54 protein-coding genes and 1 pseudogene (1 of these 55 running past the window's edge) are annotated in these 56243 nt (G+C 72.0%); 25 read left to right on the top strand and 30 right to left on the bottom strand.

The features are described 5' to 3' along the window. From HC031_RS27925 to HC031_RS27910, 4 genes are all read left to right on the top strand, one after another. On the top strand, positions 1-184 hold the end of the coding sequence (locus HC031_RS27925; protein WP_167928427.1) for a universal stress protein. The gene continues 662 nt to the left of window position 1, outside the view; the window shows 184 of its 846 coding nt (coding positions 663-846); its start codon lies beyond the left edge, outside the window; the stop codon is at positions 182-184. After that, positions 181-1320: a CapA family protein gene (locus HC031_RS27920; RefSeq protein WP_338090863.1), complete on the top strand. Its 1140-nt coding sequence runs from the start codon at positions 181-183 to the stop codon at positions 1318-1320. Before HC031_RS27925 ends, HC031_RS27920 begins: the two co-directional genes overlap by 4 nt. A 143-nt stretch (positions 1321-1463) precedes the next feature. Next, entirely contained in the window at positions 1464-2885 is a 1422-nt protein-coding gene (locus tag HC031_RS27915) for an MFS transporter (RefSeq protein ID WP_167928426.1), read from the top strand. Next, positions 2875-3372, top strand: a complete 498-nt coding sequence (locus tag HC031_RS27910) for a MarR family winged helix-turn-helix transcriptional regulator (protein WP_338090862.1) — start codon at positions 2875-2877, stop codon at positions 3370-3372. The genes HC031_RS27915 and HC031_RS27910 overlap by 11 nt, the downstream gene beginning before the upstream one ends. A 24-nt stretch (positions 3373-3396) precedes the next feature. Here HC031_RS27910 and HC031_RS27905 read toward each other — a convergent pair whose 3' ends face one another. Together HC031_RS27905 and HC031_RS27900 are read right to left on the bottom strand one after the other, a co-directional pair. Continuing rightward, positions 3397-3717 carry a hypothetical protein gene (locus tag HC031_RS27905; protein ID WP_167928425.1) on the bottom strand — a complete coding sequence of 107 codons (321 nt, stop codon included), beginning with the start codon at positions 3715-3717 and terminating at the stop codon, positions 3397-3399. A gap of 104 nt (positions 3718-3821) precedes the next feature. After that, positions 3822-4838 carry a C40 family peptidase gene (locus HC031_RS27900; RefSeq protein WP_167928424.1) on the bottom strand — a complete coding sequence of 339 codons (1017 nt, stop codon included), beginning with the start codon at positions 4836-4838 and terminating at the stop codon, positions 3822-3824. Positions 4839-5152: 314 nt separating this feature from the next. Between HC031_RS27900 and HC031_RS27895 the strand changes: the two genes are divergently transcribed. The 5 genes from HC031_RS27895 (at position 5153) to HC031_RS27875 (ending at position 9523) form a co-directional block, all read left to right on the top strand. Then, positions 5153-5785: a class I SAM-dependent methyltransferase gene (locus tag HC031_RS27895; RefSeq protein ID WP_167928423.1), complete on the top strand. Its 633-nt coding sequence runs from the start codon at positions 5153-5155 to the stop codon at positions 5783-5785. Between the two features lie 97 nt (positions 5786-5882). Continuing rightward, positions 5883-7067, top strand: coding sequence for a methyl-accepting chemotaxis protein (locus HC031_RS27890; protein ID WP_167928422.1), 1185 nt, complete (start codon positions 5883-5885; stop codon positions 7065-7067). A gap of 51 nt (positions 7068-7118) precedes the next feature. After that, on the top strand, positions 7119-7811 hold the full coding sequence (locus HC031_RS27885) for a maleylpyruvate isomerase family mycothiol-dependent enzyme (protein ID WP_167928421.1): 693 nt from the start codon (positions 7119-7121) through the stop codon (positions 7809-7811). A gap of 90 nt (positions 7812-7901) precedes the next feature. Next, positions 7902-8264: a YciI family protein gene (locus HC031_RS27880; RefSeq protein ID WP_167928420.1), complete on the top strand. Its 363-nt coding sequence runs from the start codon at positions 7902-7904 to the stop codon at positions 8262-8264. Beyond that, positions 8261-9523, top strand: coding sequence for a DUF6596 domain-containing protein (locus HC031_RS27875; protein WP_167928419.1), 1263 nt, complete (start codon positions 8261-8263; stop codon positions 9521-9523). The genes HC031_RS27880 and HC031_RS27875 overlap by 4 nt, the downstream gene beginning before the upstream one ends. A 55-nt stretch (positions 9524-9578) precedes the next feature. Here HC031_RS27875 and HC031_RS27870 read toward each other — a convergent pair whose 3' ends face one another. From HC031_RS27870 to HC031_RS27850, 5 genes are read right to left on the bottom strand one after another with little or no spacing between them, the layout of a single operon-like run. Further along, positions 9579-10358: an amino acid ABC transporter ATP-binding protein gene (locus tag HC031_RS27870; protein WP_167928418.1), complete on the bottom strand. Its 780-nt coding sequence runs from the start codon at positions 10356-10358 to the stop codon at positions 9579-9581. After that, positions 10355-11308, bottom strand: a complete 954-nt coding sequence (locus HC031_RS27865) for an amino acid ABC transporter permease (RefSeq protein WP_167928417.1) — start codon at positions 11306-11308, stop codon at positions 10355-10357. Before HC031_RS27865 ends, HC031_RS27870 begins: the two co-directional genes overlap by 4 nt. 5 nt (positions 11309-11313) lie before the next feature. After that, entirely contained in the window at positions 11314-12252 is a 939-nt protein-coding gene (locus tag HC031_RS27860) for an ABC transporter substrate-binding protein (protein ID WP_167928416.1), read from the bottom strand. A 36-nt stretch (positions 12253-12288) separates the two neighbouring features. After that, entirely contained in the window at positions 12289-13143 is an 855-nt protein-coding gene (locus HC031_RS27855) for a deaminated glutathione amidase (RefSeq protein WP_205863325.1), read from the bottom strand. Continuing rightward, a complete protein-coding gene (locus tag HC031_RS27850) occupies positions 13140-14063 on the bottom strand; it encodes a substrate-binding domain-containing protein (RefSeq protein ID WP_167928415.1) in 924 nt (307 codons plus the stop codon). Before HC031_RS27850 ends, HC031_RS27855 begins: the two co-directional genes overlap by 4 nt. A gap of 141 nt (positions 14064-14204) precedes the next feature. Between HC031_RS27850 and HC031_RS27845 the strand changes: the two genes are divergently transcribed. Next, positions 14205-15590, top strand: a complete 1386-nt coding sequence (locus HC031_RS27845; RefSeq protein ID WP_167928414.1) for an aminotransferase class I/II-fold pyridoxal phosphate-dependent enzyme — start codon at positions 14205-14207, stop codon at positions 15588-15590. A 160-nt stretch (positions 15591-15750) separates the two neighbouring features. On the opposite strand, the gene HC031_RS27840 is transcribed toward HC031_RS27845, so the two are convergent. From HC031_RS27840 to HC031_RS27820, 5 genes are all read right to left on the bottom strand, one after another. Continuing rightward, entirely contained in the window at positions 15751-16134 is a 384-nt protein-coding gene (locus HC031_RS27840; RefSeq protein ID WP_167928413.1) for a DUF5655 domain-containing protein, read from the bottom strand. A 180-nt stretch (positions 16135-16314) separates the two neighbouring features. After that, entirely contained in the window at positions 16315-18120 is a 1806-nt protein-coding gene (gsmA, locus tag HC031_RS27835; RefSeq protein WP_167928412.1) for a sporangiospore maturation cell wall hydrolase GsmA, read from the bottom strand. Positions 18121-18305: 185 nt separating this feature from the next. Further along, positions 18306-18590: a MoaD/ThiS family protein gene (locus tag HC031_RS27830; RefSeq protein WP_338090861.1), complete on the bottom strand. Its 285-nt coding sequence runs from the start codon at positions 18588-18590 to the stop codon at positions 18306-18308. Positions 18591-18598: 8 nt separating this feature from the next. Further along, positions 18599-19714, bottom strand: a complete 1116-nt coding sequence (locus HC031_RS27825) for a WD40/YVTN/BNR-like repeat-containing protein (RefSeq protein WP_167928410.1) — start codon at positions 19712-19714, stop codon at positions 18599-18601. A 45-nt stretch (positions 19715-19759) separates the two neighbouring features. Next, positions 19760-19909, bottom strand: coding sequence for a hypothetical protein (locus tag HC031_RS27820; RefSeq protein WP_167928409.1), 150 nt, complete (start codon positions 19907-19909; stop codon positions 19760-19762). Between the two features lie 121 nt (positions 19910-20030). On the opposite strand from HC031_RS27820, the gene HC031_RS27815 reads away from it, so the two are divergent. From HC031_RS27815 to HC031_RS27805, 3 genes are all read left to right on the top strand, one after another. Continuing rightward, positions 20031-20954: a lytic transglycosylase domain-containing protein gene (locus HC031_RS27815; RefSeq protein ID WP_167928408.1), complete on the top strand. Its 924-nt coding sequence runs from the start codon at positions 20031-20033 to the stop codon at positions 20952-20954. 59 nt (positions 20955-21013) lie between these two features. Beyond that, positions 21014-21397 carry a DnaJ family domain-containing protein gene (locus tag HC031_RS27810; RefSeq protein ID WP_167928407.1) on the top strand — a complete coding sequence of 128 codons (384 nt, stop codon included), beginning with the start codon at positions 21014-21016 and terminating at the stop codon, positions 21395-21397. Between the two features lie 177 nt (positions 21398-21574). Beyond that, positions 21575-22099: a 2'-5' RNA ligase family protein gene (locus tag HC031_RS27805; protein WP_167928406.1), complete on the top strand. Its 525-nt coding sequence runs from the start codon at positions 21575-21577 to the stop codon at positions 22097-22099. Here HC031_RS27805 and HC031_RS27800 read toward each other — a convergent pair. Together HC031_RS27800 and ligD are read right to left on the bottom strand one after the other, a co-directional pair. Then, positions 22004-22705, bottom strand: a complete 702-nt coding sequence (locus HC031_RS27800) for an endonuclease V (RefSeq protein WP_167928448.1) — start codon at positions 22703-22705, stop codon at positions 22004-22006. The genes HC031_RS27805 and HC031_RS27800 overlap by 96 nt on opposite strands. Positions 22706-22852: 147 nt before the next feature. Beyond that, positions 22853-24085, bottom strand: a complete 1233-nt coding sequence (gene ligD / locus HC031_RS27795; RefSeq protein WP_205863331.1) for a non-homologous end-joining DNA ligase — start codon at positions 24083-24085, stop codon at positions 22853-22855. 700 nt (positions 24086-24785) lie between these two features. On the opposite strand from ligD, the gene HC031_RS34575 reads away from it, so the two are divergent. Next, positions 24786-26540: a glycosyl hydrolase family 18 protein gene (locus HC031_RS34575; protein ID WP_167928405.1), complete on the top strand. Its 1755-nt coding sequence runs from the start codon at positions 24786-24788 to the stop codon at positions 26538-26540. Here HC031_RS34575 and HC031_RS27785 read toward each other — a convergent pair. After that, positions 26537-27166 (bottom strand): dihydrofolate reductase family protein, encoded by a 630-nt coding sequence (locus HC031_RS27785; protein ID WP_167928404.1) that lies wholly within the window; start codon positions 27164-27166, stop codon positions 26537-26539. The two genes, HC031_RS34575 and HC031_RS27785, sit on opposite strands and share 4 nt — an antisense overlap. A 261-nt stretch (positions 27167-27427) precedes the next feature. Between HC031_RS27785 and HC031_RS27780 the strand changes: the two genes are divergently transcribed. After that, positions 27428-28987, top strand: a complete 1560-nt coding sequence (locus HC031_RS27780; RefSeq protein WP_167928403.1) for an MDR family MFS transporter — start codon at positions 27428-27430, stop codon at positions 28985-28987. A gap of 146 nt (positions 28988-29133) precedes the next feature. Here HC031_RS27780 and HC031_RS33565 read toward each other — a convergent pair whose 3' ends face one another. Next, complete coding sequence (locus HC031_RS33565; RefSeq protein WP_240943125.1) at positions 29134-29364, bottom strand: hypothetical protein; 231 nt, start codon at positions 29362-29364, stop codon at positions 29134-29136. Here HC031_RS33565 and HC031_RS33560 point away from each other — a divergent pair. Then, positions 29282-29551: pseudogene (locus tag HC031_RS33560) on the top strand (DedA family protein); the annotation flags it as partial. The gene HC031_RS33565 and the pseudogene HC031_RS33560 sit on opposite strands and share 83 nt — an antisense overlap. Before the next feature lie 260 nt (positions 29552-29811). Here the strand turns inward: HC031_RS33560 and HC031_RS27770 are convergent. Beyond that, positions 29812-30720, bottom strand: coding sequence for a LysR substrate-binding domain-containing protein (locus tag HC031_RS27770; RefSeq protein WP_167928402.1), 909 nt, complete (start codon positions 30718-30720; stop codon positions 29812-29814). Positions 30721-30802: 82 nt separating this feature from the next. Here HC031_RS27770 and HC031_RS27765 point away from each other — a divergent pair, with 82 nt between their 5' ends. Both HC031_RS27765 and HC031_RS27760 read left to right on the top strand, forming a co-directional pair. Then, positions 30803-32122 (top strand): MFS transporter, encoded by a 1320-nt coding sequence (locus HC031_RS27765; RefSeq protein ID WP_338090860.1) that lies wholly within the window; start codon positions 30803-30805, stop codon positions 32120-32122. A 94-nt stretch (positions 32123-32216) separates the two neighbouring features. Next, entirely contained in the window at positions 32217-33311 is a 1095-nt protein-coding gene (locus HC031_RS27760; protein ID WP_167928400.1) for a lysylphosphatidylglycerol synthase transmembrane domain-containing protein, read from the top strand. A gap of 38 nt (positions 33312-33349) precedes the next feature. On the opposite strand, the gene HC031_RS27755 is transcribed toward HC031_RS27760, so the two are convergent. The 7 genes from HC031_RS27755 to HC031_RS27725 form a co-directional block, all read right to left on the bottom strand. After that, positions 33350-33955: a GTP-binding protein gene (locus HC031_RS27755; protein WP_167928399.1), complete on the bottom strand. Its 606-nt coding sequence runs from the start codon at positions 33953-33955 to the stop codon at positions 33350-33352. Next, the gene (locus HC031_RS27750) at positions 33936-34316 is read right to left on the bottom strand and encodes a DUF742 domain-containing protein (RefSeq protein ID WP_240943112.1); all 381 of its coding nucleotides are present in this window, start codon (positions 34314-34316) and stop codon (positions 33936-33938) included. The genes HC031_RS27755 and HC031_RS27750 overlap by 20 nt, the downstream gene beginning before the upstream one ends. Further along, positions 34313-34729 carry a roadblock/LC7 domain-containing protein gene (locus HC031_RS27745; RefSeq protein ID WP_167928398.1) on the bottom strand — a complete coding sequence of 139 codons (417 nt, stop codon included), beginning with the start codon at positions 34727-34729 and terminating at the stop codon, positions 34313-34315. The genes HC031_RS27750 and HC031_RS27745 overlap by 4 nt, the downstream gene beginning before the upstream one ends. Further along, complete coding sequence (locus HC031_RS27740) at positions 34726-37341, bottom strand: sensor histidine kinase (protein WP_167928397.1); 2616 nt, start codon at positions 37339-37341, stop codon at positions 34726-34728. The genes HC031_RS27745 and HC031_RS27740 overlap by 4 nt, the downstream gene beginning before the upstream one ends. 566 nt (positions 37342-37907) lie before the next feature. After that, entirely contained in the window at positions 37908-38363 is a 456-nt protein-coding gene (locus tag HC031_RS27735) for a flavodoxin family protein (protein WP_240943111.1), read from the bottom strand. 21 nt (positions 38364-38384) lie between these two features. Then, positions 38385-39410, bottom strand: a complete 1026-nt coding sequence (locus HC031_RS27730; protein ID WP_167928396.1) for a hypothetical protein — start codon at positions 39408-39410, stop codon at positions 38385-38387. Next, positions 39404-40441, bottom strand: coding sequence for a transporter substrate-binding domain-containing protein (locus tag HC031_RS27725; protein WP_167928395.1), 1038 nt, complete (start codon positions 40439-40441; stop codon positions 39404-39406). The genes HC031_RS27730 and HC031_RS27725 overlap by 7 nt, the downstream gene beginning before the upstream one ends. A gap of 308 nt (positions 40442-40749) precedes the next feature. Here HC031_RS27725 and HC031_RS27720 point away from each other — a divergent pair, with 308 nt between their 5' ends. Both HC031_RS27720 and HC031_RS27715 read left to right on the top strand, forming a co-directional pair. Continuing rightward, positions 40750-41136 (top strand): BlaI/MecI/CopY family transcriptional regulator, encoded by a 387-nt coding sequence (locus HC031_RS27720; protein WP_167928394.1) that lies wholly within the window; start codon positions 40750-40752, stop codon positions 41134-41136. Between the two features lie 51 nt (positions 41137-41187). Next, the gene (locus HC031_RS27715; protein WP_167928393.1) at positions 41188-42357 is read left to right on the top strand and encodes a saccharopine dehydrogenase NADP-binding domain-containing protein; all 1170 of its coding nucleotides are present in this window, start codon (positions 41188-41190) and stop codon (positions 42355-42357) included. 4 nt (positions 42358-42361) lie between these two features. On the opposite strand, the gene HC031_RS34570 is transcribed toward HC031_RS27715, so the two are convergent. The 4 genes from HC031_RS34570 to HC031_RS27695 all read right to left on the bottom strand — a co-directional run bounded on the left by HC031_RS34570 (position 42362) and on the right by HC031_RS27695 (position 47604). Beyond that, the gene (locus HC031_RS34570; protein ID WP_167928392.1) at positions 42362-43639 is read right to left on the bottom strand and encodes an alpha/beta fold hydrolase; all 1278 of its coding nucleotides are present in this window, start codon (positions 43637-43639) and stop codon (positions 42362-42364) included. 157 nt (positions 43640-43796) lie between these two features. Continuing rightward, positions 43797-44990, bottom strand: coding sequence for a branched-chain amino acid ABC transporter substrate-binding protein (locus HC031_RS27705; protein ID WP_167928391.1), 1194 nt, complete (start codon positions 44988-44990; stop codon positions 43797-43799). A 131-nt stretch (positions 44991-45121) separates the two neighbouring features. After that, positions 45122-46288, bottom strand: coding sequence for a branched-chain amino acid ABC transporter substrate-binding protein (locus HC031_RS27700; RefSeq protein ID WP_167928390.1), 1167 nt, complete (start codon positions 46286-46288; stop codon positions 45122-45124). A 149-nt stretch (positions 46289-46437) separates the two neighbouring features. Further along, complete coding sequence (locus HC031_RS27695; RefSeq protein ID WP_167928389.1) at positions 46438-47604, bottom strand: branched-chain amino acid ABC transporter substrate-binding protein; 1167 nt, start codon at positions 47602-47604, stop codon at positions 46438-46440. Positions 47605-47811: 207 nt separating this feature from the next. Between HC031_RS27695 and HC031_RS33550 the strand changes: the two genes are divergently transcribed. Next, positions 47812-49818, top strand: a complete 2007-nt coding sequence (locus HC031_RS33550) for an EAL domain-containing protein (RefSeq protein WP_167928388.1) — start codon at positions 47812-47814, stop codon at positions 49816-49818. Positions 49819-49910: 92 nt separating this feature from the next. On the opposite strand, the gene HC031_RS27685 is transcribed toward HC031_RS33550, so the two are convergent. Continuing rightward, on the bottom strand, positions 49911-51065 hold the full coding sequence (locus HC031_RS27685) for an LCP family protein (protein WP_167928387.1): 1155 nt from the start codon (positions 51063-51065) through the stop codon (positions 49911-49913). Between the two features lie 160 nt (positions 51066-51225). Next, on the bottom strand, positions 51226-52296 hold the full coding sequence (locus HC031_RS27680) for a cytochrome c oxidase assembly protein (RefSeq protein WP_167928386.1): 1071 nt from the start codon (positions 52294-52296) through the stop codon (positions 51226-51228). A gap of 111 nt (positions 52297-52407) precedes the next feature. Here HC031_RS27680 and HC031_RS27675 point away from each other — a divergent pair, with 111 nt between their 5' ends. From HC031_RS27675 to HC031_RS27660, 4 genes are all read left to right on the top strand, one after another. Beyond that, positions 52408-53139, top strand: coding sequence for a mechanosensitive ion channel family protein (locus tag HC031_RS27675; protein ID WP_167928385.1), 732 nt, complete (start codon positions 52408-52410; stop codon positions 53137-53139). 241 nt (positions 53140-53380) lie between these two features. Next, positions 53381-54607 carry an HDOD domain-containing protein gene (locus HC031_RS27670; RefSeq protein ID WP_167928384.1) on the top strand — a complete coding sequence of 409 codons (1227 nt, stop codon included), beginning with the start codon at positions 53381-53383 and terminating at the stop codon, positions 54605-54607. Further along, on the top strand, positions 54607-54987 hold the full coding sequence (locus tag HC031_RS27665; protein WP_167928383.1) for a response regulator transcription factor: 381 nt from the start codon (positions 54607-54609) through the stop codon (positions 54985-54987). Before HC031_RS27670 ends, HC031_RS27665 begins: the two co-directional genes overlap by 1 nt. Positions 54988-55187: 200 nt before the next feature. Next, positions 55188-56243: S8 family serine peptidase (locus HC031_RS27660; RefSeq protein WP_167928382.1), on the top strand; the 1056-nt coding region annotated here is incomplete at its 3' end.

The raw sequence follows: 56243 nt of genomic DNA, 5'->3' as shown, positions 1-56243 counted from the left end.
TCCGCTCATCGCCCGCGAGTGCGGCTGCGACCTGATCGTGCTCGCCTGGTCGCAGGCGTTCACCCCCGGCCGGGCCCGCGTGGTCCGCGGCGCGTTGCAGCGGTGCCGGGTGCCGGTCGTACTCGTCCCGGTCCGCACGCCCGCCGGAGCCGGCCGTGCGGAGGTCGAAGCGCAGCCGCCGTGACGACCCCCGTGACGAACGCGACGACAACCGTGCCAACCAGGCCGGTGAGCCTGTTCCTGTGCGGCGACGTGATGCTCGGTCGCGGCATCGACCAGATCCTGCCGTACCCGTCGGCCCCGGTGCTCAGGGAGGCGCACGTCGGCGACGCCACCACCTACGTCGAACTGGCGGAGGACGTGAACGGGCCGATCGACCGCCCCGTCGACTTCGCCTGGCCCTGGGGCGACGCTCTGCGCGTGCTCGACGAGGTCGCGCCAGACGCGCGGGTGCTGAACCTGGAGACCAGCATCACGCGCAGCGACGACTTCGCGCCCGGCAAGGCCGTGCACTACCGGATGAACCCGGCCAACCTGCCCTGCCTGGCCGTCGCCCGCCCGGACGTCTGCGTTCTCGCGAACAACCACGTGCTGGACTTCGGCCACCGGGGGCTGGCGGAGACGCTCGACACGCTCTCCGGCGCGGGGCTCACGGCGGTGGGCGCCGGGCGTGACGTGGCCGGCGCCCGACGGCCCGCGGTCGTCGCGACGCGCGGTGGCGGGCGGGTGGTCGTCTTCTCGTTCGGTACGGCGTCCAGCGGCATCCCGCGGCGGTGGGCCGCGACCGGCGACCGGGCCGGGGTCGATCTCCTGCCCGACCTGTCGCCGGTGACGGCGGCCGGGATCGTCGACCGGGTACGGCGGGTCAGGCGGCCGTACGACGTGGTGGTGGCGTCGATCCACTGGGGGTCCAACTGGGGGTACGACGTCTGCCGGGACCAGACCCGCTTCGCGCACGATCTCGTCGAGGGCGGGGTGGACGTCGTGCATGGCCACTCCTCACACCACCCGCGGCCGATCGAGGTGTACCGCGGCCGGCTGATCCTGTACGGCTGCGGTGACTTCATCGACGACTATGAGGGCATCAGCGGCTACGAGGAGTACCGCGACGACCTGCGCCTGCAGTACTTCGTCTCGGTCGAGCCGCAGACCGGGGAACTGGCCGGCGCGCGGCTGGTGCCCCTGCAGGCGCGGCGGATGCGCCTGCGGCACGCGTCCCGCCGCGACTGCGCGTGGCTGTGCGGGACGCTGAACCGGATCAGCCGCGGGTACGGGGCGCGGGTCGCGCTCGAACCCGACCGCGCACTCGTCCTCGTCTGAAGCGCGGGTGGGACGTGCTGGGCCGTCTGACGTGCTGGCCGGATTGGCGGGCGGGTGCCGCGACGCTCTGGGAAATTGTTCTGTGATAGAACTAAATTGAGTTCTGTCGCAGAAAACGTGAGAGTGGGCATGGGGGCGACCCGATGACGGGGCTGCTGGTCGAGCCGGCGCGCCCGCGGGCCGTACGCGAGCACCGGTTGGCGCCGTGGTTCGCGGTCGCGACGGTGTGCTTCGGCGCGTTCATGGGGCAGCTGGACGCCAGCATCGTGACACTGGCCTTCCCGGCGTTGCAGCGTCAGTTCACCGCGGCGCTGGCGGCGGTGCAGTGGGTGTCGCTGGCGTACCTGATAACGCTGGTGGCGCTGCTGGTGCCGGTGGGGCGCTGGTCGGACCGGGCCGGCCGCAAGCTGGTGTACCTGGGCGGGTTCGCGGTCTTCACCGCCGCGTCGGCGGCCTGCGGCCTCGCCGGCTCGCTGACCGCGCTGATCGGCCTGCGGGTCGTGCAGGCGCTGGGTGCGGCGATGCTCCAGGCGAACAGCGTGGCGCTGGTGGCGACCAGCGCGCCGGCCGGCCGGCGCCGGGCGGCGCTCGGGGTGCAGGCGGCCGCGCAGTCGCTGGGCCTGGCGCTGGGCCCGACGCTGGGCGGCGCGCTGGTCGCCTCGATCGGCTGGCGCTGGATCTTTCTGATCAACGTCCCGGTCGGTGTCGTCGCGCTGGTCGCCGGCCGGTTCCTGCTGCCCCGTACCCGGCACCGGGCGGCCGGACCGGCCGCCGACCCGGTCGGGCTGGTGCTCCTGACGTGCGCCGCCACCGCGCTTCTGGTTGCGCTGTCGTCGGTGTCCGGACTGGCGCTGTCGCCCGCGGCGGTCGCGGCGTTGGCGGTGATCGCGCTGATCGCCGCCGGAGCGCTGGTGTGGTGGGAGCGCCGGGCGTCGGCACCACTGCTGGATCTGACCCTGCTGTCGACCCCCGCCGTCGGCGGGGGGCTTCTCGGTGCGCTGGCCGCGTACCTGGTCCTGTTCGGGCCGCTGGTGCTGTTCGCGCAGACGCTCACCACCCGTACCGGCGGTGAGCTGCGGGCCGGGGCGCTGCTCACCGCGCTGCCCGCCGGGTTCGGGCTGGCCGCGGTGGCGACCGAACGGGTCCTGCCCGCGGGATGGTCGGATCGGCGGCGCTGCCTGGCCGGTGGGCTGCTGGCCGCCGTCGCAGCCGCGGCGCTGGCGCTGCCGGACCTGCCCGAGTCGGGCAGGGGGGCGCTGCTCGGCCTGCTCGGGGTGGGTCTGGGGACCTTCATCCCGGCCAACAACGTCGTGATCATGGCGGCCGTGCCTGGCAGCCTGGCCGCCACCGCAGGTGGCATGGTGAACATGGCGCGGGCGCTGGGCACCGCGTTGGGGGTCGCGGTGGTGACCCTCGTGCTGTACCTCGGGGGTGGGCGGGCCCACCCGGCGGCCGGGTCGGCCCTGACCATGGCGGTACTGGCCGCGGCAGCGCTGGTGGCCGCCGGGGCGGGACGGGCCGCCGCACGAGGTCGGGGAGGTAAGGGGGTCGGCGGTGGCCGTTGACGTGGACGCGCGCCGCCCGCAGCCGTCGGGGCTGGCCGACAGTATCGCCCGCCTGCGTCGCGCGCTGCGGCGCGGCGCCCGGGTCGCGGATCCGGCGAACGAACTCGCGATCGCACAGTTGGAACTGCTGTCCTGCCTGGCCGAGCGTCCGGGGACCCGGCCGGGGCAACTGGCGCGCCTGCTGCATCTGCGGCCCAACTCGGTCACCACCCTCGTCAACTCCCTGGCCGCTCAGGGGCTGGTCAGCCGCAGTGAGGTGCCCGGTGACCGGCGGGCGGTGACCCTGGAGGTGACCGGGGCGGGCCGCCGGGCGGTGGACGCCTGGCAGGCGACCAACAGCGCGGTGGTACATCTGGCCGCGTCCACGCTGACCGCGTCGCAGCGCGCCACCCTGGCCCGTGCCGCGCCAGCCCTGGACGCCCTCGCACAGGCCATCGAGCGGCTCGCCGACGCCAACGCGGCCCCGTCGGCGCGGGAATCGCGGTAACCGGTTACCGCCGTCCGTCCGGCGTCAGCTGTCCCGGTCGGGTGGGACGACGAGCGGATGCCGCAGCTCGTCGCGCTCGGCGAGGACCGCCATCTCGTCCCGGTACTCGTCGGCGGACAGGTGGCCGGCGAGCAGCCACCGGGTGAGCACGGCTTCGATGCGCCCGTCCTGGGCGTCGGCATGGAAGATCGACATCAGGTCGGCCCATGGCTTCGCCCGCGGGGGCGGCGCCGGTTGGGCCGCGCGCCCGTTGTGGCGCCTGGCGAGCCAGCCCGCGGCGGACGCCGTGACGCCCACGCTCGTCAGCAGCAGCCCGAGCACGATCAGGAATACCGCGAAGGCCATGCGATCACCCGGCCGGTAGTCGGCTCTCCCGCCAAGCGTCGCTCCTGACGACCCGCCGGGTAAAGGGACGAAGGTCCCCGTTGGTCGCACGATCCGGCAGGTGGTCAGGGGCGGCGGTACCCGGCGATCGGCAGGTACGCGCTGTCGAGCTTCGCCATCCGTACGACGTCCCCCGGGCGGGGCGCGTGCACCATCCACCCGCCGCCGACGTAGATGCCGACGTGGTGCCGGTCGCGGAAGAAGAAGATCAGGTCGCCGGTGCGCAGGTCGGCGCGGCTGACCGGCTTGGTCTGGTTCCACTGCCAGTTGGTGTAGTGCTGCAGTGAGACGCCGGCCGCCGCCCAGGCGGTGAGGGTGAGCCCGGAGCAGTCGTAGCCGTTGGGTCCGGCGGCCGCCCAGACGTACGGCTTCCCGAGCAGGCTGCACGCCCGCAGGGCCGCGGTGTCACCCGGTCCGCCCGCGGACTCCACCGGACACCCGGCCGGCTTCGCGACGGCGGGATCGCCGTCGGGCGCCGTGGCGGTCGCCGCAGCCGGCGACGCCTGCTGGCGAAGCTTCTGCAGGTCGGCGATCTGCGCTTCGATCCGCGCCTTCTTGGCGCTGAGATCGGCGTCCTGGCGTTGCTGCTGTGCGATCAGGTCGTCGACGGCCTTCTTGTCGGCGGCGTACTTGTCGCGCACGGCGACCATGCCGCTGAGTTCGGTCCGCTTGTTGTGGGCGACGGCGTCGAGCATCGCCAACTGGTCGGCGAGCGTGGAAGGCGATCCGGTGAGCAGGACGTTGAGGGTCGAGGTCCGGCCGTCCTTGTACGCCTGCACGGCGAGGTTGCTGACCCGCGCCATCGCCAGGTCCACCTCCAGTTGCAGCGGCTGGAGCTGCTGCTGGAGCTGCTCGGCCTTCGCCTGGTTGGCCTGCAGATCGCTGTGCACCTTGTTGTACTGCTCGACGAGGGGCTCGAGATCGTTCCACGCCTTGTTGATCTGTGCGTCCACGGTCGCCGGGTCCGGATCGGCGTGGGCGGGCGGCGCGGTGGCCAGGGCGGCCGCGACGGCGGCGACGGCGGCGATCAGCGCTCGCGCGGCTCGGCGCGGTGAACGGTGATGAGGCGCGTGGATTGCCATGGGTCGGCGCTCCTGACTTCCCCTCGCACCGCCTGCCGGGAACCTCCGCTCGCGCCGCCTGTCGGGCCAGCTGACGGGTTCCTCGGATGATTCGGCGGCGACCGGCCTCGGCCGCACCGCACGGCCGGACAACGGCGGTCGATCAGACCGTAGTAAGTGGATCGGGGATTGATGGGTACAACACGCCGAATTCGCCCCTACCAGGCGAATATCCCGCGCATTACCGCTTTCTGCTCCCGGCCGGGTGTACAAGGTTCACTCTGGCCGTTTCTGACCGGTTACCGTAACCGGATGGGTGAGACGCGGTGCCGGCCATGACCGGCACGGCGCGGGCACGCCGGATCTGGGAACGCGCCGCCCGTCGCTACGACCGGTCGATGGCCTTCTGGGAGCGGGTCGCCTTCGCCGCTCACCGTGGCTGGCTGTGCGGGTTGGCCACGGGACACACCCTCGAGGTCGCGATCGGTACCGGAGTCAACATCGACCGCTACCCGGCGGCCGTGCGGCTGACCGGCTTCGACCTCAGTCACGGCATGCTCCGCAACGCTCGGGCCCGCGCGGCGGCCGTCGGTCGGACTCCGGCCCTGATCCAGGGCGACGTGCGGGACCTGCCGTTCGCCGACGCCAGTTTCGACACCGTGGTGTGCACGCTCGGGCTGTGCGGAGTCCCCGACCCACCGGCGGCGCTTCGCGAAATGGGCCGCGTGCTCGTACCCGGTGGGCGGCTGCTGCTGCTCGACCACGTCGTGAGCACCAACGCCGCCGTACGGGGCCTCCAGCGCCTGATGGAGACCGTCACCGGCCGGCTCGCCGGCGAATACTTCACCCGCCGGCCGGCGCTGCTCCTGCCGTCGGCCGGTTTCGTGGTCCGCGAGCAGGCCCGGTTCGGCGCCGGGCTGGTCGAACGCATACACGCCGTCAAAGTGGACGCCGGCGCGCTCCCGTAGCGGCCGTTCGCCCCACCGGCCTGTCCACCCGTGTCGTCGAAATTCTCAGAGCCGGCGCGTCGGAGCCGATGCTCATCGATGACAGTAGGGGGGAACGATGTACAAGGTCCTGAACCGGATTCCCGCGAAGGCCCGCAACGTGGGTGTGCTGCTCTGCTACCTCGCGGCCATCCTCACGCTGAGCATCGTCGGGCACAGCGCGGCGACCCGCGCCCTGGCGGCGCTCCCGGCCGGCTCGTCCGCGCGCGGCGGCCTGCACACGCTCGCCACGTTGTCGGTCTGGATCCCCGTCCTGCTGCCCGTCGCCGTGGTCGTCCAGCTTTCGGTACAGCTCACCGTGGTCCGGGGGCTCCGGCACGCCGCCCAGGTCGCCATGGCCGCCGCCGAGGGCGACATGACCATGCGGATGGAGGTCCTGGGTAAGGACGAGCTCACGCTGCTGGCGAACTCGTTCAACACCATGGCGGCGCAGGTCGGCGACACCATCCGCCGGATGCGGGAGACCGCCGACCGGCTCGCGGCCGCCGCGACCGGCCTGGAGTCGGCCAGCACCTCCATGGACGGGGCGGTGCATCAGACCTCCGACCAGCTCGAGAACGCGCACAACGCGGCGGAGCGCTCCTCCCACGACATCGCCGGAATCGCCATCAGCACCGACGAGATGCAGCGCGCGATCGGCGAGATCAGCGTCAATACCACCGCCGTGTCGACCGCGGCCGCCGGTGCGATCGAGACCGCCAAGCAGGCCGCCGTCAACGTCGAGGAGCTCCGCGACTCCAGCCACCGCATCGGCGAGGTGGTCCGCACCATCACCGCGATCGCGGCGCAGACGAACCTGCTCGCGCTCAACGCCACGATCGAGGCCGCCCGCGCCGGGGAAGCCGGGCGCGGCTTCGCCATCGTCGCCGGTGAGGTCAAGGAGCTGGCCAACGCCACCGCCGCGGCCACCGAGGAGATCACCCAGAAGATTCACGACATCCAGGTCGAGACCGAGCGCGCCGTCGAGGCCGTGGCCAGCGTCGCCTCCGAAATCGAATCCATCGCCTCCTACCAGCACACCATCGCCTCGGCGGTGGAGGAGCAGACCGCGGCCACCCACGCCATGGCAAGCGGTACGGGCAACGCCTCGCAGAACTCGGCGGCCGCGACCGCCGCGATCACCGGCGTCCGGGACGCGGCGGCCCAGGCCAGCGAGGCGACCGCGCACACCCGCGACGCCGCCACCGAGATCGCCGCGATGTCGACCGAGCTGACCACGTTGGCGGCGGCGTTCCGGTGCTGATCTGAGCCCGGGTCGGACCCCGGTGCCCGCCGGCCGGAGTACGGTGCTGGCATGCGCGCGCACGACTACCTGACCCGGTTGCGGAGTGACCTCGAACGCTTCGAGGCGTGCCTTGCCCGCAACCTGGACACACCGGTCGAGCACTGTGGCGACTGGACGCTGTACGACCTCGCCGACCATCTCGGGCGGGGAAACCTGTGGGCTGCGGTGGCGGTCACCGAGAAGCGCAACGACCGCTCCGCGCCGGTGGCGCCGCGGGACCCGGCCGAACTCGTGGCCTGGTTCCGCGGCACGGCCACGACGCTGCTGACCGCGCTCGACGCCGAACCGTCCGCCGCGGCGTGGACGTTCGCCCCGCCGCGTACGGTCGGCTTCTGGCAGCGCCGACGGTGCCTGGAGACGCTCGTGCACCGGTGGGACGCCGAACACGCGCTCGGCATCCCCGGCGACCTCGACCCGCAGCTTTCCGCCGACGGGGTCGCCGAAGTCATCGACACCTTCGTGCCCCGGCAGGTCAAGCGCGGCCTCCTCAGCGCGCCCGCGCGGGCGGTCCGGTTGCGCGCCACGGACACCGGCGCCGAGTGGGTGCTCGGCCCCGGCGACCCGGTCGCCACGATCAGTGCCGGCGCGTCCGCGCTTCTGCTGCTGCTGTGGGGCCGGCTGCGCGCCGACGATCCGACGCTCACGTGGGACGGCGATCGCGAGGCGGCTCAGGCCATGCTGGACAGCCCCCTGGTTCCGTAGCCGCGAGGATGTCGAGGACGCGGACGCCGGCTCCGACTACGGGGTGACAGCGCGCCGGCGGGGTGCGCGGATCGGAAAGGACAACCCGACATGAAGTACCTGATGCTGGTCTACGGCAACCAGGAGAAGTGGGCCTCGATCCCGGCCGAGACGTTCTCGGCGGAGGTCGCCAAGCAGGACGCGTTCAACAAGAAGTACCAGCAGACCGGCGAACTGCTGGGGGCGTACGGTCTGTCCGACGCGGTGGCCGCCCGGCTCGTGCGGCGCAAGGACGGTGCGCCGGTCGTCACCGACGGGCCGTACCTGGAGACCAAGGAGTACATCGCCAGCCTCTACCTGCTCGACTGCGAGAGCGAGGAGCGCGCGCTGCAGATCGCCGCGGACATGCCGTGGGCCGACCAGGACCCGGTCGAGCTTTGGCCGATCCTGCACGAGGCCCCGTCGGACCTGTGACCGTCGCCCCCCGCGTCGAGGACCTGCTGCGCGACCTGGCGCCGCAGGTCCTCGGCGCGCTGGTCCGCCGGTACGGACAGTTCGACGCGTGCGAGGACGCGGTGCAGGAGGCGCTGCTGTCCGCCGCGACCCAATGGCCCGCCGACGGCGTGCCCGACAACCCACGGGGTTGGCTGGTCACGGTCGCCTCGCGACGGCTGATGGACCAGATCCGCAGCGACCAGTCGCGGCGGCGGCGGGAGCTCCTGGTCACCGTGGCGACACCGCAGGCCGAGCTGCTGAGCCCGGCCGCCGACGCCGCGCCCGGCGCGGACCGGGACGACTCGCTGGCCCTGCTGTTCCTGTGCTGCCATCCCGCGCTGTCCACGCCGAGCCAGCTCGCGCTGACGCTGCGCGCGGTCGGCGGCCTGACCACCGCCCAGATCGCGGCCGCCTTCCTGGTGCCGGAGGCGACCATGGCGCAGCGCATCAGCCGGGCCAAGCAGACCATCAGGGCCAGCGGGGTGCCGTTCACGATGCCGGACGGGCCGGCCCGCGCCGAGCGGTTGCGCACGGTGCTGCACGTGCTGTACCTGATCTTCAACGAGGGGTACACCACCACCGCCGGCCCCGATCTGACCGCGCCGGAGCTGTCGGGGGAGGCGATCCGCCTTACCCGTTGGCTGCGGCGGCTGCTGCCCGACGACGCGGAGGTGGCCGGCCTGCTCGCCCTGATGCTGCTCACCGACGCGCGCCGGCCGGCCCGAACCCGACCCGACGGCAGCCTGGTGCCGCTGGCCGAGCAGGACCGCAGCCGCTGGGACTCCGACCGCATCGCCGAAGGCGTCGCGCTGGTCACCGAGGCGCTACCGCGCGGCGAGGTCGGCCCGTACCAGGTGCAGGCGGCCATCGCCGCGGTCCACGACGAGACCGACCACGTGGACACGACCGACTGGCCGCAGATTCTCGCCCTGTACGACCTTCTGGAGCGGTTGGCGCCGAACCCGATGGTGACCCTCAACCGGGCGGTCGCGGTCGCCATGGTGCACGGGCCGGCGGCCGGGCTCGGGCTGCTCGACACGCTGGCGTCCGACAGCCGGATGGCCCGCCACCACCGGCTGCTCGCCACCCGCGCGCACCTGCTGGAGCTGACCGGTGACGAGGTGGCGGCCGCCGGCTGCTACCGCGAAGCGGCCCGCCGCGCGACCAGCCTGCCCGAGCGGCGGTACCTGACCGCCCAGGCGACGCGGTTGGTGGCCGACGACCAATCGTCTCCGTAAGCAGTGGGGCCGGGCGCATGCGCCCAGCCCCACCCCGTCGCGGTATCCGGCCCGGTCAGTCGTCGAGGAATCGCGACAGGAAGGCGCGAGTACGGGGATTGCGCGGCGTTTCCAGCACCTCGCGGGCGGTTCCCTGCTCGACGATCACGCCGCCTTCCATGAAGACGACCCGGTCGGCCGCCTCGCGTGCGAAGCCGATCTCGTGGGTCACCACGATCATCGTCAGCCCGTCCGCGGCCAACCCGCGCATCGTGGCCAGTACCTCACCGACCAGCTCCGGGTCCAGGGCGGAGGTCGGCTCGTCGAAGAGCATCAGCTTCGGCCGCATGGCCAGGGCCCGGGCGATGGCGACGCGCTGCTGCTGGCCGCCGGAGAGCTGTCGCGGGTACGCGTCGGCCTTGTCCGCCAGACCCACCCGGGCGAGCAGTTCCCGGGCGTGTTCGACGGCGCGGGCCCGTGGCTCGCCGAGCACGCCGATCGGCGACTCGGTGATGTTGCGTAGCACGGTCAGGTGCGGGAACAGGTTGAACTGCTGGAAGACCATGCCGATGGAGCGGCGCTGGACGGCGATCGCCCGGTCGCTCAGCTCGTGTACCCGGCCGCCTCGCCGGGTGTACCCGACGAGTTCGCCGTCGACGGTGATCGAGCCGCCGTCGAGCTCCTCGAGATGGTTGACGCACCGCAGGAAGGTGGACTTGCCCGAGCCGGACGGGCCGAGCAGCACGACCACCTCGCTCGGGTACACGTCCAGGTCGATCCCGTTGAGCACCTGGAGATTGCCGAAATGCTTGCGTACGCCGCGGGCGCGCAGCAGCGGTTGCTTCTGCTCGGTCATGCGGTGTGCTCCGTCCGGTCGACCACGGGCGGCGGGGTCCGGCGGATCTTCAGGAAGTCCAGGAACGACCGCGGCGCCTGCCGGGTCGCGCCGCGCGAGTACCGGCGCTCGATGAACGACTGTCCTACGTAGAGGATCGACGTGATGATCAGGTACCAGATGCAGGCCACGATCAGCAGCGGGATGGTCTGGAACGTCCGGTTGTAGATCGCCTGGACGGTGTAGAGCATGTCGGCCATGGCGATCACGCTCACCAGCGAGGTCGCCTTCACCATGTTGATCACCTGGCTGCCGGTCGGCGGCACGATGAAGCGCATCGCCTGTGGCAGCACGATCCGGCGCAGGGTACGCAGTCGCGTCATGCCGAGCGCCTGGGCTGCCTCGACCTGGCCCTGTTCCACCGAGAGCAGGCCGCCCCGGATGATCTCGGCCATGTACGCCGCCTCGTTCAGCCCGAGCCCCAGGATCGCGGCGAGCATCGGAGTGATGAGCGTGTTGGTGTCGGCGGAGATGAAGCTCGGCCCGAACGGGATACCCAGCGACAGCCGGGTGACCAGTTGGGACAGGTTGTACCAGAAGATCAGCTGGACCAGCGCCGGGGTGCCCCGGAAGAACCAGACGTACAGGCCGCTGAGCGAGCGGATCAGCGGGTTTCGCGACAGCCGGCCGACCGCGAGCAGCACTCCCAGCACGATGCCGACCGCCATCGCGATCACCGTGAGCAGCAGGGTGGTGCCCATGCCACGGACCACCGACTCGGCGTTGAAGTAGCGCAGCACCACCCGCCACTGGAACCGCGGGTTGGTGACCAGCAGGTGCGCCAGCTGGGCGGCGAGAACGAGCACCACCGCGGCGGACACCCAGCGCCACGGATGGCGGCGCGGTACGGCGTCCGCCACGTCCACGGGCGGCTCGCCAGCAGTTGCTGTGCGGTCAGTGAGCGCGGTCATGGTGCTCATTTCTGGGCGGCGAGGTTCAGGCCGGGCTTGTCGAGCTTGTTACCGTCAAGCCCCCACTTGCTCATCACCGCGGCGTAGGTGCCGTTGTCGAACAGCTTCTGCAGCGCCTCCTGGAGCACCTGGCCCAGCGGCGAGCCCTTCGGCACGACCGCACCCTGGACCAGCTTGTCGAAGCCGTTGGCCTGACCGGTGCCGGCCAGCTCCAGTTCACCGTTGGACTGCTTGACGAAGTAGGTGAGCGGGGCCTGGGAGGAGAAGAACGCGTCCGCGCGGCCCGACTTGACGGCCATGATCGAGGTGGGCTGGTCGGCGTACGACTGCACCTCGACGGCCGGCTTGCCGGCCGCGGTGCAGGCGGTCGACTGGGTCTTGATGACCTTCTCGGCCGAGCCGCCGGCCTGCACCGCGATCCGGGTGCCACAGGCGCTGTCCAGCGAAGTGATCTTCTTCGGGTTGCCCTTGGGCACCGCGAAGACCACGAACTCCTGCACCCAGTCCACGAAGTCGACGGTGGCCTCCCGCTCGGGGAAGTCGCCAACCGGGCCGAACGCGAAGTCGTAGCGCTGCGACGCGATGCCGCTCAGCTCACCGGAGAGCCCGCTGACCGTGGTGTCCTGCACCTTCACGCCGAGCAGCTCGCCGAGCGCCTTCTCCAGGTCGACCGAGGCGCCCTCGACCTTGGTGGCGTCGCCGCCCGCGGCCGAGATGGTGTACGGCGGGAACGCGCCGGTGTTGACCGACGTCAGGGTGCCGGCATCGGTGATCTTCTGGGGCAGCTTGGCCCGCAGCGCCGCGTCGACCTTCTGCGTCGGCACGCCGGCCGACTTGGTGGGCGCGGGGTTCGTGCTGCCGGGGTCCTTGGAGCACGCCGCCAGGGTCAGCCCGGACGCCACGAGGACGGCGGTCAGGGTGCGGGTGACGCGACTGGTACGCATATGTCTTTCTCCTGCGGTGGGTCGAACGGTACGAGATCAGGCCAGGGAGGCCGGTGCGGGGACACCCGGCACCGGCCGGGCCACCGGGTCGACGCTGAACCGGCGGTTGTCCAGAACGGGGAGCTGGCGGCGGGCGTCGGCGAGCCGGGCCGGGTCCACCTCGGCCCAGATCAGGGCCGGCCCCTCGGCGGCGGCCGCGACGGTCACGCCGAGCGGGTCGACGACGAGGCTGCGGCCGATGTTGCGGGGGCCGCACTCGCCGGACGCGGCCACGTACACCGTGTTCTCCAGTGCCCGGGCGGAGACCATGAGCTGCCAGTGCTGCTCCTTGAGTGGCCCGCGTACCCAGGCTGCGGGCAGGACCAGCAGGTCGGCGCCGGCGACGGTCAGCAGCCGCGCCAGCTCGGGGAAACGCACGTCGTAGCAGGTCATCAGGCCGACCCGCAGGCCGGCGCAGGTGAACAGCGCGGGTACGTCGTCGGCCGGTACGACGTTGGCCGACTCCTGCGAGCTGAACGCGTCGTACAGGTGCAGCTTGCGGTAGCGGGTGACCAGCTCGCCGGCGACGAGCACCACGAGCGTGTTGTACGCCCGCCCGTCCGGCGCCGGTTCGTGCACGCCGACCACCACGGTCACCCGCTTGTCGCGGGTCAGCTCACGCAGCCCGGTGACGAACGGTCCGTCCAGCGGCTGCGCGGCGGTCCGGATCCGGGTGAAGTCGTCGGTGAAGCGGGCCAGCACACCTTCGGGCAGGACCAGCAGGTCCGCGCCGCCGGCCTCGGCCGCGTCGATGTACTGGGCGCAGGTGCGCAGGTTCTCCTGCCACTCGGTGCTGGCGGCGAACTGGCCGACGGCGACCCGCATCGGCCGTGGCGTACCGGTGGTGGTCATGCCGCGCTCCTCAGCTCGGTGTAGGCGGTGAACAGCACGCCGGGCTCGATCGGGGCGTCGCACAGCCCCTGGGCGAACAGTTCGGCGCAGAAGTCGGCGATCATCGTGTCGGTGGACGGTGCGCCGTAGGGGCTCCAGTCCAGGCCGACGGTCTTCGCCGTGATGTCCAGCTCGGCCAGCAGCCAGAGCGTGGTGTCGGCGAGCTTGGTCCGCTTGCCGAGCCAGTTGTGCCAGGAGGCGTCGAGCGCGGCCATCAGCTCACCGGTCACCTCGGGGTGCCGCTCGGCCACCTCCCGCCGCACCGTGATCAGGTGAATGCCGGGCACGTAACCGACCTCGGTGAAGTAGGACGCCTCGGCGGTGCGGTAGTCCGGCACGAGCTGGCGCAGTGGCGAGTCGGGCGCGTGGAACCCCGGGGGCATGAAGGGGGTCATCACCGCGTCCAGCTCGCCGGCGAGCAGGAGGTCGACCAGCGCGCGGTCGCCGGGGGTGCGGGCCACGTTGGCCGGCGCGCCGCGCGGGCCGATCCGCTCGCCGACCGGGTGGTCGGACAGCAGGGGGCCGACGAACCAGTCGACCTCGGACAGGGGTACGCCGGCGCGGCGGACCAGCGCCCGGGTCCAGGTGTTGCCCGAGTCCGGCCAGCCGGTGAGCCCGACCCGTCGCCCGCGCAGCTCGGCGAGCGAGGTCAGCTCGCTGTCCCGGCGGGTGATCACGCAGCGGTGCCGGAACCCGCTCATCACGAAGGCGGGCAGGCCGACCAGGCGGTCCTCGCCGCTGGCGCGGCCGAGCGTGTACCGGCTGAACGACGTCTCAGCGGCGTCGAATCCGTCGTCGGTGAGCAGGTCAGGGGTCTGGTCCAGGCGGACCACCTCAAGGTCGAACGAGGCCGGCCGTACGTCGCCCAGTGCGAGCGGCATGAGGTGGTCCCAGTGCCGAACGCCGATACGTAAGCGTGGGCGATGCACAGCGAGTCCTCCCAGGTCAGCGGAGTGTGATGTGCACCCACCGTAATGTTCAGGTTGATTGCCGTACAAGTACGATTTTGTTACTGTACATAAATGTATCCGGGGGAAGTCTCCGCCCAGCGCCTCGCCGGCCTTATCTCCGACCGCAGTGCGCGTGGCATCGCCGCTGATGTGGCCGCGCTGATCCGCCGGGGCGACCTGGCGACCGGTGCGCAGCTGCCGACGGTCCGGGCGCTCGCCGCCGAGCTGGGCGTGAGCCCGGCGACCGTTTCCGAAGCCTGGGTGCTGCTGCGCAGCCGGCGGGCGATAGAGGGGCGCGGCCGGGCCGGCATCCGCGTGCTCGGCGCGCCGACCACTCCGCACCCGGCGCGTTTCGAACGCACCGGCAACTTCGGCGACCGGCTCGCCATCGACCTGACCCTCGCTGGACCGGACCCGGAGCTGCTGCCGGATCTCCGTGAGGCGCTCCAGATCGGGTTGACCGCCCGTGACCTGAACGACTACCGACGGGACCCGATCACCCCCGAACTGAGCGCGGCGATCGCCCCCCGGTGGCCCTTCCCGGCCGCCGGCTGGCTGGCCACCGGCGGGGGGTACGAAGCGCTGGTGCTGCTCCTCACGGTGACGGTGGTCCCCGGCGACCGGGTGGCGGTGGAGGAGCCGACGGCGCCACGCCTGCTGGACATCCTCGACTCGGTGGGCGCCACCGTGCTCCGGGTCGACTGCGACGAGCGCGGGCCCCGACCGGACGCCCTGGCCGCGGCGCTGGTCAAGCAGCCGGCCGCCTTCGTGTTCCAGCCGCGCGCGCAGTCACCCACCGGCAGCGCGCTCGACGCCGGGCGCTGTGAGGAACTGGCCTTCCTGCTACGCGGCACCGAGACCTTGGTGATCGAAGACGACGGCGCGGGCGAGGTGGCCGGCGCGGAAGAGGAGTCCATCGGTCGGTTCCTGCCGCACGCGGTGGTCCGGATCCGCTCGTTCTCCAAATCCCATGGACCGGACCTGCGGATGGCGGTGGTCGGTGGAGCGGCGGCACCGATCGAGCGGGCCCGTACCCGACAGTCCTTCGGTACCGGCTGGACCAGCCGGATTCTCCAGCGCGCCCTTGCCCACCTGCTCGACGACCCGGCAGCGCAGGCGACGGTACGCGCGGCCGGGGAGGCGTACGCCTGGCGGCGTGGTCGGTTGGTCGAGGAGTTGGCCGCACGGGGCATCACGGTGTCCAACCGGTCCGGGCTGAGCGTCTGGATTCCGGTCCGGGACGAGCAGAGTGCGCTGGTCACGCTCGCCACCCACGGCGTCGCCGCGAGCCCGGGCAGCCGCTTCTTTCATGGTCGGGGCACGCCGCACATTCGGGCGGCCGTGAGCAACGTGCGGGAAGGCTACGGTCGGCTGGCGGAGATGCTGGCGGTGGCCGCGCGTGACGACGTCGAGGCCTACCCGGGACCGATGCGCCACGACTCCGTTCGTACGCGGTAGCGGCGTCACGGCAGCCCGCTGCGATCCAGTCCATCGCCTGCTGGAGCTGACCGGTGCCGAGGTCGCGGCCGCGCGGCTGGTGGACGGCGGCCGGACGGGCTAGCGCGAACCGCCGGTCCTGCTCACGCGCGGCCGGACCCGGCTGGAGGCGTCGCGGCGGTCATCCGTGGAGATGGTCTCCCTGACCTACGCGGTAGGCCTCCTGCAGCCAAGAGATGAAGGTGTCGTCGAGGTCTGCCAGCGTGGTCAGGCGGTACTGGTTGACGTGCAGCCGGCCGGTGTACGGACTGCTGCTGAGGATGCGGCGGTCTCCGACCAGGCTGCGCGTGAGATCGAGGTAGCCCCGGACACCGCGGCGGGTGGGGCGGGCACCGACGAAACCCCGGCGGGAGCCCTTGAAGGTGATCGTGGTCTTCGACGGGGAGACGATCACCGGGCCGCAGGCGTGAATGGCGGCCTCGACAGCCCGGTAGAGCTCCACGTACTCGACCGGCGCGCCCCGGAGGTGATCCTCGACCGTCCAGCGGCCATCCGCATCGGGCATCGCTGCGCTCCTCCTCGGCGGCCAGCCCCCGACGTCCGGGAGCGTACGGCCGCGACTGTAGAGCCCACCCCGGACACAAACCGCGAGGCGACACCGAGGTGAAACGGCCGCCGCCGGCCCGTCGGGGTTGACGGAGGTCAACCGGTGACGGACCGGCGGCGGTCCCTGGGTGGGGGAGGGTCAGGCGTGGTCGTACTGGTAGAGGTTGTACTGGCGCATCAGCGACTGGACATTCGCGACGTACGTCGGGCTGGTGGCGTAGCCGGCCTTCCAGATCTGGTAGATGAACTGGTCGGCGTCGTTGCTGTAGTTGAACGCCGGCTTGTAGCGGCTGTTGGTCGTCAGGAACATCCCGTGGTCGCGGAACGAGTCGCTGATCGACGCGTACGTGCGGAAGCTCGCGTAGGTGGCGTAGCAGTTCGGGGTGCACTCGTAGGTGGCGTAGGTGTGGCAGCCGTTGGCGATCGGGCCGGGGCTGCCGCTGAAGCACTTGATCCCGAAGTAGTTGCGGTCGTTCTTGGTCAGCGTGCTGCGGCCCCAGCCCGACTCCAGGATGGCCTGGGCGATGGTGACCGAGGCGGGTACGCCGAACTCGCGGTAGCCGGCCTGGGCGGGGATGACCGCCGCGGCGATGAACTGCGCGTTGGTCATGCTGCCGACCGGGCCGTCACCACCGACAACGGGGGCGCCGCCGGCGCAGGTGGGCAGGCTGGCCGTGGTCTGCACGTACGCGTGGGAGACGTAGTTGCCGCTGGTGAGCTTGTCCCACTGGCTGGTGGAGCGGACGGCGCCGCTGACGTAGTCGCCGCCGACGGCGCAGGTCAGGGTCAGGGAGCCGCCGTTGGCGACCTGGCCGGCGAGGCTCGCGCCGGTACTCGGGCCGGTGCGGATGTTGAGCGGGCCGCCCTCGGTGTGCGCGGTGGCCGGGTAGGTCGCCGGCTGGGTCGGAGTCGGGGTCGGCGTCGGGGTGGGGCTGGGCGTCGGGCTGGTGCTCGGTGCCGGAGTCGGGTTGGTCACCGGCGTGGTCGAGTCGCACGCGGGCAGCGACTGGTCGGTCTCCACATAGGCGTGGGAGACGTAGCCGCCGGTGGCGAGCTTGTCCCACTGCGCGGTCGAGCGGACGGTACCGCGGACGGTGTCGCCGTTGACCTGGCACGTCAGGCTGAGCGAGGTGCCGTTGGCGAGCGTCGTGGTCACGTCGGACCGTGAGGTGGGTCCGGTGCGGACGTTGAGCGGGCCGCCGTCGGTGTGCACTCGCGCCGCGGCCGGGTTGGTGGCGGGCGGGGTAGACGGCGTCGGTGAGGTTGACGGCGTGGGTGAGGTCGAGGGCGTGGGCGAGGTCGACGGCGTCGGCGGGGTCGACGGCGCCGGCGGATTGTCCAGCGACGCGCACGACGGGAGGTACCCGTCGGTCTGCACGTAGGCGTGGGAGACGTAGCCGCCGCTGGTCAGCCGGTCCCACTGCGAGGTGGATCGGACGGTGCCGCGTACCGTCGCACCGGTGACCTGGCAGCTGAGCGCGACCGCCGCGCCGTTGGCGACCTGGCCGGCGATGCTCGCGCCGGTGTTGGGCGCGGTACGGATGTTGAGCGGGCCGCCGTCGGTACGCACCCTGGGGCCGGACGGGTTGCCGGCCGGGGCGTCGAGCACCGCGCAGGACGGCAGGGACGCGCCGACGCGGATGTAGGCGTGCGACACCCAGCGGCCGTTGGCCAGCCGGTCCCACTGTGCGGTGCTCCGGACCGCGCCCGAGATGTACTGCCCGGTCGCCTGGCAGGCGAGGGAGACCACCGAACCGTCGCGCAACTGGCCGGCGACCGCGGTCTGGGTCGACGTTCCGGTGCGGACGTTGAGCGGGCCGCTTCTGGTGTCCACGGTCGCGTTCACGGTGGCTGATGCGGTCTGCACGCCGACGCCGAGCGCGGCGCCCGTCGTCGACGTGGCAAGCAGCGTGCCGAGGATCAGCCGTCGGACATTCCGATTCATCAAAGTCAGGCCTTCTCTCACGGGGTCGACTTCGACGGTCCGGTGCCCGGGTTGTCGACCAGGTTCGAGAAGCGTTGCGAATCGGTTATATCCAAAAATGCCGGTATTGCGCCGGTTTGATGATCCTGAAGGATTTTCCGGGTCAGCGCACGGAAAATCCTTCAGGATCATGAGTGGTGAAGCGGTCAGCCACCCGCCATCGCGCCGACGACCATGAACGGTTCGGCCCCGGAGGTGACCGCGCCGGGCAGAGGGGCGTCCGGCGGTTCATGGGAGAGATCCTGCTCGCAGGCGAAGAACCGGACGAACGCCCGGCGCGCGCCGGTGGACTGGTCGCGGACCGTACCGCGCAGCACCGGGTAGCGGGCCTCCAGCGCGTCGAGGACCGAACGCTGGGTGACGTCACCCGCGACGTCGAGCACGACCTCGCCGTCGACGCGCGCAAGCGTGCGCAGATGGTACGGAAGCACGACCCGGATCATGGCAGCGTCTGTACTTCGACGGAGAGCACGGGCGGCAGGTCCCGCACGATGGGCACCCAACTGTCGCCGGCGTCGGCGGACACGTACACCTGCCCGCCGGTCGTGCCGAAGTAGATCCCGCATGAGTCGAGCGAGTCGACGGCCATCGCGTCCCGCAGCACGTTGACGTAGCAGTCGCGTTGCGGCAGGCCGTCGGTGAGCGCCTCCCACTCGTTTCCGCCGGTCCGGCTGCGGTACACCCGCAGCTTCCCGTCCGGCGGGTAATGCAGTGAGTCGCTCGTGATCGGCACGACGTAGACGGTGTCCGGCTCGTGGGCGTGGACCGCGATCGGGAACCCGAAGTCGGTCGGCAGGTTGCCGCTGATCTCATGCCAGGACCCGCCGGCATCGTCGCTGCGCATGACGTCCCAGTGCTTCTGCATGAACAGCACCTCGGGGCGCGCCGGGTGCATGGCGATGCGGTGCACGCAGTGGCCCACCTCGGCATCCTCGTCGGGAATGCCGCCGGACCTGAGTCCGCGGTTGATCGGCCGCCACGTCTTGCCGGCGTCGTCGGTGCGGAACGCGCCCGCGGCCGAGATGGCCACGAACATCCGTGCCGGGTCGGTCGGATCCAGGATGATCGTGTGCAGGCACATGCCACCGGCGCCCGGCTGCCATGACGGTCCCGAGCCGTGTCCGCGCAGCCCCGGGAGTTCGTGCCAGTTCTGCCCGCCGTCGTCCGAACGGAACAGCGCGGCGTCCTCGACACCCGCGAAGACGGTGTCCGGGTCGGTCGGCGACGGCTCGAGGTGCCAGACGCGCTTGAACTCCCAGGGGCGCGGCGTCCCGTCGTACCACTGGTGCGTGCCGGGGTCGCCGTCGTAGTCGAACCGGTTGCCCACCGGGTTCCAGGTCAGGCCGCCGTCGTCGGAGCGCTGGATCAGCTGGCCGAACCAGCCGCTGGACTGCGACGCGTACAGCCGGTCCGGATTGGCCGGCGACCCGTTGACGTGGTAGATCTCCCAGCCCGCGAAGTGCGGGCCGCTGACGTCCCATTTCTCCCGGCTCGCGTCCGATGTCAGAATGAACGCGCCCTTGCGTGTACCGACCAGTACCCGTACCTGGCTCATCCGTGCTCCTTTGTGGTTTTCGCGTGCGTTGTTCGGGGCTGGGTGTCACTCCTTGGTGGTGAGCGGCGACCGGGCGTCCTCGACAGACGTCGCCCATCTGTGCAGACCTCGGCCGATGACGATACTCACCGGCGGGATCACGCGCATGAGGTTCGTCTCGGCGACCCGGCCCCACAATCCATCGACGTCTGGCATAGGATCCTTCGCGGTCGGGATCCGCAGCCCGCGGCTCGTCGGTCCGGACCGTCCAGCAACCCGACCCTGCCCGCCGAGACCTCCCGGGTGCGGCGTGGGGCCGACCGGCGGGGGAGACGTTTTGGCGCTGCTGTCCACTCCACGTAGTCGAGCGATCGCGGCCGCCGCCGCGGTGACGGCCGGGATCATTGTGGCGAGCACCGTCCTGGTGTCGGTCTGGAACGCCCCCGAGAACGACGCGGCCCGCCTGGTGTACGCCGCGCCCACCGACTCGGCGGCGACCGTCACCGCCGCGCCCTCGGTGACCGAGTCCGCCACCCCGTCGCCGACCCCGAGCCCGAGTCTCTCGCCGACTGCGAGCCCCAGCCCGTCAGTGACCAGAAAGTCCGGGGGGTCCACCAAGCAGGCGCCGCCCCCGCCCAAGCAGCTGACGGTCGCCAAGCCGCCACCGCCTCCGCCGGCCGGCCCGCCGCCCGGCCCGGGCCCCACGGCGTCCGGTCCGGTCTGCTCGCGTCCGGACCGACCGGGTGCGTCGTGCGCCGAAGTCGCCGCCGCGATGCACGCGGCCGCCGGGCACGCGTACCGGCCGACGCTGAGCCTCGACGACCCCAAGCCGCCCGCGATCACCGTCCGGGAGGTGCTCATCCAGGGCATCGGCTGGGAGGAGAGCGGCTGGCAGTCCACGATCAAGTCCGCTGACGGCGGGCTGGGCACCATGCAGGTGATGACGGACACCGCCACCTGGATGAACCAGAAGTACGGCACCAACTACGACCGGGCCTCGCTGACCGGCAACATCAACGTCGCCACCGGCTACCTGGCCTGGCTGGTCCGGTACTTCGGGGACAAGTACTTCAACGGCAACTACAGCCTGGCCGGCGACCCGAACAAACTCGTCCTGCTCGACATGGTGATCTCCGCGTACCAGGCCGGGTACGGCGCCGTGGACAACGCGGTGGCCGCCGGGCAGGACCTGCCCAACACGTGGTACGTCTACGCGGTGGAGGGGTTCATGGCAAACCAGCCCTGGAAGCAGTGGCTGTAGCCGGTGGGCTGACCGGTAGACGGGCCGGCCGATAGACTCGCCGTACCGGGGGTGCGCCGATGACCAGCTGGTACGAGTCGCGGATCGACCGTCAGATCCGGGAAGCCCAGGAGCGCGGCGAGTTCAACGACCTGCCGGGCGCGGGGAAGCCGCTGCCGGACATCGACGAAGAGTACGACGAGAACTGGTGGCTCAAGCGGCTGGTACGCCGCGAAGGCATCACCGGCCCGGTGCCCGCCACGCTGGCGCTGCGCAGAGCGGTCGAGGACCTGATGGAGACGGTCGCGGAGCGGACGACCGAGTCGTCGGTACGCAGGCTCGTCGCCGATCTCAACGACCGCATCGGCCGGGCGCACCGGGGCCTGCTCGACGGGCCGCCGGTCGTGCTCTCCACCATCGACGCCGACGAGGTCGTCAGCGCCTGGCGCGACCGGCGACGGTGAGACCCACGGAAGGCAGACCCGCCTACCGCGACCGCTGGGTGGCCAGGGATGGCCCGCGGTCGCCGGGGCGCCACCTGTTCATGCGCGAAGCGCTGGATCCGGGCGGTACGGCACATCCGGCGTGCGAGGCCGCCGACATCCGGTGCCCCGATCCGGCGGGATCGCAGGGGTCAGCGCATGTCGTTTGAGACCGGCCAGACGGCGATCATCGTGGCGGTGCCCGAGGCGGGCCGCGTCGTGGACCGCTGGCGGCAGCGGTACGACCGTTCGGCGCCGCTGGGGGCGCCGGCACACGTCACCGTCCTGTACCCGTTCCTGGGCTCAAGCCGGATCGACGACGGGGTGCTCGAGCGGCTTCGCGAGGTGTTCGGCCGTCAGCCGGCGTTCGAGGTCGGATTCCGCCGCTGCGGCAGGTTCCCGGACGTGCTGTACCTGGAACCGGAGCCGGCCGGCCCGTTCCGGAGCCTCACTGTGGAGATCGCCGGCCGATGGCCCGAGGCTCCTCCGTACGGCGGGGTTCACGACGACATCGTTCCGCACCTGACCGTGGCGCACGGCGTCGACGAGGACACCCTCGCCCTCGTCGAGCGCGACGTCGCCGCGCGGCTACCGGTACGCGCGGCCGTCACGGAGGCGCGCCTGCTGGCGTTCGACGGGGTCCACTGGGCGACCCGTACCCGGTTCGCCTTCGGCCGCCGGTGAGCCGCTGGACCCGCGCAGCAGTCGACGCGACAACCGGTCCGCGCGCCGGATCGCTTCGGGCAACCGGTACCGGGTACACAGCGCGAGGACCAGGTCGGTGGCCCGGTCCAGGGTGATGCGGTGGCCGACCGATACGAACACGGGCTTCACCCCGCGCCGGGTGCGCAGCACCCGCCCCAGGGTCTCGCCGTCCTCGCGCAGCTCCGACCAGCAGCCGCGGTCGTCACCGGGAGGCTCGTACACGCCGGTGAACGGGTTCTTGGCGACGCCGAGGGTCGGCCGGTCGGTGACGACGCCGAGGTGGCTGGCGAGGCCGAACCGACGCGGATGGGCTATCCCGTAGCCGTCGCAGACCAGCACGTCGGGCACGACGGTCAGCTCGCCCAGTGCGGCCATCAAGGGCGGTAGCTCACGGAACGCGAGGAGTCCGGGTACGTACGCGAACGCCGCCGTGCCGAACGCGGTCGACTCGTCGACCACTTCGAGGGTGCCCGCGTCGAGGACGACCACGGCCGCGGCGCAGCGCCCGGAGCCGGGCTCGTACGTCACGTCCAGCCCGGCGACGGTACGGGGCTCGAACGGCTCGTCGGCGGCGAGCCGGACCATCGTGCGCAGCCGGTTCTGGATGTCGATCGCCTTGGCGGCCGTTTCGGGCCACGGCTCGGGGTGGGGCAGGAGCACGGTCCCTCTTCTCCGCGGGGCGTCGTCTCCCTACACGGTAACGGCCGGTCTACGCGGTAGCGGCCGGCCGGCTCACGCCGCCGGGCCGACCTCCCGCAGCAGCGTGAGGTCGACGCCGACCTCGCCGAGGATGCGCTCGACGTCGGCCAGCGACAGCCAGTCGATCGTGTTCTCGCCGTGGACGATCCGGTACCAGTGGCCGGTGCCGCGGCGTACCACCTCCACCCGCCACCGGCCGTCGGAGGTCTGCATCGCGCCCTCGACGTGCCCGGTCGGCCCGCCCGCGTGGCGCCCGGCCGGCGGGGGCGGAGCGGGCCGGGCCGGCACGTCAGGTCGGTGCACCTCGGCAGCGTCGCGGTCGGGGCGCAGCCCGCGCCAGGAAGGCAGGCGCAGCCGCCCGTCCGGGGTCCACGTGCGGTAGGCGACCTCGCCGACGACGACCGGGTCGACCCACCGGGCGTGTCGGGCGTGGTCGCGGGGTACCCCGCCCACCGCCGGGGTCCGCCGGTGCAGGGGTACGAGGCGCCGCTGCAGGTCGCGCAGCATGGATTCGGTGAACCCGGTGCCGACGTGGCCGGCGTAGCGCAACCGTCCGGCTGGATCGTGCACCGCCAGCAGCAGCGAGCCGATCGTCCCGGCCCGGCGGCCAGCGCCGGCCGTGTAACCCACGATCACCACTTCCTGGGTGTGGACGATCGGCACCTTGATCCAGTCCGCCGAGCGGCGGCCGGGCTGGTACGTCGAGCCGAGGCGCTTGGCGACGACGCCCTCCAGGCCGGCCGCCCGCGCGGCGGTCAGGACGTGGGCGCCGTCGACGTCGGTGAAGTGCGCCGGCACGGTCACCACCGGCCCGGTCAGCCCCAGCGCCGCGAGCAGTTCCCGCCGGTGCTCGTACGGCAGCCGCAGCGTCGACTCCCCGTCGACGTGCAGCACGTCGAAGACGTGGTAGACCACCGGTACCGCCGCGAGCAGGCCCGGTGTCGGCGCGCCGACGTGCATGCGCCGCTGCAGCCGTTCGAACGACGGCCGGCCGCCGGAGTCGAGCGCGACGACCTCGCCGTCGACGACCGCGCCGCGCTCACCGAGCACCGCGCCGAGCTCGGCAAGCTCGGGATAGGTGGCGGTGAGATCGCGGTTGTTGCGGCTGAGGACCCGTACCCGGCGCCGCCCGGTCCGGGTCACCGCGCGTACACCGTCCCATTTGAACTCGTACGCCCATTCTGGACCGGTCGGCAGGTCGCCGAGCGTGGCCAGCATCGGCGCGACCGGATCGGGGAGCGGCGTACCGGCCGCGATGTCGTCCATCACGGACAGACGCCGGTGCGGGCGGGTGGGAGACCGATCGTCACCCGCCTGTCGTCGCGCACCGGCACCCTCGCCATTGATCCAGTGGCGCGCACATATCAGCCCTGGTCAAGGGGCTCGAACAGAGATCACATAACTACAGCGGTGTCGTTTCGGAGCCCGGGCTGTGGTCCGGGTTCCGCTGTGGGCGTGTGGGCGTGTGGGCGTGTGGGCGTGTGGTCGGTGGGCGTGTGGTCGGTGGGCACCGCGGGAGGGCGGACGACCGCGGCGAGGCGCCTGAATGTCGACACGGCTCGTTGTTTTACCCCGAGGGGCCCGGGTAGGCGGCCGGCGCTCGGGTGTTTACCCGCCCGTTGCGTTGCCGCATCTCAACCAGGCGATGTCCCATCCGTGCGGGGCTTGTCGTCGACCCTGCCCGTCTTTCGAACGGCCGCACCCGACACCGATGAGAATAGCGAAAGCCAATTTATGACTTCGGATACGTCAACGCATTTCGTCAACGGGCACCTCGCCCTGTTGTCCGGTCCCGCGGACGTCGGCGCGATGTCAGAGTCGGCCGACGCCGCCGCAGGTTACGCGCTCGTCTGGTGGCTGGAACACCGTACGTTGATGCCTCGGGCGTTGATCGGGCCGTGGCCGCCGGGGCGCTGTCGCTTCTGCTCGGCATTACTTTCGGTGGCGTTGGCTGGGGGTAAAAGCTGTGAGCAACGTCCTGCTTTTCGGAGCGCTCCTGCTGGTCGTGATTCTGATCTGGGAATTGCTGTCGCCGGTTCGGCGTGATACGTCGACACCTGATTATCGCGAGCCGTTCCAGATATATATAGGACCGGGTTTTCTGGGTGTCACACCCGGCGCCGCACAGCCGGCGGGAATCGCCGCCCGGCCTGTCGCCAGGCCCGTCGACCGGCTCGTCGACCGGCCGAGGAAGACGGTGGTCGGCCGGCTGTTGTTCGACCTGCGGCCGGCCGTTCCGCCTGCGGCGGCCGGTCCGTCCGCCCGTCCGGCAAAGCCTCCTGAGCCGGCAAAGCCTGAGCCGGCAAAGCCTGAGCCGGCAAAGCCTGAGCCGGCGACGCCGGCGGGCGGTGCGGTGCCGGAGCCGCCCGAGGTGCCCTTGGCACGTGAAGCGCCCGAGGTGTCCGAGGTGCCCGAGGTGCCCTTGGCACGTGAAGCGTCCGAGGTGCCCGAGGCACGTGAAGCGCCGGAGCCGCCGGAGGTGCTCGAGGCACGTGAAGCGCCCGAGGTGCCGGAGGTGCCCGAGGCACGTGAAGCGCCCGAGGTGCCGGAGGCTGCCGAGGCGCACAATGCGCCGGCCGGGGATCCGGCGGGGTCCGCGTCGCGCGGGTGGGGACGCCGTGCCGGCGCCTTCGCGGTCTCCGGGGTACTCGGCATCGGGCTCGGGGTCGTCGCCGTGCGCCTCCCGAGCTGGGTCCCCACGCATCCGGTCGCCACGTCGCACTCGGCGCGCGCGAGCGCGACCGCCTCGGCAACGGGTAACGCCGTGGCGTCCGTGCCGGTACCCATGTTCGCCCCGTACGTCATGACCTGGACCGGCGAGAACCTGTCGGCGCTGTCCCAGCAGTCCGGCGCCAAGAACCTCATGCTGGCCTTCGTCGTCGCCCCGAAGAAGGGGTCGTGCACCGTGTACTGGAACGGTGAGCCCAGCACCCCCGTCTCCCGGACCGTGTTCGGCAACGACATCGCCACCATCCGCGCCCGGGGCGGCGACGCCATCGTCTCCTTCGGCGGTGGCGTCGACGGCACGCCCAAGCTGGAGCTCGCCGATGCCTGCACCGACATCAACGCGATCGCCACGGCGTACGAGGACGTGATCACCACGTACAACCTGACGCGCATCGACATGAACATCGAGGGGGCGCCGGCCTGGGACACCGTGAGCATCGACCGGCGCAACAAGGCGCTCAAGATCGTGCAGGAGTGGGCCGCCTGGCACCACCGCGCCCTTCAGATCTCCTACACCCTGTCGGCGTGGCCGCACGGGCTCGCCGACAGCGGCATGGGCATCATGCGTAACGCCGTCGCCAACGGCGTGCGCGTCGACGTGGTCAACATCATGCCGTTCGACTACTGCGACAAGAACCGGCACTCGATGGTCATCGCGGTCAAGGAGGCCGTGACCGGCATGCATGACCAGCTCATCGACCTGTATCCGCAGCGGTCGCCGGCGGAGATCTGGCACATGCTCGGCGTCACCGTCATGCCGGGTATCGACGACTGCGGCATCGGGGAGATCCTCTCGCTGGCGAACGCCGAGAAGGTGGTGGCCTGGGCGGCCGACATGGGTGTGGCCCTGCTGTCGTTCTGGGCGCTCCAGCGCGACAACGGCGGCTGCCCGGGCGCCTCGATCAGTAGCGGTCGCTGTTCGGGCCTCGCCCAGTCCACCTGGCAGTTCACCCAGATCTTCGCGCCGTTCCCCGCCCTGCGCCGGGGAGCCTAGGCGTCCTTGCGTACCCGGCTGTCTTCGCGTACCCGGTAGCTGAGGTGGGTGACGCTCGGCGCGTCGACGACGCGGATCTTCTCGAGGCGTACCGGGCCGCCGAGGTGGTCGAACAGGCGGACCCCGCCGCCGAGCAGCACCGGCACCACCGCCAGGTGTAGCTCGTCGAGCAGGCCGGCCCGTATCGCCTGCTGCACGGCCTGCGCCCCGGCCAGCGACACGTCCCGGTCACCGGCCGCCGCCCTGGCCTGCGCGATGGCGCTGGCCACCCCGTCGGTGACGAACGTGTGCGGCACCGTGGTCTCCGGTAGGGGCCGTGGCACGTGGTGGGTGAGGATGAACAGCGGCCGGCCGGGCACCGGGCTGTCGCCGCCCCACCCGCCGGTGATGTCGTACGTGCGCCGGCCGGTGACCACGGCGCCGACCGGGTCGACGATCGCGTCGAAGACCGCCGCGCTCTGCCGGGCCATCCGGAACCTGGGGTGGTGCCGGCTCGGCGTGTCCCCGTCGGTGTACCACTCGAACAGGGCGGCGCCGCCCTCGCCCAGCGGCGCGGTCGGCCCGTCCTCCGGCCCGGCGATGTAGCCGTCCACCGATACCGCCAGCCCTACCACCACGTTGCCCATCACGCCCTCCTGTGCCGTGTCGCCATATTGACTCCGTCACCGGCGGAAATTCATCGACCTTGGACGCGCGGCGACCGGTCCGGGCCGCGGGCTTCGCCGAGCGGCCCGGACCGGTCGCCGGTTATGAGCGGGCTAACTGTCCTAGATCACAGGGAATCGTGATGCGAAGTGGAATGCTTGGCATTGCGAAGTAGTTGATCGTGACGCGACCGTCTGGGATCGCGACGCGATGGTTTGCTGCACAGTGGAGGAGCGTCCTGCATGGCGACGACATCGGCGGCCGGTACCGGTGCCGCACCGGCACCCGACACCCGGAACGCGGGGGGTGTCGGCTTCCGGTCGGACCGTGGCCCGGTGCTCCTGGCGGTCATGCTCAGCACCGGCCTGGTCGCCCTGGACTCGACGATCATCGCCACCGCGGTGCCGTCCATCGTGCGCGATCTCGGCGGCTTCTCGCAGTTCCCGTGGCTGTTCTCGATCTACCTGCTCACGCAGGCGGTCACGGTGCCGATCTACGGCAAGTTCGCCGACTCGCTGGGCCGTAAGCCGGTCATGTTCTTCGGCATCGCGCTGTTTCTGATCGGGTCGATCCTGTGCGGCGCGGCGTGGAGCATGCCGGCGCTGATCGTCGCGCGTGCCGTCCAGGGCATCGGCGCCGGAGCGGTGCAGCCGATGAGCATGACGATCGTCGGTGACCTGTACACCGTCGAAGAGCGGGCCCGGGTCCAGGGCTACCTGGCGAGCGTGTGGGGTATCGCCGCGGTGATCGGCCCGACCCTCGGCGGGGTGTTCTCCGAGTACGTGTCGTGGCGCTGGATCTTCTTCATCAACCTGCCGCTCGGGGCGGTGGCGGTGTGGATGATCGCCCGGCGCTTCGCCGAGCGCGTCACCCGTACCCGGCACCGGGTCGACTACGCGGGGGTGGCCCTGCTCACCGGCGGGTTCTCGCTGATCATCCTCGGGCTGCTCGAAGGCGGGGTGGCCTGGGGCTGGGCCTCGACCCAGAGCCTGGTCATCTTCGCGGTCGGCGTCGTCCTGCTCGTCGCGTTCGTCTTCGTCGAGCGCCGCGCCGCCGAACCGGTGCTGCCGCTGTGGGTCTTCAGCCGCCGCGTCCTCGCCGGTAGCAGCCTCAACGCGCTGGTCATCGGAGCCCTCACCATCGGGCTCAGCTCGTACCTGCCGACCTATTCGGAAGGGGTGCTCGGCACCAGCGCGCTGGTGGCCGGCTTCGCCCTCGCCGCGAACACCGTCGGCTGGCCGCTGGCAGCCAGCCAGGCCGGGCGGCTCTACCTGCGGATCGGCTTCCGCGACACGGCGCTCATCGGCACCGTCTTCGTGGTCGGCGGTACGGTGCTGGCCGCCCTGCTGGGGGAGAACACGTTGGTGTGGGGCGCCGCGGGCGCGGCCTTCGTGATGGGAGTCGGGCTCGGCCTGTCCGCCAGCCCGACCCTGGTCGCGGCACAGTCGGTCGTCGGGTGGGACCGCCGCGGCGTGGTGACGGGCGCCAACATGTTCAGCCGCTCGCTCGGCAGCGCGGTGGGAGCCGCCGTCTTCGGCGCGATCGCCAACGCGACCCTCGCCGACCGATTCGCCCACCCGCCGGCCGGGATCGCCGACCGGCTGCCGCGCAGCGTGGACGCCTCCAGCCTGGTGCTGGGCGGGCACACCCGGTCGCAGCAGCCGGCGGTGGCCGAGTACGTCCGCCGTTCGCTGTACGACGCCACGCACCACGTCTTTCTCGCCCTGGTCGTGCTCGCCGTGCTCGGCGTCGGCGCGCTGCTGCTGATGCCGCGCCGCAGCGAGCAGCTCACCTTCGAATAGGCGAGGGCTTCGACTGGGCGACGACTTCGACCGGGCGATGGCTTCGACTGGGCGACGGCGGAGATCCCCTACCCGGACTCAGGGTTGATCAAGGGATGCCTCAGGGTCGAAACCTGGATGCGCCATCTGCATAGAAGGTCATAACGTCAGGCTATGGCGTACTGGTGGGGGCAGCTGCAGGAGTTGCCGACGGCGCTGATCGAGGTGACGGTCGCCCTGGTCATGGTGCTCGACGCGATCCCCGTCGTCGGGATCGCGGTCCCCGGGGACGTCGCGGTCCTCACCGCGACGGGGATGAGCGGCCCGTACGCCGCCGCCGGACTGGTCATGTGGGTGCTCGGCGGGTGCCTGGCCGGCTCGTCACTGACCTTCGCCACCGGCCGGCTGTTCGGCGAACGGATCCGGCGCGGCCGGTCGGGTACGTGGATCGGCGAAGCCCGCTGGGCGGCGGCGGAGCGGGCCCTGGACCGCGGCGGACACATTCTCGTCGTCGCCCCGTTCCTACCGGTGATCAATACGCTGATCCCGCTCGCCGCCGGGGCCTTGAGCATGCCCTACCACCGCTTCGCGCGGTACTCGGTCCTCGGCTCCGCCCTGTGGGCCGGTCTCTACGTGGCGCTCGGCCTGGTCTCGCGGCGGATCGGCGGGCTGCTGCCCGGACCCCAGTACACCCTGCTGGCCACGGCGGCGGTCGGCATGGCCCTCGCATCGGCGAGCATGCTCATCGCCCGCCGCCGATCGGTGGCGCTCCAGGGCGTTCGGCGTGGCAGACGTTCTCGACCCCGCCCGATTCCCCGCACTCGGCCGGCTGAGCTCACCGGTCCTCACCGGGGGAGGCTTAGCCGCGCCCAACCCTCGACGTGGTCGCGGAAGGCGACCACCGGCGGGGACAGCGGCCGCTGCGCGACCCAGCACAGGCCGATCGTGCGCCCCGCCCCGGCGTCGGTGAGCGTGAGGTACGCCGGTCCGGCCGGCTCGTCGGTGGCGTGCGGCTCGGGGGCGTGCGGCTCAGGCACGATGGCGATGCCGAGGCCGGCGCCGACGAGCGCGCGTACGGTCTGCAGGTCCGACGAGTCCAGCGCCACGGTCGGCTCGAAGCCGGCGTCCCGGCACAGCTGGTCGGTGATGCGACGCAGGCCGGTGTCGGCGCGCAGCACGATGAACGGCTCGGCCGCGACGCTCGCGAGCGGCACCCGCCGCTGAGTGGCGAGCGGGTGGTCGGGCGGCACGGCCAGGCACAGCCGTTCGGAGTGGACCGGGTGCCAGGCGAGGTCGTCGCCGTCGGGCCGGGGGCTGGTCAGCGCGAGGTCGGCGTGCCCTTCGCGCAGCGACGCCACGACGACCTCGGCGACGTCCTGGGACAGCGCGAACCGTACCCGCGGCGCGCGGGCCCGGTACTCCCGGAGCAGGTCGGGCACCAGCCAGGCGCCGAAGGAGTGCAGGAACGCCAGCCGCACCAGGCCGGTGTCCGGGTCGGTCAGGGCGTCGATGCGTCGGCGGGCCGTGTCGAGCTCGGCGAGGGCCCGGCCGGCGTGCTCGCGCAGGATCCGGCCGTACTGGTTGAGCCGTAGCCGGCGCCCGTCCCGGTCGAACAGCGGGGCGCCGAGTTCGCGCTCCAGCCGGGCCAGCGCGCGGGACAGGGTGGGCTGGGACAGGTACAGCTCGTGCGCCGCGGCCGTCACCTGCTCGGTCTTCGCGAGGGCCAGAAACCAGCGCAGCTCGTCGGCGTTCACCCGCGCAATTATGCCGCCAGCGCATGAAGAAGTGCCACTTTCGTCATTTTGCACATGGATCGCGTGGAGGGATGTTTGTCAGGTGCAAGTAACGCTGTCCGCCCCCACCACGACGCCCAGCCAGGAAGGTCACCGCCTCGGCACCCGCGAGTACCGACGGCTGGCCATCGCCCTGTTCGCCGCCGGCATCGCCACCTTCTCGTCGCTGTACTGCACCCAGCCGCTCCTGCCGCTGCTGCAGGCGGCGTACCGGATCACGCCGGCGCAGGCGGCGCTGAGCGTCTCCGCGACCACGCTCGCGCTCGGCGTCGGCATGCTCCTGGTGAGCCCGCTGTCCGACGCGTTCGGCCGGGTCCGTTTCATGCGGGTGGCGCTGGGCGCCACCGCGGTGGTCGGCCTGGCCTGCGCGGTCGCCCCGAACTGGCCGGTGCTGCTGGTCCTGCGTGCCGTGCAGGGGCTGGCGCTCGCGGGGCTGCCGGCGGTCGCCATGGCATACCTGCGCGAGGAGGTCCACCGGCAGGCGCATGCCCGCGCGGCCGGCCTGTACATCGCGGGCACGGCGATCGGCGGCATGCTCGGGCGACTCGTCGCCGGCGGTCTGGCCGACGTCCTGGGCTGGCGCGCCGCGGTCGGTGGCGTCGCGCTCCTCGCGCTCGCCTGCGCCGTGACGGTCTTCGCTCTGCTGCCGGCGTCCCGTCGCTTCGTCGCGGCCCCGGCGAGCCCGGCGCGTCTCGCCCGGCTGACCGGGCGGCTGCTCACCGACCCGGTCCTGCTCGCCCTCGACGGGATCGGGGCCGCTCTGATGGGCGCGTTCGTCGCCGTGTTCAACGCCCTCGGCTTCCGGCTGGCGGCCGACCCGTACCGGCTCAGCGCCGGCGTGGCCGGCCTCGTGTTCCTCGTGTACCCGATCGGTTCGCTCGCCTCCGCCCTGGCGGGTCGGGCCGCCGGCCGGTTCGGCCAGCGGCCAGTCGTCCCGGCCGGGGTCGTGATCATGGCGGCCGGGGGCCTGCTGACCCTGGCGGGACCGTTGCCGCTCATCATCGCCGGGCTGGCGGTGCTGACCTTCGGCTTCTTCGCCGCGCACGGGGTGGCCAGCGGCTGGGTCGCCGCGCGGGCGCAGCTCGGGGGCGGCGGTACGGGCCAGGCCTCGGCGCTGTACCTGCTCGCGTACTACCTCGGCTCCTCCGTCTTCGGCGCGCTTTCCGGCCGGGCCTGGTCAGCCGGTGGATGGCCCGCCGTGACCGCGATGACGGTCGCGCTGACCGTCGCCGGCGGGCTGCTCGCCCTCGCGCTGACGCGCACCCGCCCGCTCGCGCAGGCCGCCGGAGAGCGGGCCGCCGCCGAGCGAGCCGCCGGCGAGCGGGCAGCCGGAGCGCCGGCCGCCGTGACGGGTACGACGTGATCCGGCACACGCCCGCGCGTGTCGCGGGGTGTCGCGCCTGAATGGACCGTCACTATTCCCCGGGGCCGGTGACGGGGGAAGGATCTTCAGGCGGATGGACGAGGTGAACGGCCGTACCGGCACTGTGGACGGCACGGCCGCGCCACAGTCCGGGCAGCGCCGGTCCACCCCGCGCCGGTCTACCCAGCGCCGGTGGCTGCGGGTGGCCCTGGCCACGGTGGCGGTGGTCGCCGCCGCGGCGGCCCTGCGGAGCCGGCTGCCCCAGCCCCACCAGGTGGTCGCGGCGGTCCGCAGCGCGCAGCCGGCCTGGCTGCTGCTCGGCTCCGTCGCCGAAGGCGTGTCGATGTCGATGTTCGCGCGGCAGCAGATGTGGCTGCTGCGGGGGTTCGGGGTGTCGACCACGATCTGGCGGGCCCTCGCGGTGTCGTACAGCCGGTCGGCGATCGCGATCAGCATGCCGGCGGGCTCCGCCGTCTCGGCCGGCTTCGCGTTCCGGGCCTTCCGGCAGTGGGGCGCCAGCCGGGAGGTGGCCGGCACGGTGATGGTCCTGTCCGGGCTGCTGTCGGCCCTCGGACTCGGCCTGCTGTACCTGTTCGGCTTCTTCCTGCTCCTGGCGGCGCACCCGGAAACGATCGGCCACGCGCACCCGGTCGGTACGGTGCTCGCCCTGGTGGCCGCCGTCGCGCTGGGCGCGTACACCGTCTGGAGTTCGAGGCGCGCCCGCGCGGACGGCCGCGGGTGGGGCGATCGGCGCCCGGCCGACGGGAGCGCCGACGAGGACTCGCCGATCCGGCGCTGGATCGGTGTCGCCCGCCGCATCGGCGCCGCGACGAAGGCCATGCCGGCGCTCCACCGCAGGATCGCCCTGGCGTTCGCCGTGGCCAACTGGCTGGCCGACCTGGGCTGCCTGGCCGCCGTCGCGGAGGCGTTCGACCTGCCGGTGAGCCTCTTTCAGCTCGGCACGGTCTACGTGGTGGTCCAGCTCGTCCGCCAGGTTCCGATCACCCCGGGCGGCGTCGGCGTCATCGAGGCGAGCCTGCTGGCGTCACTGGTGGCAGCCGGCGCCCGGCAGGGTCCGGCCGCGGCGGTCGTCCTCGGGTACCGGCTGTTCTCCGCCTGGCTCATCGTCCCGGCCGGGCTCTTCGCCTGGGCCCTGCTGCGGCGCCGGCAGTCCCCCGCCACGGGCTGACCCCGGCGTCTGCGGCCCGGCAGTCAGCGGCCCGGCAGTCAGCGCACCAGCGCGACCGGCCAGGTGGGGCGACGAAGCTGGGCCATGACGTGCTGGACCAGGGCGATGAGCACCGCCTTGCTGGACGCCCGGCTGCGGGCGTCGCACAACACCAGCGGTACGTCCGGCTCGAGGTCGAGCGCCTCGCGGACCTCGTCCGGAGTGTGCTCCTCGGCGTCGTCGTCGAAGCAGTTGACGGCCACGACGAACGGCGTGCCGCGCCGCTCGAAGTAGTCGATGGACTGGAAGCAGTCCTCGAGCCGGCGGGTGTCGGCCAGCACCACCGCGCCGAGCGCGCCGAGCGCCAGTTCGTCCCACAGGAACCAGAACCGGTCCTGCCCCGGCGTGCCGAACAGGTACAGCACGATCTCCTCGTCGATGGTGATGCGGCCGAAGTCCATCGCCACCGTCGTGGTGGTCTTTTGCTCGACCCCCGAGACGTCGTCCACCCCGGTGCTCGCCTCGGTGAGCAGCTCCTCGGTCTGCAGCGGCCGGATCTCGCTGACCGAAGCCACCATCGTGGTCTTGCCCGCGCCGAAGCCGCCGGCGATCAGGATCTTGAGCGCGGTGGGGACCCGCGTCGGGTCAGAGGGCTTGGAGGCCATTGAGTACCGCCTTGAGGATGCGCTCGGAGGGCTGCACGGTGCTGACGTTCGGCTCGTACGACGAGAGGAGGCCCTGCTCGATCAGGTCACTGAGCAGGATGCGGGTCACCCCGAGGGCCAGGTCGAGATGGGCGGCGAGCTCCGAGACGGTGATCGGCTGGCGCGCGGCCGCCAGGATCGCCCGGTGCTCGGGCTGCAGGTTCGGCGCCCGGGTGCGGGGCCCGGCCTTGGCCACCACGTACGCGACCATGTCCAGTGGCGCGGCCGGGCGCACCCGGCCTCCGGTCATCGCGTACGGGCGCACAACCGGGCCCGCCTCGGAGTCCATCCAGAAGTCATCGGCCATGGAGGCGTTGCTCATCCGGCTTCCGTGGTCGATCGGGGACCCGTCGCCATGTTCTGACCGACCCGCGTCACGAGCATCGCCATCTCGTACGCGATGAGCCCGATGTCGGAGTCGCCGTCGGCGAGTACGGCGAGGCAGGCGCCCCGCCCCGCCGCGGTGACGAACAGGAACGCCGACTCCATCTCGATGACGGTCTGGCGGACCGGTCCGCTGCCGAAGTGGCGCGCGGCGCCCCGCGCCAGGCTCTGGAATCCGGCCGCCAGCGCCGCCAGGTGTTCGGCGTCCTCCTGAGCCAGCCCGCGCGAGGCGCCCATCTGCAGCCCGTCGACCGACAGCACCACTGCCCGCTGCACCGACGGCACCCGGTCCACCAGGTCGTCGAGCAGCCAGTTGAAGACCGACGAGCCGGAACTCTGCTGAACCGTCACTTGTACTCCTCCTGTCCGGTTTGACCTGCGCCGGCCCGGCGGCCCCGTTTCATACCGGCCTGGAACGACGACATGCGGGTCCGGATCAGTTCAGGGGTCGGCGCGACGGGAGCCTGGTCGGCGTCGATGATCGAGGCTGTCGTGTTCTTCAACTGGGGCGCCAGGCTGGCCTGGCGGATGCGGCGGGGCAGCCCGCGGGGTCTCGGGAGTCGCGGAGCCGTGGCCGCCGGATCGCCCGTCGGGGATCCCGGTTCGGCCTCGGCGGTCGGCCCGGACGCGGCGACGTGGAGCGGCGCGTGAGGTGCGGTCGCCTGGGGTCCGGTCGCCTGGGGTCCGGTCGCCTGGGGGCCGGTCGCCTGGGATGGCGGGTCCGACGGCGCGGGCTGGACGGGGATGGCGGCCCGGATCGGCACGGCGGCCGGGATGGTGCGAGCGGGTGAGGTCGGCTCGGCGGGCGAGGTTGGCGCGGCGGGCGCGGCGGGTGAGGTCGGCGTGTCGGACGCGGTCGGCGTGTCCGGTCGCTCGGCGGAAGCCGTCAGGCGCAGCGGCGCCTCCGGCTGCGGCTCGGTGGGCGGTGGGACCGGCGTACGGCTGCGCAGCCACTCGAACGACTCCTGCTGGTCCTGTCCGGCGTACCCGTTCGTGCCGGCGGCGGCCGGTTCCGTGTCGCCGTCCGCCCGGTGCTGGCCGGCCCCGACCATCGCCGGGAACTGCTGCGTCACCCCGTTGTGCGGGGTCACGTGCTGGGCGTCGCCCAGCTCGCCCACCGCGACGATCAGGTCGGTCGGGATCAGGACGACGGCGGTGACGCCGGCGAAGATCGAGTGCCGGAGCTGAACGCGGATGCCGTGCTTGGCGGCCAGCCGGGCGACGACGAACAGACCCAGCTGGGCGCTGTCGGCCAGGTCGAAGTCGGGCGGGTTGAGCAGCCGCCGGTTGGTCGCCTCCAGTGCCTCCGGCGTCATGCCCAGTCCGCGGTCCTCGATCTCCACGGCGAAGCCGTTGCCCACCGCCTGGCCGGTGACGATGACCGGGGTGGTCGGCGGCGAGTAGTGGGTGCCGTTCTCGATCAGCTCGGCGAGCAGGTGGACCAGGTCGCCGACGGCCGGCCCGATGAGCGCCTCCTCGCCGAGTACGGAGAGCTTGACCCGGGAGTAGTCCTCGATCTCGGAGATGGCGCCGCGGATGACGTCGATCATCGGTACCGGCTGCCGCCAGCCCCGGCCGGGCGTGTTGCCGGCCAGGATGACGAGGTCCTCGGCGTGCCGGCGCATGCGGGTGGCGAGGTGGTCGATGCGGAAGAGGTTTTCCAGCTCCTCGGGCTCGGTGGTGCGCCGCTCCATGCTGTCGAGCAGGGCGAGCTGCCGGTGGAGCAGGCTCTGGCTGCGCCGGGCGATGTTGACGAAGAACTGGTTGATGCCCTGCCGGAGGGTGGCCTCGTCCACCGCCGCTTCGATGGCGGTCCGGCGTACCCGGTTGAACGCCTGGCCGACCTGTCCGATCTCGTCGTCACCGAGATCCAGGGGAGGCGCCTCCAGCGCGGCGTCGACCCGTTCCCCGCGGCGTAGGCGGGCCACCACGTCGGGCAGGCGGGCGTCGGCGAGGTCGAGCGCGGCGCCGCGCAGCCCGGCGAGACGTACCGAGACCGACCGGCCGAGCCGGATGGTGAGCAGCAGGGAGAGCGCGACGGCGAGGAGACCGCCGAGCCCGGTCAGTGTGAGATTGAGCCGCGCGGTGTCGGCCGCGTCGTTGATGCGCCGGTTGATGTCCTGGCCGAGAGCCGCGATGAACGCCTTGAGCAGGGCGAGGGCCGGCTGGTAGACGGCGTTCCAGGTAGCGGGGTCGGTCGGTGGGACACCGCCGTTGATGCCCTTGGCCAGCATGGGGTTGTTGTGGGCGTACACGGCCTGGGTTCTCGGATCTGCGATGAACTTGTCGACCAGGTCTTTGAGATCGCCAGTGAACAGCGCCGACGCCTGGTTGATCTGGTTTGCCATGGCGCCGATCAGCTGGGTGAGCGCCACCGAGTCCACCGGCGTGTACCGGCGTGCGAGGGCCAGGCCGGCGATGGCCGCGTCCTCCTCGCTGAGCTGGTCGTTGAGGCGGGCGGTCGCGGTCTGGCCGGCCTGTTCCTTGGCGACCTCGGACGTCACGCTTTCCGGTAGCGAGTCGAACAGGGCGAAGACGGCCCAGATGATGGTGGTGTAGAGCATCCGGGCGGTGGGGCGGTCCGGGCTGGTGGCCACCGCCTGGCGGGCGGCGGGCAGCTTGTCCAGCGCCTGGATGGTCTCGTCCATCTTGCGCCTGGTCACGTCGTTGTTGCTGCGGAGTTCGGACTGGCTGAGCAGCCGGCGGTACCTGGACACCGCGGCGTCGGTGGTCGCTTCGGCGGACTGCAGCGTGAGGGGGTCGATCCGGTCGAGGGCCAGGTACGCGTCGGCCGCTTTCCGCTCGGCCTGGAGCGCTTCCACGACGGCGTTGCCCGGATTGCGGACGTCCCGGTCGGCGACGGAGGCCAGGCGCAGGTCGAGCACCGGTTTGGCCACGGTGACGAGCGCGAACGCGTAGAGCCCGATGAGTGCCACCAACGGCAGCGTGAGCATCGCGATCATCTGCCGTCTGATCGATCTGGACCTGTTGCGCTTCATTACATCTCGATTCGAAAGCCCTCGGGGGCGCGCCCTGTCCCTTAACGCCACCGGATGGTGGACAAAACTTAGTGAGAAGCAATATTGCTGTCTAGGCAGCCGCCGAAATTGACCACTATCGGGGGCGGACATTAACGGATATCGACGCCAAAACGGGCCCGTCGAGGTCGTCCGAGCTCGGCCTGTGTCGACGCGTCGTCACGCCCTCGTCCGTCGTCCGTAATGTCCGGACGATCCTTGCATGTCCTCGCACTCACTGGTTCGAGGCGACGAGGCGCGGCCGCCGGCCGGGTGTCTGCGTCCCGACGAACGGGCCACCGGACCGATCGTGGTGGTCGAATTCAGGCACCGGCGGGGCAAATGTGAGCGGGATGGCCGGGGAATGCGGTGGAAAAGGTCGTGAAAATTGCCCAGCGTGGGTAATCAAATACGAGCCGTAATGTGACGCTGCGAAATCCGGGCAATGTTGCGCACATTGCGGTCTCCGGGCGCCCCGAGGCCGCAATGTGCGCAACATTGCTCAGCCGTGGCTAGCTGCCGGCGAGCGTCGCGGCGACCATCGCGCCGAGCTCCCAGCACTCGTCGAGGCCCGCCTTGCCCGGCTCGCCGGTGACGACCAGCGGCGGCCGTACCTGTTGCCAGCGCAGGCCGGTCGTGATCGCCTCGATGGCGCGGACCGCGCCGCTCGCGTCGCTGTTGCCGTGCAGGTACGCGGCGTACGGGCGACCGGCGGTCGCCTCCAGGCACGGGTAGTAGATCTGGTCGAAGAAGTGCTTCAGCGCGCCGCTGATGTACCCGATGTTGACCGGCGTGCCGAGCAGGTAGCAGTCGGCTTCGAGCACGTCGACGGCCGTGGCGGTCAGCGCCGGCCGCGCGACGACCTCGACCCCCTCGATCTCGTCGGTGCCCGCCCCGGCGCGCACCGCCTCGTACATCGCCTGGAGGGTCGGCGACGCCATGTGATGGACGATCAGCAGCCTCTTCACCGCGCCGAGCGTAGTCGCGCCTCACCGGTGGGGTACGAGGGCGCGCCCCCGGCACCGCGGATCGACCGGACCCGTCGCGTGGGACGGCGTGATCCAGGTCAGCACGGTCTGCTCCACCTGCCAGTCGTGGACGCTGACCGGAATGGTGGGGATCTGCCGGTCGTCCGGGCACAGCGTCTCGGACATGACCTGCGAGGTCAGTACGAACTGGACGGCACCGTTCTCGTCGAGCAGGGTGGTCATCTGGTTGTCGACCACGATCACGTGCCCGATCACCACCCGTACCGGTGCGGCGCCCGGCGCGGCGCCGACCTCGACGGCGACGGTCGGCAGGATCGGGGCCTTCAGGAGGATCGCGCCGGCGAGGATCGGCGCGACCATCAGGGCGGCGATCGCGACCGCGTGCGTCACCGGACGGGCGGTGCGGGCCGGCACCGGACCGGTCAGCAGGGGCGCCACCGCGGGTGGGAGCAGCAGCAGCGCCGCGGTGACCGGCTCGCGCGCGACCATCGCCTGCACGATGGCGGGCGCGAGCCACAGGTACGCGGCGACCGCGGCGGCGACCGGCGCCGCCACGCAGGCGGCACGCACCAGCCGGGGGTTGTCCGGGAACCGCTGCCGCACGGTCAGCCCGGTGATGGCGAGCGCCAGCATCAGCAGCATCGGCAGGAACCGCATCTGCCAGGTCAGCGCCGCCAGCAGCACCGCGGACGCGACGACCCAGTCGGGTACGCGTCGGGCGGCGCGGACCAGCCAGGTGGGCCGCCGGGCGGCCTCCGCCGGGTCGCTCGTCTCCTCCAGGGCCCCGAGGGCCCGGATGAGCAGCACGATCGCCGGCGGGATCCACACCAGGGTCACCAGCAGCGTGGTCACCAGGCCGAGCGGGCTGACGTACTGCATGAGCAGCAGCAGCGTCTGCAGGTCCTGCCCGCTCAGATACCACAGCCGCATGACCAGCAGCAGCACCGGGAACGCCGGCAGCAGCGCGTACAGCCAGTGGTCGCTGCGGGCGGCCGGCCGTCGGTCGAGCAGTGGGGGCGTCACCACGTGGCCGCCTCGGCACCCGGCCGGGCGAGCGCGCGCATCCGCCACGGCCACTCGCGGATCCGGACCTTGTCCACCGGCGGCTGCTCGTCGATGGCGACCTGCTGGGGCAGGCTGTCGCGCTCCTCCGGCAGCAGGTTGGTGCGGAACGCCTCCTCCCACCGGTCGTCCCGCGGGTCGTACTTGGAGTGGTAGAGCGCCAGGTTCACCAGGTCCCTGAGCGCGGAGTTGGTGCCGACGTTGATGCCCCAGCGCTCATCGGCGTCCACGCCGAGGGCGTGCATGCGTAGCTCGTTGTGGTAGAGGTGGGCGAAGCCGGCGAGGATGGCGGCGTCCGTGGTGACGGCGTCGAAATCGCCGCGCCGCAGCCCGGCCACGCAGTCACTGATCTTGTTCTTGGTGTACGCCTGGACCCCCGACCGCTCGGCGAGCTGTTCGGAGGTGGAGGTGGTGAGCGAGCACACCTTCTCGCCGCGCAGGTCACCCAGCGACTGCACGGTGGGGTGGTCGCGTCGGGTCAGCACCGACTGCGCCGTCCGCAGGTACGGGGCCGAGAAGCCCACGTCGGGCATGGCCCGCCGCTCGGCGGTGATGCTGTAGCTGGCCACCACCAGGTCGACGGTGACGAACCCGTCGCCGTCGCGGGCCTGCATGCGGGCGCGGTCCTTGCTCTCGATGGGGTAGAACCGGACCTGCTCGCGGGTGAAGTCGAGCTCGGCGGCGATCATGTAGGCGATGTCGATGTCGAAGCCGCTGTAGGCTCCGGTCTTCTCGTCACGCAGCGCGATACCGGGTTGGTCGTCCTTGACGCCGATCCTCAGCTCGCTCTTGCCGATCAGCCCGGCCTCGCGGATCAGGTCGTCTTTGGACGGGGGCGCCACGTCGACGACGGTGACCACGACGACGGCCACGGTGGTGAGCACCACCGCGGCGAGCCCGGCGAGCCGGAGCCGGCGCATGAGATCGCGGCGGCGCCGCTGTCTGGCGACCGGGTCCGACGCGGCGTCAGCCGTCCGTTCCTCCACTTTCGACATCTGTCCGGTCCCCTCGTCGCCCGCCACCAGCGGTCACCACACCGCATCCGCGTCGATGCGGAGCTTGCCGGCCCGGCGGGCGCCGGACAATAACCGGTGAGGAATATCTATGTCGGGTTTCCTGCACGGCAACCGGCACGTGCCGGCCCGGCCGGGGCCCGGCGCCCGTTTGCCCGGTTTCCATAACGGGCGGAGGTCGCGGCTTAGGCGTGTGTTGATTGTCGATTAAGTCGCTGGCGCGCGCCGGGGGCCGCCGGCAGGGTGGCATCCAGGCTGAAGGTTCGCTCTGCGAAGGAGACGATCACGGCATGGCCGATCTGATTTCACCCACCAAGCGCCAGCTCGAACGCGATGTGATGGCCATGCTCGCGGCGGATCACCGGCCGTTGACCCTCGAGCAGGTGCGCGAGCGGCTCGGCGGCGGTGTGATGGCGACGACGGTCATGACCGTCCTGAACCGCCTGCACGAGCAGGGGTTGGCCCGCTGCGAATGGGTGGGGCGGTCCTACGTGTACATCGCCGACGCCGACCGGGCCGAGCGCACGGCGGGCCGGATCCGGGCGCTGCTCGACGCCGACGGGGACCGCCGGGCGGTCCTGGCGCGGCTCATCGCGATGCTGCCGCCCGACGAGCGGCTGGAACTCAGCGACCTGCTGCGAGGCGACTACGCCGAGGCGGCGGCAGCGCCGGCCTGATCCACGGACGGCGGCTGACCGGCCGCGCCGGCGTCGGTAGCCTGGTCTCCTGTGACGACCTCACCACAGCGCGACGTCGACATCGCAGTGTTCGGCGCCACCGGCTTCACCGGGGCGCTCACCGCCGAGTACCTGGCCGCGCACGCCCCGGCCGGGCTGCGGTGGGCGCTCGCCGGGCGCAACCGCGTGAAGTTGGCCGCGCTGCGCGACCGGCTCGGCGCGACCGCCGAGATCATCGAGGCCGACGTCGGCGACGCGGACTCGCTGCGCCGGCTGGCGGAGGCGTCCCGGGTGGTCGTCACGACGGTCGGCCCCTACGTCAAGTACGGCGAACCGCTCGTCGCCGCGTGTGCCGCCGCCGGCACCGACTACGTCGACCTGACCGGCGAGCCGGAGTTCATCGACCTCATGTACCTGCGCCACCACGCCACCGCGCAGCGCACCGGCGCCCGGCTCGTGCACGCCTGCGGCTTCGACTCCGTCCCGCACGACCTGGGGGCGATGTTCACCGTCGAGCAGTTGCCGCCGGACCACCCGATCCGGCTGCGCGGGTACGTCACGGCGGGCGGCACCATCTCCGGTGGGACGCTCGAGTCCGCGGTGACCGCGTTCGCGCGGATGCGCCAGACGGCCGCGGCGCACCGCGAGCGGCAGCGCAGGCAAGGGCGCGACGGGCCACGGCGGGTACGCGCCGTCGCCGGCCGCCCCGGCTACGACGCCGACGCGGGGGCGTGGGTGCTTCCACTGCCGACGGTCGATCCGCAGATCGTGGCCCGCTCCGCGCAGGCGCTCGACCGGTACGGCCCGGACTTCTCGTACAGCCATTTCGTGGCGTTGAAGAGCCCGCTGGCCGCGGCGGGGCTGACCGCCGCCGTGGCCGGCACGTTCGCGCTCGCACAGCTACCGCCGACCCGCAACCTGCTGCTGCGGCTGCGCCCCGCGGGGACCGGACCGACGCCCGCGCAGCGGGAGAAGGGGTGGTTCCGGGTGCGGTTCATCGGCGACAGCGGCGACCGGCGGGTCGTCACCGAGGTGGCCGGGGGCGACCCGGGCTACGGCGAGACGGCGAAGATGCTGGCCGAGTCGGCGCTGTGCCTGGCGTACGACCCACTGTCGGCGACGGCCGGCCAGGTGACGACGGCGGTGGCGATGGGCGACGCGCTGCGGGTACGGCTGGAGCGCGCCGGCATCACGTTCCGGGTGGTCTCCGCGAACCCGTGACCCGCTATCCGTGCGCCGTCAGGAAACCGGCGACCGCCGACTCGTAGCCGGTCGGATCGACGTTCCAGGAGCGGGTGTGGTCGCCACCGCTGGTGGTGACGAGCGTGACCAGGTCCGGGCGGGCCGCCGCGAACCGCAGCGACGGTCCAGGTGGGACGGTCGAGTCGGACCGGTCGACGAACAGCAGGAACGGGGTGGTGAAGGTACCGGCCCGGTCGACCTGGTCGAAGTCGTCGAGGGACAGGTGTGCCCGCTGTTCGACGACCCGCTCGGCCGTCCAGGTCAGAAACTCCGGCAGGCTGCGCTGCGACGCCTGGAGGTCCAGCGTCGCGTTCCAGTCCAGCACCGGGCAGTCGAGGACGGCGCCGCGCACGAGCGCGGCGTCGGCGGGCGGCAGCCGCCGGATGGTCGTCATGACCACCGCGCCGCCCATCGACCAGCCATAGAGGACGACCCCGGTCGCGCCGTGGTCGCGGGCGTACCGGACCGCGGCGGCCACGTCCCGCCACTCGGTGTCGCCCAGGTGGTAGTAGCCGTCCGGGCTGCGCGGCGCCCCGACGTCGTTGCGGTAGGTGACCACGAGGGTCGGCGCGCCGGCCGCGGCGATGGTGGGCAGGACGCGCAGGGCCTCCTGGCGCGTACCGCCCCGCCCGTGCACCGCGATGACCCACGTCGTACGCGCGGGGCTCGCGGTCGGCGGCACGTACCAGGCCGGTGCGTCGCCGCCGTCGTCGTGGATCGTCACGTCGGTGAAGGGGAGGCCGCGCGCGGTGCGCGGATCGCCGGTGAAGACCCCGGTGTCGAGGTGCGCGTGCAGTCCGGGCCGCAGCGCGCCGCGCTCGACCTCGGTCACCGTGCGTACCACCGCGTCGCCCGCCGGCCGGACGGCGGAGCTGAGCAGGGCGTGGCCGCCGTTCCAGGTGAGTCCGAAGCGGACCGGGCGGGCGGTGTCGGCGTCCCTGCTGAGCGTGACCTCGCTGCCGGCGACCGACACGACGGTCACCGGGTCGGTGACCGAGTGGTCGACCCGTAGCAGCTCGCTGGAGAAGTACCAGCCGCCGCCGAGCGTGCCGGCGACCGCGAGAAGCGCCACGGCCGACGGTACGGCCACGGCGCGTCGCAGCCAGCGCCGCCGTCGCCGTACCGGGGCCGGCGCGGGTGCGGGCGTCGCGGGTGCGGCCGGCGCGGGTGCGGCCGGCGCGGGGGCGGGCGGCTCGGTCGGCGGTGCGCCGGTCGCGCCGGCGACGGTCTCCGCCGCGCCCGGCGCCTCACTCTGATCCACCTCGGCCCCTTCCTCGACCAGGATGCCGTCGGCCCGCCCCTACCGCCGGTTCGCGTTCATCGGCGTCGAAGGCTACCCGGCGGTCGCAACCGGGTTCGTCGCGCCGGACACGGGCGGACCCGCCCAGTCCGGCATCGACCGGCGGTGCCCCGGCCGGTTACGGCGCGTCGTTGGAGAAGACGTACGTGAGCTTGCCGTCCTTGACCGCCAGCAGCAGGAAGGTGGGGTTGACGCGGGTGCCGTCGGGGTTGAAGCGGGGGTCGCCGGAGAGCAGGTCGAGCTTGGTGGTGCCGGCGATGGCCCGGCGGATCGCCTCGTGGTCGAGGCTGCCGGCGCGGCGGATGGCGTCGACGGCGAGCTTGACCGCGTCGTACGCCTCCGGGGTGGCCGGGCCCGGGGCGTGCCCGACGGCCTTGAGGAACCGCGTCGACCAGTCGGCCAGGGAGGGCATGAACTCCGGAACCATGAACGTGGTGCCGGAGACGCCCTTGGCCTGGTCGGCGGTCAGGCCCTCGAGCAGAGGACCGTCGGCCGACGCGTCGCCGACCATGATCTGTCCGGTGAAGCCGCTCGCGCGCAGGTCCTTGATGAGCTGGTTGGCGTCGGCGTAGTACCCGGTGTAGTAGACGACGTCGGCGCCGCTGGCCCGTACCTGCTGGGCCGTGCGCATGTCGCTGGGTGCGCCCTGGCTCACCTCGAACTCGCCGGCGAGCTGGACGGTGCCGCTGGCGTGGGCGGCGTTGACGGTCGCCTGGGCCAGCGAGAACGGGTAGCTGGTGCTGTCGTGCACGACGGCGAGGTGGTGGCTGCCCAGGTGGTTCATCGCCGTCACGGCGAACTGGCCCTCGGCGGCGACCGTGCCGCAGATGAGGAAGATGCTGTTGTACCCGGGCTTGAGCAGGTCGGCTGAGTTCGACAGCGGGATCACCATGGGGATTCCGGCGTCGTGGAAGATCTTGAGCGTGGGTACGGTCGCGCTGCTGCAGTAGCCGCCCACCGAGACGGTGATGCCCTCGGTGACGATCTTGTTCGCCGCCGCCACGGCGGTGCCCGGGTCACAGGCGTCGTCCTCGACGACCAGTTCGACGCGCCGGCCCAGTACGCCACCGGCGGCGTTCGCCTCGCGTACCGCCAACTGCGCCCCGTCGACCATCGCCTGCCCGATGACCGCGTTGGCTCCCGACATCGGCAGTAGGGCGCCGAGGCGGATCGGCGCGGCCTCGGGGTCCTGTGTGGCCGGTCCGGCCTTTGCCGGGCGCTGTGCCCGCTCGTGTTCGCAGCCGGCGAGGGCGCCGGTGGCCAGCACCGTTGCAGCGAGTATGGCGAGCCCCAGCTTGGTGCGTACGCGCATCGGATCCCTCCCGTCTGTATGGGTCGATCGACTCGAGTGCCGCGCGGTTGAGCGGAAGGGTCGGTTGGTTTCCGGTTGCTGGAACCGTCGTCGAGGGCTCGGCCGACGGCGTTGGAGCGGCATGCTATCCGTTACGGCGTCTCGTTGGAGGAGACGTAGACGAACTTGTTGCCGCGGACGGCCAGCAGCAGGAAGGTCGGGTTGACGCGGGTGCCGTCGGGGTTGAAGCGCGGGTCGCCGGAGAGCAGGTCGATTTTGGTGGTGCCGGCGATGGCCCGGCGGATCGCCTCGTGGTCGAGGCTGCCGGCGCGGCGGATGGCGTCGAGTGCGAGCTTGACCGCGTCGTACGATTCGGGGGTGGCCGGGCCGGGGGCGTGCCCGACGGCCTTGGTGAACCGGGCCGACCAGTCGGCCAGGGAGGGCATGAACTCCGGAACCATGAACGTGGTGCCGGAGACGCCCTCGGTCTGCTCGGCGTTGAGTCCCGTGAGCAGGGGACCGTCGACCGCCCCGTCGCCCACCATGATCTGTCCGGTGAAGCCGCTCGCGCGCAGATCCCGGACGAGCTGGTTGGCCTCGGCGTAGTACCCGGTGTAGTAGACGACGTCGGCGCCGCTGGCCCGTACCTGGTCGGCGAGGCGCAGGTAGCTCGGGGCACCCTGGCTCAGCTCGAACTCGCCGGCGACCTGGACGGTGCCGCTGGCGTGGGCGGCGTCGACGGTCGCCTGGGCCAGTGAGACCGGAAAGCTGGTGCCGTCGTGCACGACCGCGAGGTGGTGGCTGCCCAGGCGGTTCATCGCCGTCACGGCGAACTGGCCTTCGGCGGTGACCGTGCCGCAGATGAGGAAGATGCTGTTGTACTTGGGTTCGAGCAGTTCGGTCGAGTTCGACAGCGGGATCACCATGGGGATTCCGGCGTCGTGGAAGCTCTTGAGGGTGGGTACGGTCGCGCTGCTGCAGTACCCGCCGACGGAGACCGCGATGTCCTGGTCGATGATCTTTTTCGCGGCGACCACGGCGGTGCCCGGGTCGCAGGCGTCGTCCTCGACGACCAGCTCGACGCGCCGGCCCAGTACGCCGCCGGCGGCGTTGGCCTCGCGTACCGCCAGCTGCTCTGCGTCGACCATCGCCTGGCCGGAGATTGCGTTCGTTCCCGTCAGCGGCACCAGGGCGCCGAGGCGGATCGGCGCGGCCGGTGCCGGGTGCTGGGCCGGCTTGTGCCCGCAGCCGGTGAGGGCGCCGGTGGCCACCACCGCCGCGGCGACCACGGCGACCGCCAGCTTGGTGCGTACGCGCATCGGATCCCTCCCGTCTGTAAGCTTCATCGGTACTTTTCCCTTGGTCAATCAACCTGAGTGCCGGGTTGCCGACTTGTCGGCGAGGACCCGGCCGGCGCTCGCCGCAGCGGCCTGGCGTCTGTCACCTGGTGTCTGTCACCCGGCGTCCGTCACGGCGTCTCGTTGGAGGAGACGTACGTGAACGTGCCGTCGCGGACGGCCAGCAGCAGGAATGTCGGGTTGACGCGGGTGCCGTCGGGGTTGAAGCGCGGGTCGCCGGAGAGCAGGTTGAGCTGGGTGGTGCCGGCGATGGCCCGGCTGATGGCCGCGTGGTCGAGGCTGCCGGCGCGGCGGATGGCGTCGACGGCGAGCTTGACCGCGTCGTACGCCTCCGGGGTGGCCGGACCGGGAGCGTGCCCGGTGGCCTTGGTGAACCGGGCCGACCAGTCGGCCAGGGACGGCATGAACTTCGGCACCATCAGCGCGGTGCCGTACACGTTCGCGCTCTGCTGCGGGGTCAGGCCGTCGAGTAGGTGATCGTCGGCCCCGTCGTCGCCGACCATGATCTTTCCGGTGAAGTCGCTCGCGCGCAGATCGATGATCAGTTGGTTGGCCTCGGCGTAGTTGCCGGTGTAGTAGACGACATCGGCGCCGCTGTCGCGGATCTGCTCGGCGAGGCGCAGGTAGCTCGGGGCGCCCTGGGCCAGCTCGAACTCGCCGGCGACCTGGACGGTGCCGCTGGCGTGGGCGGCGTCGACGGTCGCCTGGGCCAGTGAGACCGGGAAGCTGGTGCCGTCGTGCACGACGGCAAGGTGGTGGCTGCCCAGGCGGTCCATCGCCGTCACGGCGAACCGGCCTTCGGCGGTGACCGTACCGGAGATGAGGAAGATGCTGTTGTACTTGGGTTCGAGCAGTTCGGTCGAGTTCGACAGCGGGATCACCATGGGGATTCCGGCGTCATGGAAGATCTTCAGGGCGGGCACGGTCGCGCTGCTGCAGTAGCCGCCCACCGAGACCGCGATGTCACGGGTGACGATCTTGTTCGCGGCGACGACGGCGGTGCCCGGGTCGCAGGCGTCGTCCTCGACGACCAACTCGACGCGCCGGCCCAGCACGCCGCCGGCGGCGTTGGCCTCGTGTACCGCCAGCTGCTCCGCGTCGACCATCGCCTGGCCCGCGGCGGAGATGCGTCCCGTCAGCGGCACCAGGGCGCCGAGGCGGATCGGCGATGCTTGCGCCGGTCGCTGGGCCGGCTTGTGCCCGCAGCCGGCGAGGGCGCCGGTGGCCACCACCGCCGCGGCGAGCACGGCGACCCCCAGCTTGGCGCGTACACGCATCGGATCCCCTCCCGTCTGTAAGCTTCGTCCAATTTGATCGTCCGGAACGTTCCTCAGTTGAGCAGAAGGGTCAGATCTGGTTCCAGGCTGCCGATGCTTCCGCTGGAGGGTTGTGCGAACAGCGCAACCGGCAACTCCGGCGCGGTGACGAGACGAAGGGAGCCGGTGATGGGGCGTGGCCGCAACGCGGCTGGGTCGACGGCGCCAGTGAGCACAGGGGAAACAGGCGACGAGCCGCGGGTTCGTCGCCGCCAGAGCCTGTTGACGACCGGCGCGCTCGCCAGCGTGCTGTTCGGACTGTGCGCGTACATCATCATCGGCACCGCTCAGACCACGTCGGCGGCCCAGGCGCACAGCCAGGCCCTCTCCGTGGACGGCTGGTTCGGCGAGGCGCGCGGCGCCATCGCCCTCGAGGAGGTCAACGCCCGCCACTACCAGGTGGAGCCCTCGGTCGCCGTGCGGATGCGCTATGTCCAGGCGGCCAACGCCGCGGACCAGGCGCTCAGGAAGGTGACCACGGTCGGCGTGGCGAGCGCGGCGACGGACGCGCGCCGGCTGCTCGGCGAGCAGTCCGCCTACCGCGGCACCACCGACCGCCTGCTGGACATGGCCGCCGACCGGGACCCCAACCTGACCAGCTTCGACCGGCTGTCGGTCACGCCGGCGTACTACGAGCTGCAACAGGACATCGACACGGTGACGCGGGCCTATCACGCCAGCGCGCAGGCGCAGGCCGCCGAGCTGCGGCGGGCCCAGGTACGCATGCTGATCGGCACGTCGGTCGGGTTCGGCCTGGGGTTCATCCTGGTCGCCCTGATCTGGCGGGTCGTGCTGGGCTACCAGCGGCGGCTGGCCCAGCACGCCGACGTCAACGAGCACCTGGCGCTGCACGACGCGCTCACCGGCCTGCCCAACCGCGCGATGTTCCACCGACGCCTGACGGGCGCCCTGCAGCGGCTGAGGCTGGCACCCGGCAGCCACGTCGCCCTCATGATCCTCGACCTCAACGGCTTCAAGGCGGTCAACGACACCCTCGGTCACCAGGCGGGCGACCAGCTGCTCGCCGAGGCCGGCCGACGGCTGCGCGCCAGCGCCCGCGAGGGCGACCTGGTGGCCCGGCTCGGCGGCGACGAGTTCGCCGTCCTGCTGCCCGACGTCGGGGGCGTGCCCGAGGCGACGAAGGTGGCCGACCGGATCGCCGAGACGCTGCGCGAGGACTTCCTGCTCGACGCCGGGCCGGCCGCCGTCAGCGGCAGCATCGGCGTCGCGGTCGGCCCGATCCACGGTGTCAGCGAGGAGTTGATCCGCCACGCCGACGCGGCGATGTACCGGGCCAAGTCCAGCGGCGGCGGGGTGGCCGTCTACGACCCGGAGGTCGACGCGGACACCCCCGACCGGATGGTGCTCTTCGGCGAGCTGCGGGCGCTGCTCGACGCGGGCGACCCCGAACAGCAGCTCGTACCGTACTTCCAGCCCCAGATCCGGATCGCCGACGGCACGGTCACGGCCGTCGAGGCGCTGGTGCGCTGGCGACACCCGACGCGCGGGCTGCTCATGCCGGGCGCGTTCCTGCCGATCGCCGAGGCCCGTGGCCTGGAGATCCCGCTGACGTACCACATGATCGACGTCGCGGTCGCGCAGGCCGCCGCGTGGCAGCAGGCGGGAGCGCCGCTGGTGGTGTCGGTCAACGTCTCACCGCGCTGCCTGCTCGACCCGGACTTCGTGCTGCGGGTACGCGCCGCCCTGGACGCCACCGGGCTCGCGCCCGGGCTGCTGCAGGTGGAGCTCACCGAGACCAGCGTGATGACCGAGCCGGAGCGGTCCCGGGAGGCGCTGCGGCAGGTCCGCGAGTACGGCGTGAAGGTCTCCATCGACGACTTCGGCACCGGCTTCAGCTCGCTGTCGCAGCTCAAACAGCTGCCGGCCGACGAGCTGAAGATCGACCGTACGTTCGTGCAGGAGCTCGCGAACGATCCCGACGACGTGGTCCTGGTGCGCAGCGCCATCGACCTGGCCCACAACCTCGGCCTGTCGGTGGTGGCCGAGGGCGTGGAGGAGTTGGACGCGCTCGTCCTGCTGGGCGACCTTGGCTGCGACCTCGCGCAGGGGTTCGCCCTCAGCCGCCCGGTACCCGCCGACGAGCTGCCGAAGGCGTCCGTCCAGGCGCACCGTGCGGCCGTCGCGGCGTGGCAGCGCACCGGCAGCCGCCTGTAGGGCAGCGCCAGCACCCGGTAGCGCAGCGCCCGCACCTGGTAGCACAGCGCCCGCACCTGGTAGGGCAGTGCCAGTCGCAGGTGATGCGGTGCTCAGCCCTGGGTCGGGGGAGCGGCGTGCCCGTCGAGCGGGTTGACGAGGCTCGGGTGCGCCGCCGCGTACGCGTCGAGGGTGTCGTCGCGGATGGCCGCCCAGAGGTCCGGAAGGTCTGGTTCCCCGACGACGTACGAGGTGTTGCCGATCACCTCCGGGTGCGACGGGGCCTTCAGCCCGACCAGTGAGCTGGCCTTGATGCCTTTGAGCGCGTAGACGAAGTCGGTGACCGAGGTGCCGTTGGTGTCGATGGTCAGCGCCTGGCCGATGGCGCGCAGTGTCTTGTCGAGCTTGATCGGGTCGGTCAGGGTGCCGGCCGAGGCGGTCTGCTTGAGCACCGCCGTGATGAACTGCTGCTGGTGGCGCTGCCGGTCGTAGTCGCCGTTGGGCAGCAGTTCCCGCTGGCGCACGTAGTCGAGCGCCTGCCAGGGCACCATGTGCTGGCAACCGGGGTAGTACACCTGAGGCGTCACGCCGGGTACCGGGATCGGGTGGGCTCCGGTGTTGGTGTACGGCATGGCGTACCTGCCGTCAGCGGTATGGCCGATGTGGACGGAGACGGTCTTCTCGTCCACGCACAGGTCGACGCCGCCGAGGGCCTGTACCGCCTGCTGGAACCCGTCGAAGCGGGCCTCCACCGCGCCGTCGAACCTCAACCCGGTCAGGTCGGAGACGGTCTGCGACATGAGCGGCATTCCGCCGTAGTTGAGCGCCGCGTCGATCTTCTCCGTGCTGCCCGCGAACTGGGTCGGCGGGTACGGCTTGATCGTGTAGTACAGGTCGCGGGGCACCGAGACGAGGTAGGCGTGGCTCAGGTCCTTGGCGACGTGAACGATCATGATCGTGTCGGCGCGCTCGCCGTTGGACGGGTCCTGGGTGCGGTAGTTCGACCCGATCAGCAGGAAGTTCAGCGGCCCGTGCACGTCCTTGCCGGGCGTCGTACGGGCGCTGCCGAGCAGGTTGCCGCGGTGGATGGAGTTGTCGAAGCGGCTCGCCAGGGTCACCGCGCCGATCAGCCCCAGGCCGGTGAGCGCGCACGCCACGGCCGCGAACACGGCCAGCGCCCGCCGCCAACGCAGCCGGCGCCACCACGCCTGCCGCCGCTCCTGCCGCCACGGCGCGCCGTACGCGCCGCCGGACCCGTGCCCATCCATCTCCACCCCTACGTCAGCCCCGCACTGCCATGGAGGCCACCTGACACTACACGATGTAGGTGACGGGGCCGTTCGCCCGGGGCGTCGCCGCCAGCGGTCACCGCCTATCGGTCAGCGCCTATCGGTCAGCGCCTATCGGTCAGCGCCTATCGGTCAGCGCCTATCGGTCACCGTCCCTCGGTGCCGGGGGCCGTTGGTAGCGGGCGGCCCGGTCGCCGAAAATCGACGCGTCCGCCTCCCACCAGGGCCGGGTCATGCCGTCATCGGACCCGGCGTCGTCGGCGCCGACCGGGCCGGCGCCGATCGGGCCGGCGCCGACCGCCGCCCGCTCGGCCGCGTCGATCGCGTCGAGTTCACGGTCGACCCGGACGGCGTCCCGGGCGTCCGACCGTACCCACTGCACCAGCAGCATGACGATGAACGGCAGGTCGATCGCTTCCCCGACGCACCACATCAGGTCGCCGCCCAGCTGCTGGTCGTGGATCGGGCTGGGGCCCCACGGGCGGGCCAGCATGGCGAAGTAGCCCGCCGCGATCGGGTGCGTGTCGAGCCGGATCACGATGCCGGGCACCGCGTCGGCGAGCAGTTCGATGAACGCGAACAGCGTCACGATCACGTACGGGATCCGGGCGTCCACCGTGTCGGACTCCCATACCGGCAGCAGCACGGCCGCCCCGAGCGCCAGCAGCAGCAGGTGCAGGATCGACAGCAGCGCGGCGTGCGTCAGCGAGAACCGGTACAGCGGCGTAAAGAAGATCAGGAACGGGACCGCGGCCAGCAGTAGTGGGCTGACGACCGGCACCGTGAAGAACCGGGCCCACCGGCTGTCGAGGGCCGCCGTCAGCCGCGCCCGCCCGGTCGGGCCGAGCGCCGCCTGGGCCAGCCCGATCGGCCGGCCCAGCGCGAGCAGGAACGGTACCACCAGCAGGAGCAGCATCACCTGCCCGGCGTAGACCGAGAACAGCACCGGTGCGTACACCTCGGGCCAGCCCAGCGCGGACACCGCCAGGCCGGTGAGGCCCAGGCCGACGAAGACCGCGGTACGGGCGACCGGCCAGCGCCCGCCGGCGCGGTGCACCCGCGCCACTCCGGCGAGGTAGCCGACCGCGGCCAGCAGTGCGACCGCGAGCAGCAGCGGATCGAGCCGCCAGGCGCTCGCGGCGCCGGCGAGGGTCGGCGGTGGCGGGCCACCGTAACTGAGTAGATCCGCCACCGCCGGTACGCTTCGCACGGTGCCCCAGCGTACGACGGCCGTCCGGGCCCGCCCCAACACTCAGGAAGCACCCAGCGTGCGCCTCGTACCGTGGAGGGCCGACCGCCCCGACCGACCGATGACGAGGACATGAACGACAACGCACCGCAGCCCGACGCCGCGCTTCGATCGCACGACCTCCCGACCCAGGAGATCCGCCTCGACCCACCGCCAACGCCGGCCGGCGCGACGACCGGCGACGCGACGGCGGGTTCGACGGCGGGTTCGACGGCGTGGCGCAGCGCCTGGCGGACGCTGCTCCTGCTGGTACTCGCGCTGGTCGCGGCGACCGCCGCGGCCGACTTCGGCAGCCGCAAGTCGCATCTGCTGCACGAGCGGCTGATCGCGATCGGGGGCACCCTGGCCTTCGCCGTGCTGTCGCTCACCGCCGTGTTCGCCATCGCCGGCCACATCCGCGACCTGGCCCAGGCGCACGTCGGCAGCGCACATGCGGTCGTGCTGCGACTGGTCACCGTGTTGTCCGGCGGGTTCACCTGCCTGCTGATCACCCTTGGGCTGCTGTCGGTACCCATCAGCCAGCTCATCCTCGGCGGCGCGCTGACCGGTGTCGTGTTCGGCATCGCCGGTCAGCAGACCCTCGCCAACCTGTTCGCCGGCATCGTGCTGCTGCTGGCTCGCCCGTTCACCGTCGGCCAGGAGGTACGCCTGCGGTCGGGCGCGCTCGGCGGCTTCGTCGACGGCGTCGTGCTCGAGATCGGCCTCGCCTACCTGCGGCTGCAGTCGACGGAGGGCACGCTGTCGATCCCCAACAGCCAGGTGCTGAACGCGATCGCCGGGCCCCGCCCGGCCGACGGCGGGTGAGCGTAGCCGCGTCGCACATCTGAGCTCGAACGTCGTCTCAACTTGGCGCTTCGCAGTCCGATAAGGCCAGTGACCGGGACACCGCGAAGCGAAAACCAGGAGCGATGATCGAGACGGCGCGGTCCGCGGAGGCGGCGACGACACCGCCAGGCCCGAGCACTGACGCCGGGCCGGGCGGGCCGAGCGGCATGCCGCCGGTACGGCATCGCGCGCCGGACGACTCCACGCTGTCGGGCCCGGCATGACCAGGGCACGCGTACTCTTCGTCGACGACGAACCGCGCATCCTCGACGGGCTGCGTCGGTCACTGCACGGTAAGCGCGGCGACTGGGACATGGCGTTCGTGACGAGCGGCGCCGAAGCGCTCGATCTCTTGGCGGAGTCGCCCCGCGACGTCGTGGTGTCCGACCTGCGGATGCCCGGAATGGACGGCGCTGAGCTGCTAACCCGGGTCAGCGAACGCCACCCCGGGGTCGCCCGGGTCGTCGTGAGCGGCGACGCCGAGCGGGAGGAGGCGCTCCGGGGCGCCGTCGCCGGTCACCGCTTTCTCGCCAAGTCCGCCGAGGCCGACAGCATCGTGGCCGTCATCGACCAGCTCGCCTTCATGACGTCCACCACGCACCGCGTCGAGGCGCGCCGCCTGGCCGGCGCCGTACGCGCCCTGCCGACCCTGCCGGGTCATGCCGACCGCCTCACCGCGCTCCTTGGCTCGGCCGCCATCGAGCTCTCCACCGCGGCGCGGGCGGCCGCGCGCGACGTCGGGCTCACGGCCAAGCTGCTCCAGCTGTCGAACTCGGCGGTCTTCGGCGCCCGCGCCCGGGTCGCCTCCGTCGAGAACGCGATCGGCGTGCTCGGACTACCCACCCTGCAGGCGCTGGTCGACACCGGCCAGCTGCTCTGGTCGTCCCCGCAGTGGGGGCCGGCGGTCGTCCGGGAGCTGGGCGTCGTGTGGCGGCATGCGATGGCGACCACGGAGCTCGTCGGACTGATGGCCTCGCCGGCGAACCGCCCGTACGCGCAAGCCGCCGCGTCGCTCCAGGACGTGGGCCGGTTCGTCTGCCTCGCCGCGGCGGGAAGCGGCGGGAATCCGGATCTAGATCTCGCGGCGGCGGACTTCCGCGGCGTGCCGTACCGGGACGTGGGCGTCGAGCTGCTGCACCTGTGGGGGTTGCCGTACCCGATCGTGGTGGCGGTCGCCGAGCGTGATCTCCCGCAACGTCCCCCGGCCTCGGGCCTGGGCGTGACGGCCGCCGTCCGGGCGGCGCACCTGCTCATTCAGCAGACCGAGGCGCGCGACCCCGGCGCCCGTACCGCCGCCGAGGAGCTGGCTGAGCTCCTGGCGCATCCCCAGCTGACGGCCCAGCCCGTCGACTGGCGACGAGCAGCCGAGGAGGCCTCCGCACGCGCGGGGGAGTGGCTTATAGGCGATATGGGGCTTAATCGAGCCGATGAGAAGAAGAGGGCGTGATGGCACTGATATTGGTGGTTGACGACGAGCCCGCGATCCGACAGTTGCTGACCGACGTGTTGGAGCTGGACGGGCACGAGGTACGCACGGCGGCGGACGGGCTTGCCGCGCTGAGCGCGTTCGAGGCGCGCCGGCCCGACTGCGTGGTGCTCGACCTGATGATGCCGGGCCTCGATGGCTACGGAGTGCTGCGCGGCATCCGTGGTCAGGACGGCGATCCGGTACCCGTCATCCTGCTGACCGCCGCGGCCGACGCGGACTCCGCCGCCCGCGCGTGGGCGGACGGCGCCGACTACTACCTCGCGAAGCCCTTCGGCGCCGACGAGGTGCTCTATCTCATCCGCGGGCTGCTGCGGGAACGGCCGATCGCCGAGGTCTGAGCCGCCGAAGGTCTGAGCCGCCGAGACTCTTACGGGCGCCGAGCGCGTGGCGACGCCGTGTCGACCGGATGGATGCCCATCCGGGGGACACGCGTTCCCATTTTCACCTGCGAATTTTTCTAAGGACCGGGCTGGAACTGCCGACGGCACCCGTGGAGTCCGTATCGGACTCGCTTGGACCGGGGAGGTGAGTTCCAGGGATGGAACCGAACGTGACCGGCGCGGCGCTGGGAAAGGCACCGCCGCGTCTTCGACGGGTCGGGCTGGTGGCCACGGCCGCTGTGGCGGCCGTGGCCACTGTGCTGCCCGGCACCGCCAGCGCGAATCCCACGACAGCCGCGGGCGCGTGGCGGGAGGTCGTGGTGACCGGTGCCGACGCCGACAGCGCCGCCGCGGCGGTCAGCGCGGCCGGCGGCAGGGTCCTCGCGTCCCTGCCCGTGGTGCACGGTGTCGCGGCGCGGCTGCCGCAGGGCGCGGTACTGGGCCCGCAATGGGTGGTCGTACCGCAGCGGGAACTGCGGGTAGCGGCCGCGAAGGCGGCGGACACCGGTGGCCCCGCGTCCACCGTCCGGCAGACGCTGGGCCTGCCCCGGGACGGCAACGAGGGCCGAGGGGTCACCGTCGCCGTGGTGGACACGGGCATCGCCGACGTGCCGGATCTGGCCGGGAAGGTCGTCAAACGCGTTGACGTGACCGGTAAGGGCGGCGGCGACGGCTACGGTCACGGCACCTTCATGGCCGGCCTCATCGCCGGCTCGGGCGCCGCGTCCGGTGGCGCGTACCGGGGTGTGGCGCCGGCGGCGAAGCTCATCGACGTGAAGGTCGCCGACGCGCAGGGCAACACCGACCTCATCACCGTGCTGCGCGGCCTGCAATGGGTCAGCCAGCACGCGGGTGAGGTGCAGGTGCTCAACCTCTCGCTGGCGTCCGGCAGCCCGCTGCCGTACCAGATCGACCCGCTGACCCAGGGGCTCGAGACGCTCTGGCGGCGTGGCGTCACGGTGGTCGTGCCCGCCGGTAACGACGGACCGGGCGCGGGCACGGTGTCGTCACCGGGCAACGACCCGGTGCTGCTGACCGCGGGCGGTCTGGACGAGTCCGGCACCGCCGCTCGCACCGACGACGTGGTCGCCACGTGGTCGGGGCGTGGACCCACGTGGCAGGGCGACGCCAAGCCGGATCTCGCCGCGCCGGCCGCGCACCTGGTGAGCCTGCGGTCGCCCGGAAGCGTGGCGGACGTGTCGAACCCGCAGTCC

Source organism: Planosporangium thailandense (genome assembly GCF_011947195.1).
Taxonomy (GTDB): domain Bacteria; phylum Actinomycetota; class Actinomycetes; order Mycobacteriales; family Micromonosporaceae; genus Planosporangium; species Planosporangium thailandense.
This window is presented reverse-complemented; position numbering and strand designations above follow the sequence as displayed.

Excerpts from the sequence above, each read along its gene's own strand:
- HC031_RS27915 (WP_167928426.1), top strand. The coding sequence starts at position 1,464 with ATGACGGGGCTGCTGGTCGAGCCGGCGCGCCCGCGGGCCGTACGCGAG.
- HC031_RS27880 (WP_167928420.1), top strand. The coding sequence starts at position 7,902 with ATGAAGTACCTGATGCTGGTCTACGGCAACCAGGAGAAGTGGGCCTCG.
- HC031_RS27675 (WP_167928385.1), top strand. The coding sequence starts at position 52,408 with ATGAACGACAACGCACCGCAGCCCGACGCCGCGCTTCGATCGCACGAC.
- HC031_RS27890 (WP_167928422.1), top strand. The coding sequence starts at position 5,883 with ATGTACAAGGTCCTGAACCGGATTCCCGCGAAGGCCCGCAACGTGGGT.
- HC031_RS27760 (WP_167928400.1), top strand. The coding sequence starts at position 32,217 with ATGGACGAGGTGAACGGCCGTACCGGCACTGTGGACGGCACGGCCGCG.
- HC031_RS27855 (WP_205863325.1), bottom strand. The coding sequence starts at position 13,143 with ATGACCACCACCGGTACGCCACGGCCGATGCGGGTCGCCGTCGGCCAG.
- HC031_RS27845 (WP_167928414.1), top strand. The coding sequence starts at position 14,205 with ATGTATCCGGGGGAAGTCTCCGCCCAGCGCCTCGCCGGCCTTATCTCC.
- HC031_RS27860 (WP_167928416.1), bottom strand. The coding sequence starts at position 12,252 with ATGCGTACCAGTCGCGTCACCCGCACCCTGACCGCCGTCCTCGTGGCG.
- HC031_RS27665 (WP_167928383.1), top strand. The coding sequence starts at position 54,607 with ATGGCACTGATATTGGTGGTTGACGACGAGCCCGCGATCCGACAGTTG.
- HC031_RS27805 (WP_167928406.1), top strand. The coding sequence starts at position 21,575 with ATGTCGTTTGAGACCGGCCAGACGGCGATCATCGTGGCGGTGCCCGAG.
- HC031_RS27870 (WP_167928418.1), bottom strand. The coding sequence starts at position 10,358 with ATGACCGAGCAGAAGCAACCGCTGCTGCGCGCCCGCGGCGTACGCAAG.
- HC031_RS27720 (WP_167928394.1), top strand. The coding sequence starts at position 40,750 with ATGGCCGATCTGATTTCACCCACCAAGCGCCAGCTCGAACGCGATGTG.
- HC031_RS27725 (WP_167928395.1), bottom strand. The coding sequence starts at position 40,441 with ATGTCGAAAGTGGAGGAACGGACGGCTGACGCCGCGTCGGACCCGGTC.
- HC031_RS27740 (WP_167928397.1), bottom strand. The coding sequence starts at position 37,341 with ATGATCGCGATGCTCACGCTGCCGTTGGTGGCACTCATCGGGCTCTAC.
- HC031_RS27820 (WP_167928409.1), bottom strand. The coding sequence starts at position 19,909 with ATGCCAGACGTCGATGGATTGTGGGGCCGGGTCGCCGAGACGAACCTC.
- HC031_RS27905 (WP_167928425.1), bottom strand. The coding sequence starts at position 3,717 with ATGGCCTTCGCGGTATTCCTGATCGTGCTCGGGCTGCTGCTGACGAGC.
- ligD (WP_205863331.1), bottom strand. The coding sequence starts at position 24,085 with ATGGACGACATCGCGGCCGGTACGCCGCTCCCCGATCCGGTCGCGCCG.
- HC031_RS27840 (WP_167928413.1), bottom strand. The coding sequence starts at position 16,134 with ATGCCCGATGCGGATGGCCGCTGGACGGTCGAGGATCACCTCCGGGGC.
- HC031_RS27750 (WP_240943112.1), bottom strand. The coding sequence starts at position 34,316 with ATGAGCAACGCCTCCATGGCCGATGACTTCTGGATGGACTCCGAGGCG.
- HC031_RS27885 (WP_167928421.1), top strand. The coding sequence starts at position 7,119 with ATGCGCGCGCACGACTACCTGACCCGGTTGCGGAGTGACCTCGAACGC.
- HC031_RS27900 (WP_167928424.1), bottom strand. The coding sequence starts at position 4,838 with ATGGCAATCCACGCGCCTCATCACCGTTCACCGCGCCGAGCCGCGCGA.
- HC031_RS27865 (WP_167928417.1), bottom strand. The coding sequence starts at position 11,308 with ATGACCGCGCTCACTGACCGCACAGCAACTGCTGGCGAGCCGCCCGTG.
- HC031_RS27695 (WP_167928389.1), bottom strand. The coding sequence starts at position 47,604 with ATGCGTGTACGCGCCAAGCTGGGGGTCGCCGTGCTCGCCGCGGCGGTG.
- gsmA (WP_167928412.1), bottom strand. The coding sequence starts at position 18,120 with ATGAATCGGAATGTCCGACGGCTGATCCTCGGCACGCTGCTTGCCACG.
- HC031_RS27780 (WP_167928403.1), top strand. The coding sequence starts at position 27,428 with ATGGCGACGACATCGGCGGCCGGTACCGGTGCCGCACCGGCACCCGAC.
- HC031_RS27785 (WP_167928404.1), bottom strand. The coding sequence starts at position 27,166 with ATGGGCAACGTGGTGGTAGGGCTGGCGGTATCGGTGGACGGCTACATC.
- HC031_RS27700 (WP_167928390.1), bottom strand. The coding sequence starts at position 46,288 with ATGCGCGTACGCACCAAGCTGGCGGTCGCCGTGGTCGCCGCGGCGGTG.
- HC031_RS27850 (WP_167928415.1), bottom strand. The coding sequence starts at position 14,063 with ATGCCGCTCGCACTGGGCGACGTACGGCCGGCCTCGTTCGACCTTGAG.
- HC031_RS27810 (WP_167928407.1), top strand. The coding sequence starts at position 21,014 with ATGACCAGCTGGTACGAGTCGCGGATCGACCGTCAGATCCGGGAAGCC.
- HC031_RS27670 (WP_167928384.1), top strand. The coding sequence starts at position 53,381 with ATGACCAGGGCACGCGTACTCTTCGTCGACGACGAACCGCGCATCCTC.
- HC031_RS27685 (WP_167928387.1), bottom strand. The coding sequence starts at position 51,065 with ATGGATGGGCACGGGTCCGGCGGCGCGTACGGCGCGCCGTGGCGGCAG.
- HC031_RS27755 (WP_167928399.1), bottom strand. The coding sequence starts at position 33,955 with ATGGCCTCCAAGCCCTCTGACCCGACGCGGGTCCCCACCGCGCTCAAG.
- HC031_RS27825 (WP_167928410.1), bottom strand. The coding sequence starts at position 19,714 with ATGAGCCAGGTACGGGTACTGGTCGGTACACGCAAGGGCGCGTTCATT.
- HC031_RS27895 (WP_167928423.1), top strand. The coding sequence starts at position 5,153 with ATGACCGGCACGGCGCGGGCACGCCGGATCTGGGAACGCGCCGCCCGT.
- HC031_RS27705 (WP_167928391.1), bottom strand. The coding sequence starts at position 44,990 with ATGCGCGTACGCACCAAGCTGGGGCTCGCCATACTCGCTGCAACGGTG.
- HC031_RS27800 (WP_167928448.1), bottom strand. The coding sequence starts at position 22,705 with ATGGTCCGGCTCGCCGCCGACGAGCCGTTCGAGCCCCGTACCGTCGCC.